The sequence below is a fragment of the Acidovorax radicis genome, assembly GCF_020510705.1.
GTDB classification, from domain to species: domain Bacteria; phylum Pseudomonadota; class Gammaproteobacteria; order Burkholderiales; family Burkholderiaceae_C; genus Acidovorax; species Acidovorax radicis_A.
This window is the reverse complement of sequence record NZ_CP075184.1, coordinates 1,256,359-1,313,800: the sequence shown is the minus strand read 5'-3', so window position 1 is coordinate 1,313,800 and position 57,442 is coordinate 1,256,359. Positions and strand designations below refer to the sequence as shown.

The window sequence follows — 57,442 nt, the reverse complement described above, 5'->3', positions numbered from 1 at the left end:
GGTGATTTCGCCGATCAGGTCGCTCACGCGCTGCACACTGGCCACGATTTCTTCCATGGTCTGGCCCGCTTGTGCCACCTGGGCCGAGCCCGACTCGACGTTCTGGACAGAAGCGCCAATCAGCGTTTTGATCTCCTTGGCGGCCTCCGCACTGCGTCCAGCGAGGCTGCGCACCTCGCTGGCCACCACCGCAAAGCCCCGGCCCTGTTCGCCCGCCCGTGCCGCTTCAACCGCCGCGTTGAGCGCGAGGATGTTGGTCTGGAACGCAATGCCGTCGATGGTGCCGATGATGTCGTTGATCTTGCGCGAGCTGTCGGTGATCTGCTGCATGCTGGTGACCACCTGCCCCACCACTTCGCCACCACGGGCTGCGGCCTGCGCGGCAGTGCTGGCGAGCTGGTTGGCCTGGCGCGCCGTGTCGGCCGACTGGCTCACCGTGGCGGTGAGTTCTTCCATGCTGGCGGCGGTTTCTTCCAGATTGGACGCTGTCTGCTCCGTGCGTGCCGATAGGTCGTGGTTGCCATTGGCAATTTGCACCGACGCGGACGACACGGCATCCACCCCCGTGCGCACTTCGCCCACCACCGCGCGCAGCCGGGTAGCCATGCCCGACAGGGCGCGGGTGAGCACGCCCAGTTCATCTTGGCGGTTGTCGTGGATGTCCTGCGTCAGGTCCCCGGCCGATATGGCTTCGGCCAGTGCCACGGCACGATCAAGCGGACGTGTGATAGACCGCACCAGCATTGCAGCGAGCATCATGCCCAGCGCCACCACCGCAATGGCGGCAGCCGCCCCGATGAGCGCCAGGTGGTCACTTGAATTTCGCGCGGCCTGCGCCGCCTCGTCGCGCTGGCGCTCTTGCACCGCCACAAACTTGTCGATGGCCTCCAGATACGCCACCACTCTCGGGCGGTACACCTTGGCCACATAGTCTTGCTTGGCTGCGGGGTCTCCCGCGTCGGTCAGCTCTTTGAGTTTGTCGGTCTGACCACGGACAGCGGCCCGCGCGTCCGCGACGCCAGCCAGCGCCGCCTTGTCTTCTGCCGACACCGCCGCCTTGTTGATCTTTTCCTGCACTGGGGTAATGCGCGCGGTGAGCGCCGCCACCCGGGTATCGAAATCGGCCTTGAGAGCCTGGTCGGTCGTCACAAAACCGGCCATGGACATGGTGACAGCCACTTCGGCGAGCCCCCGCCAGGTCACTGCCGTGGTAATGGCGGATTCGTATTTTTTGACGGACTCTTCGGCCGCGGCGTTCACTTGCCGTCCATACCACTGGGTCCAGACAGCGGCCACCAGCATCAGCGCCAGCAACCCCAGAATAACGCTCCACATTTTGTGGGCGACACGCAGATCATTGAATTTCATGGGAGCTCCAGATGCTTTGCAGGGCCGGCGAGGCCCTGCGATGTCATTTTTTTGCAAAAAACCGTCGCCAAACACTGATGCCAGCCATCACCAAACCGGCCAAAACACACGCGATTCGCCCCGCGCACGGTGTTCGTAAAAAAGTGTAGCCGGGTTTGCCAAAAACATGCGAAGAAGTTGCCGGCATGTGACGCCAAAGAGACCGCCCACCCATGCTTTGGATGTGCGCCGTAAAATGGGCCGGTGACAACTATTCTCAATGCCGACCTCCACTGCCACTCCGTGGTGTCCGACGGAACCCTGACCCCCGAAGCCTTGGCTGAACGCGCCAAGACCAACGGTGTCGAGTTGTGGGCGCTCACGGACCACGACGAGATCGGCGGCCAGCACCGTGCCGCTGCCGCAGCGCATGCGCAAGGCATGGCCTACCTGACGGGTACCGAGATCTCTGTCACCTTTGCAGACACCACGGTGCACATCGTGGGCCTGGGTTTTGACCCCGACAATGCCCAGCTTGCCCAGGGCCTGGCGGCCACGCGGGGCGGGCGCCGCGAACGCGCCCAGGACATGGCGGACCAACTTGCCAAAGTAGGCATCCAGGGCGCCTACGAAGGTGCACTTCAGTTTGTAGGCAACCCCGACCTCATCTCACGCACCCATTTCGCGCGGTTTCTGGTGGAGAGCGGCGTGTGCAAGGACACCTCCGAGGTGTTTCGCAAGTACCTCATCGAAGGCAAACCCGGTTACGTGGCCCACCGCTGGGCCCAGCTGGGGGACGCTGTGCGCTGGATTACCGAAGCCGGGGGCATGGCCGTGATTGCCCACCCAGCGCGCTACAAGTTCACCGCCAACGAAGAGTTTGCGCTTTTCTCCGAATTCAAGGCACACGGTGGCCGGGGCGTGGAAGTAGTCACCGGCAGCCACAGCGCTGCCGAATATGTGACCTATGCCGCCATGGCCCAGGAGTTTGGCTTGGCGGCATCGCGGGGCAGCGACTTTCACAGCCCCACCGAATCCCACACCGATCTGGGCACCTTGCCGCTGCTGCCCGGGGCGCTGACGCCCGTGTGGGAATTGCTGGCCGACCGCATTGTGCGATGACCCCCTTGTGCCGCTCTCGGCGCCTGTCCCTCAAGGGCGATGACGCCCCCGCTGCGGAGCGGCCCTCGCCTGGGGCGCTCCCATGGCATACGCTGGCGCGCTGCGCCATGGATAACTAAGCTCCTTCCCCAATGGCCCAGTATTTCGAAATTCACCCCGACAACCCCCAGCCCCGCCTACTCAAGCAGGCCGTCGCGCTGCTCCAGAAAGGTGGCATCGTCGCCGTGCCCACGGACTCCAGCTATGCGCTGGTCTGCCAGCTCGACGACAAGGATGCGGTGGACCGCCTGCGCCGTATCCGCCAGGTGGACGACAAGCACCATTTGACGCTGCTGTGCCGCGATCTGTCCGAGTTGGCCAACTACGCGCGGGTGGATAACCGCCAATTTCGACTGCTCAAGCTCGGCACCCCGGGGCCCTACACCTTTATCCTGGAAGCCACCAAGGAAGTGCCTCGCCGGGTGAGCCACCCATCGCGCAAAACCATCGGCCTGCGTGTGCCCGACCGCAAGGGCCTGCAACTGCTATTGGAGTTGCATGGCGCCCCGCTGCTGGCCACCACGCTGATCCCTGCGGGCGAGAGCGAACCCCTGAACGACCCCCAGGAAATCCGCGCACGCTACGAGAAGCTGCTGGATGCGATCGTGGATGCCGGCGCCTGCCCCCTGGAGCCCACCACCGTGGTGGACCTCACGCCCATGGACACGGGCGGTGAACCCGTCGTGGTGCGCGAAGGACGCGGCAGCGTGCAGTCGCTGGGGCTGTAGCCTCCGCCTCATCCTCCCCTGCGCGCCACCACCGCGCCTGAGCCTGGTGCACTGCAGTGTGGTGCAGTGTGGTGTGGTTCAATACCCGTGCCGCCACGCAACCGGCTTTGCCGGTCCACCGGTGGTGACCCACCCAAGGGGAAACGGCGCAGCCGCTCGGGGCTTACAGCTTGAACGCCCCCACAGCCCGCTCCAGACCACGGGCTTGATCAGACAGCGCGGCCGCGGTGCTTACCGCGTGCTGCACCAGCGAAGCCGTCTCCTGCATGGATCCATCCATGTGCGCCACTGCCACATTCACGTGGCCGATGGCGTCGCTCTGCTCGCGCAGGGCGGTGGATATCTCACCCAGCAGGCCGCTGACCTGGCCGACAGCGTTCACGATTTCCTCCATCGTCTTGCCCGCCTGCCCCACCTGGCCCGCGCCACTTTCGACCTGCTCGACTGATGCACTGATCAGCGCCTTGATCTCGCGCGCGGCCACCGCGCTGCGCTGGGCGAGGCTGCGCACCTCGCTGGCCACCACCGCAAATCCCCGGCCCTGCTCACCCGCCCGCGCAGCCTCCACGGCCGCATTGAGTGCCAGGATATTGGTCTGAAATGCGATGCCCTCAATCACCTGGATGATGTCCACGATCTTGCGCGAGCTGCCGCTGATGGCCTGCATGGTCAGCACCACCTCACCCACCACAACGCCCCCTTGCTGGGCGACGGCCGCAGCATTGACCGCCAGGCCGCTGGCAGAACTGGCGCGCTCGGCGTTCTGGCGCACGGTGGCCGTGAGCTGTTCCATGCTGGCTGCGGTTTGGGTGAGCGAAGACACCTGGTCTTCAGCACGGCGCGAGAGATCGGAATTGCCGTGGTGAATGCCCGACGCAGACGCCGTTATCGAGTCCGTGCTCTGTTTGATGCGGGACACCAGATCGGTCAATGTGTCCTCCATCGTGCCCAGTGCCCCCAGCAGCCGGCCAAAGTCGCCTTGTATCTCGGAGCTGAACTCCTGACTCAGATCGCCCGAAGCCACTGTTTCGGCGATCAGGATGGCCTGATTCAGCGGTGCCACGATGCTGGTACGCAGGCTGAACACGGCGACCACAGCCACCAGAAAAACGAGGCTGCCGCAGCCAATGACCCAGGCCCGCGCGCTGTGCAGTGGTGCCAGCACTCACTGCAACTGCGCAGCCGCCATCGTGCCGCCCTGCAGCGACTGCTCGGCATCGCCAATACCCGCCAACGCCATGACCATCAACAGCGCCACCACCTGCGCAAGGCCACCAAACGCCAACATCAAGCGCGTTCCGATCTTCAAGTTGTCCAACATGGCTTGTGTGTCTCCAAAACTTTTGTTGTGATTTTTTGCAGGCGGCCGCGCCACGAAAAACCGTGGCACAAACAAAAGCAGCGCCGTGCAGCCAAACGATGCTAGCAATGATCAGATCGCGATGAGCCGATGGCGGCATACGTACAACCCACAACAAGCGGATCACGGGCTGACCGGCCTGCGGGTGTCTGAGTCGTCCCTGCTGTGGCAAGGAAGTCAGGCGGTCTGAGACAATCCGGGGGTGGACACATCCAACCTTATCCAAACCGTTCTGATCTACGCCCTGCCGGTGTTGTTTGCGATCACCGTGCACGAGGCAGCCCATGGTTATGCCGCGCGCCACTTTGGCGACAACACCGCGTACATGATGGGTCGTATCACCCTCAACCCCTTCAAGCACATCGATCCGGTCGGCACCATCCTGATGCCGCTGTTGCTGTACTTCGCTACCTCGGGCGCCTTCCTGTTTGGCTATGCCAAGCCCGTGCCCGTCAATTTCGGCAACCTGCGCAATCCCAAGAAGCACATGGTGTGGGTGGCGCTGGCCGGACCGGCGTCCAACTTCATCCAGGCCATCGCCTGGGCGGTGCTGCTGGTGTCGCTCGTCGGGCTGGGCATTAGCGAAACGTTCTTTTTGGAGATGGCGCGCGCGGGTGTCATGGTCAACCTGGTGATGTGGGCCTTCAACCTGTTTCCGCTGCCGCCGCTGGATGGGGGTCGGATTCTGGTGGGCCTGTTGCCCTGGAAGCAGGCCCACATGGTGTCGCGCATCGAACCCTGGGGGTTCTTCATCGTGATGGGCCTCGTGATCGCAGGGGTGGTGGGCACACTGTGGCTGAGCCCGCTGATGGCCCTGGGCTACACCATCATCAACCTGCTACTCACACCGCTGACTGCATTGCTGCGCTGAGCGCCTTGCCACCTTGACTCCCGCGCTGCCCTTTTTTTCTACTATTTTTGCTGACATCGCCCCATGAGCACCACGCGTTTTCTCACCGGCATCACTACCACCGGCACGCCCCATCTGGGCAACTTCGTCGGCTCCATCCGCCCCTCGGTGGCGGCCAGTCTCACGCCTGGCGTGCAGAGCTTTTATTTCCTGGCGGACTACCACGCGCTCATCAAATGCGAAGATCCGGTGCGCATCCAGCGCTCCACACTCGAGATCGCGGCCAGCTGGCTGGCGGCGGGCCTGGACCCCGAGAAGGTCACGTTCTATCGCCAGTCCGACATCCCTGAAATTCCCGAGCTGACCTGGTTGCTCACCTGCGTGACCGGCAAGGGCCTGCTCAACCGCGCCCACGCCTACAAGGCCAGCGTGGACAAGAACATCGCTGCCGGACGCGAGCAGGACGACGGCGTGACAGCCGGCCTGTTCATGTACCCCGTGCTGATGGGCGCCGACATCCTGATGTTCAAGGCGCACAAGGTGCCCGTGGGCCGCGACCAAATCCAGCACATCGAGATGGCACGCGACATGGCGGCCAGCTTCAACCACCTGTATGGCGAGCACTTCGTGCTGCCCGAGGCGGCCATTGACGACCATGTGGCCACCTTGCCCGGACTGGATGGCCGCAAGATGAGCAAGAGCTACGACAACACCATCCCGCTGTTCAGCTCACGCGAGCAGCTCAAGAAGCTCATTGGCGGCATCCTGACCGACTCACGCGCCCCCGGCGAGCCCAAGGAGGTAGAGGGCTCGGCGCTGTTCCAGATTTACCAGGCCTTTGCCACCCCTGAAGAAACCGAAGCCCTGCGCCAACAATATGCCGCAGGCATTGCCTGGGGCGATGCCAAAGAAGTGCTGCTGCAGCGCGTGGACCAGGTGATCGCCCCCATGCGCGCGCAATACGAAGAACTCATCCATAACCCTGCCCGCATCGAACAAACCTTGCTGGCGGGCGCCGAGCGGGCCCGCGCGCTGGCCAAGCCCTTTCTTCGTGATTTGCGCGCCGCCGTGGGCCTGCGCAGCCTGGTGCAAACCAGCGCTCCCGCCAAGGCAGCCAAAGCGGCCAAGGCCGCGTTGCCTGCGTTCAAGCAATACCGCGAAGCGGACGGCAAGTTCTACTTCAAGCTTGTCGCTGCGGATGGCCGCCTGCTGCTGCAAAGCACCGGCTTTGACGCCCCCAAAGACGCGGGCCTGGCGATTGGCCAATTGCAAAAGCAGGCCGACGCGCTGCAAACTCTCGCGCCGCACCTAGCACCTGTGGAGGGCGTGGACACCGCCGAGGTCCAGGCTGCACTGGAAGCGCTTGCAGACGCGGCAGCGGGTTAAGAACGTGTTCACGTTCTGAGTCACGGCCTGCACGATGGTGTAGGCCGGTGCTGAGCGGCAAGATGCAGGGCACACTCCACCTCACCAGAAAACTCACTTTTTGATAGCTATCGGCGCTTATTAATAAAGCGCTATAGGCCCAAAATACCTGAAATATTCGCAGCGCGTCTTTGGTGCCGAACCCGTCTCGCCACCCGGATCACCAAGTGCAGGGGCTTGTGCGGCCTTGCCCTAAACTGACGATCTGTTCAGGAGGCGCGCATGAAACGGATGATGCTTTCGGTGGGTGTGGTTGTCACGCTGGCGGGCTGCGCACAAGCCCTCCCGCCGCCCCGTGCATCAGCGCCCGCGGAGCCGTCGGGCGCACAGCAACCGTGGGTCAACAGCCTGGGCATGCCGTTTGTCCGGGTGCCGGCAGGCGTGTTCCAGATGGGGGGCGTGCCACCCGTGGAAGCACTGGCCAAAATCTACCCCCAGCTCGAACGCAAGCGCCTGACCGATCTGACCGATGAAGTGCCCGCGCACACAGTGCACATCAGCCGCGCGTTTTATCTGGGCCAGTACGAGGTGACGGTGGGGCAGTTTCGGCGCTTCATTGAACGGTCTGGCTACCCGCCAGAGTCCGAAGCCGATGGCACAGGGGGCTATGGGTACAACGCCCACTATGACCCGGCCACCACAGCGCGCGGCGATGCGTTTGAGGGGCGTGACACCCGTTATTCATGGCGCAACCCCGGGTTCGAGCAGGGCAGCGATCACCCGGTGGTCAATGTCACCTGGAACGACGCCCAGGCCCTGGCCCACTGGCTCACTCGCACGGAAGGCCACACCTACCGCCTGCCGACCGAGGCCGAATGGGAATACGCTTGCCGCGCAGGCACCCGAGCCCTGTACCCCCACGGGAACGACCCCAAGGCCCTGGTGACGGTGGCCAACACCTTTGACCAGGCCGCCGCACCGCTCTGGCCCCGATGGAGCCAAAACGCGCTACCGGGCAACGATGGCCATGCCTTCACGGCTCCGGTGGGTAGCTATGCACCCAATGCGTTTGGCCTGCATGACATGCTTGGCAATGCGTGGGAATGGGTGTCCGACTGGCATGGCGACAACTACTACGCCCAATCGCCCCCGGACGATCCCCAAGGCCCTCTCACCGGCAATGTGCGGGTGCGCCGAGGGGGCTCCTGGCACACATGGTCGCTATATGCCCGCTGCGGCTATCGCAACTGGAACACGCCACAGACACGCTACACCCTGGTGGGGATGCGGCTTGTGCGTGAGATTGCTTCGGCTGCAAGGGGCGATTCACGACCTTGACACCCATCAATGCGAACCACCGGCGCCACAAACCGTCACCAGCGCACCACAGATGTTTAACAAGTGTCAAAAACCGGCCGTCGTTTGGACATCCCATTACCCACCCCCGTGAATTTCACCAATAATTTTCAGTTTGATTTCGACGGGGAGAACCATGCGCATAGCCGCTCTGGACGACGATGCGCTTCAGCTGGATCTGTTCAGGCAGGTTACCGAGGCGATGGGCCATGTCTGCCACACCTATCTGACCGGCGCGGAGTTGCTGCGCAATCTGCGCCGCCAAACCTACGATCTGCTGATCGTTGACTGGCACCTACCAGACACCACAGGCCCGGAGGTGGTGCGCTGGGTGCGCAAAAACGTGGAGGCGCAATTACCCATTCTGTATGTTACGAATCGCCAGGAGGAGCGCGACATCGTCGAAGGGCTGGGCAGCGGCGCCGACGATTTCATGGTCAAGCCAGTGCGTATCGGCGAGCTGACCGCACGCGTCAGTGCGCTGCTGCGCCGCGCTTACCCGGTCGACACCGCAGTTGCACAAGTCTTTGGGCGCTACCAGTTTTTGCCTGAAACACGGTCCATCGAAATGGATGGGGTGCCCGTTGAACTCAAGAACCGGGAATACGAACTGGCCCTTTTCTTGTTTCAGAACATGGGACGGCTGCTGTCACGCGATCACCTCAAGGAAATTGTCTGGGGCCAAGTGACGGACGTCATGTCGCGCTCGCTGGACACACACATTTCGCGGCTGCGGATGCTGCTGGATCTGCGCCCGGCCAACGGCTTCGTCGTGACGGCGATATATGGCGTGGGCTACCGGTTCGAGGCGGTAGAAGCGCCACACACAGATTGAATGGGCTGCAGCGCGTCAACGCTACGCGGCTGGCTCTTGCGCTCAGGCTCAGGCGGATCGATTGGCCCCGGCGCAGGCATCAAAAAGGAGAGATCACTTGGCAACGCCAGAACTGAGCACGCGCTACACCCGCAACATCCCCCACGCCGCCACGGCCCTCGCAGCCTTTACGATGGTCGCGCTGGCTTCGCTTGGGGGACAAGGCGCATTGGCCGCAACCAACGATGAACAAACTGACGAGCTCGCACACACCGTCAAAGACGGCGATACGCTTGAAGGCCTTGCGCGAAGCTATCTGGCAGCGCCCCGACAATGGCCCCTCTTGCAGGCACGCAACAAAGTGGCCAACCCGCGCCATCTGCTGCCTGGCTCCGTGATCTGGATACCGGTGCGCCTGCAACCCAGCGAATTCGCTACCGTGCAGTTTGTGCAGGGCCGCGCGCAGGCATCCCCCCCCGCAAGCGCCAGTGCAGTCGGCAGAGCCAACACTGCTGCCATACCGATCAAGGCTGGCGGAAGACTACAAGAAGGCACCCGGCTGCAGGTGGGACCAGAATCTTTCGTTGCCGTCCAGTTGGCCGATGGCACGGTGGTGCGCGTGCAAGCAAACTCCGACCTGCGACTGCGGCAGCTACGTCGACGTGGGCGCGCGGGCAGCGTGCAATCGGTGCTGGAAATACAAAAGGGTGGCGTGGAATCCACGGTACCGCCCAATACCGATTCATTGCGCCGTTTCGAAATCCGCACTCCGTTGGCCGTCACCAGCGTGCGCGGCACCCACTTCAACGTGGGTATTGCGGATGCGGGCCAAACCACGGCTGCAGTGCTGCGCGGCTCTGTGGCTGTGCAATCCTTGGGGAATAAGACGGCGGTAGGGGATGAATCACCTCCATCCACCACCGCATTGCTGGAGCCAGGCCAGGGCTTGGCCGTGACCATTGACGGCTCATTGGGGGCGCCGCGTGCACTGCTGTTACCGCCCGACCTATCTGATATGCCTGGCGCCGTCGGCGATGCAGGCCTCCTCGCTATTGATATCCCCCCAGTACCGGGCGCCAGGCGTTATGAAGCCCAGGTGGCACAAGATGAACAATTCATCCGTGTCGTGCGCCTTGGCAGTTTTGCCGACGGCCACCTGCGCTGGAAAGAAGTGGACGACGGGAGTTACTACCTGATGGTGCGCGCCGTGGATGAGCAGGGCATCACGGGCCTCCCTGCCATCCAGCCATTCAAAGTCAAGACCCGCCCCGTTGCACCACTGTACCGGCAACCCGCCCCGAGTGCCGTGGTGGCGAGCGGCGGTTCAGCAGAACTGATGTGCACCGAAGTGCAAGGCGTGCGCTGGTACCGCGTGCAAGTGGCGACGAATGCGAAGTTCGCCCCCCTCTTACGGGACGAGCAGAGACTGAACGAGTGCCGTCTTCCCATCGGCACCTTGCCCGCCGGCGCCTATTTCTGGCGGGTTGCCAGCTTGTTACAAGCAGCCCACGGGCAGACAGACCAAGGGCCTTTTGCGCCCCCCCAGGCTTTCACCATTGCAGACCGCCCTGCTGCCTTGTCTTTGCAAGCGGTTGAAGCACAGGACGGCGACACCACTGTCCACCTGCATTGGCCCGCCTTGCCGGGTCAGCGGTTCAACCTGCAACTGGTCGGGGTAGCCGATCCAACGTTTGGCCAATCGATCCAGGACGTCACGCTGGATGCGCCTGAATGGACGGCCAGCGGCCTGGCTGCCGGAGAGTACCTGGTGCGCATTCGGGTGCTGGACCCCAGCGGTCTGCAGAGCGATTTCTCAACCCCGCGCAAGATACGCGTCGGATCAGGCATTCGCACCGAAAGTGGCCTGCCAGTGTCCACCTCTGGCGGCGAACCGGTGAGACGCCCTTGAGGAGCCGGGTGAACGCTGAAGCACTGTCACGACCCGCCCCTCCACATCCTCATGTGCATCGTTGCCAGCTTCCGTTGGCGCCCGTCAACACAAACTGCCGCCCATGCTGAACATCGTGTGCAGTCGTCGCCAACGACGGCTCCTGGAGTGGTGCCTTCTCTCCATCGCGCTCATGGCGCTGGTGGTCTGGCTCAGCACCTCTGGAGACCTGGATCGGGCCAACCACGTCGTGCAAGACGCCGGGCTGCGGCTGGCCGCGCGCCCTTCACATCCCGACATTGTGGTGGTGGCCATCGACGACCGCAGCATTGCAGCCATTGGCCGCTGGCCCTGGCGCCGCGCACTACACGCCGAGCTGATTACGCGCCTTTCGGCCCAAAATCCCCGAGTGATCGGCGTGGACGTGTTGCTCGGTGAAGCCGACCTGGACTATCCCGATGATGACCTGCTGCTGGCCGATGCCATCCGCCGAAGCGGCCGTGTGGTGTTGCCGGTGTTGCGGCGCGGCTTTGGTCCCGCAAGCCATCTGGCCGATTTGCCCTTGCCGCCGTTTGCGCAAGCGGCCGCCAACCTTGGCCATGTTCACGTGGCACCCGACGGCGACGGGGTGGTGCGCAGCCTCTACATGTACGAGGGCTCCGACATCGCGCCCTGGCACCACTTCAGCATGGCCATGCAATCTGTTGCAGACGCTCGCACTGGGCGCCCCCCCTGCACTTCCGCGCCAGTGCAGCCCATCGCCACGGGCCCATGGAAACGTAAAGACCTCACGCTGATTGCTTACGCTGGCGGTGCCTCGCCGTTCACGTCATATTCGTACATTGACGTGCTGCGAGGACAGGTCCCTGTCAACGCATTTCAAAACAAATACGTGCTGGTAGGCGCCGTGGCGTCAGGCCTTGGCGACATTTTTGCCACGCCAATGAGCCAGCATTCGCGCCTGATGTCAGGGGTCGAGGTGGTAGCCAATGTGCTGAACGCGCGCCTGTCGAGCACACAGATTCACCCCGCATCAATGCTGCAAAACACGCTGTTCAACCTCGTGCCCGTCGCCTGCGCGCTGATGGCGCTGCTGATGGCAGGCCCTTTCGCTGCCATGCTGATCAGCGGGGGGGTGGCACTTGCCACGCTGCTGCTCAGCGTGGCGCTGCCCTGGTGGGCAGGCTTGCAGTTTGCACCAGCCGCAGCGGTGGTAGGCATCGCATTGGCCTACCCTCTGTGGAGCTGGCGGCGCCTGAGTGCCGCGGCAGATTTTCTGCAGAGGGAGATGACAAACCTCAAGAATGAAGGTTTGTCCATGCGCAAGCGCAGGCGCCCCGGAGACTCGGAAGATTTTTTGGAAAGACGCATCAATGCCGTGGAGCGCGCGTCCCGCCAGCTGCGGGATCTGCATCATTTTGTGAAAGAGAGTCTGCAGCAACTTCCGTCGCCCACCTTCGTGTGCGACGCGCAGGGGAACATCTTGCTCGCTAACAATGCGGCGCACAGTTTTCTAGGCGTTGACATGCACCATGCCCTGCAACGCCAATCTGTGGTGGACCTCCTGGTTGACTTGGTGCACATCAAAACGGGGCAGCCGCTCATCACACACCACCATCTGAGCAACGGATCCCTGCCCGAACAAGTCGAGGGCCGCGACAGACAGGGTCGCAACCTGCTGGTGCAATGCAAGCCCTTGTCCGACATTGCGCAGGCAGACTGGCTTCTGTCGCTGGTCGATCTCACGGACATGCGGCGCGCGCTGCAGCAGCGCAATCAAGCGATGCATTTCATCTCTCACGATATCCGGGCACCCAACGCATCCATTCTCACTTTGCTGGAAATGCAGCGTGTATACCCCGAGCGCATGTCCCACCAGGACTTGATGCAGCGCATAGAGCGCTACGCGCAGGTGTCCCTGGGCATGGCAGAAAGCTTTGTACGACTGGCCAGCGCAGAGTCACAGGAATACCGTATGGTGGCCCTGGACATGACCGCCGTGCTCGAAGAGGCGGTGGACGACCTGTGGGCTCTGGCCCAGGATCACGGCGTGACGGTGATCATCACGTCACCCCTCGCGTCCGCGCCTCTGCGGGGTGACCGCGCCTTGTTGTGCCGGTCGCTCGCCAATGTGATTAACAACGCCATCAAGTTCAGCCCCCGAGACGCGGTGGTGCAGTGCTCGCTCACCGAGCGCAACACCTGGTGGGTGCTATCGGTGCGTGATACAGGCCCCGGCATTGCCCCTGAACTGCAGGGCCAGTTGTTCGCCCCATTTCAACGTTTACACGATCACAGTCACCCGTCCATTCAGGGTGTGGGCTTGGGCTTGGCCTTGGTGCACACCGTAGTGGTGCGTCATGGAGGAACACTGGAGGTGGACAGCGAACCAGGGCGTGGGACGGAGTTTCGACTGGTACTACCCAAGCAGAAAGACCAGCAGCAAGACGCGCAAGGTTTTTGAGCGAAAAACACCTGCATCCAAATCGACATCCTCGTGGTTTACCTCCTGGACGATGGTCTCAAGCTTGAGCAGTGGTCGCCCGTTCACGCAGATAGGCCAGCACCGATTGCCGATCGCCCTGAAACACAATGCGGTCGGCACGGCTTTGGCGCTGATAGATGTACATCGGGTCGTAATAGTGCCGCAAGAGCGGCGTGATCCAGTCGCGGTGCAGCGCGACGTCTCCAGACGCTTGTTGTTGTGCCAGCGCTCTGTCCATCGTGGTGCGCAGCAACTGATGGCGGTCACCGCCGAGCCGTTTGGAGAGTTTGTCCAGGCTCTCCTGCAACTTGGCAGAGAACGCAGCAAAACCGACGGACTCACCCAGGGCCGACAGGCACTCGGCACATTGCTGGACCACATAGTCGCGCAGAATGCGTTCGACCCGGTCATCAAAACCGTCGTCCAGGCACACCAGGGGAACTTGCTCCAGGCGCTGCCGAAGGGCCAGGGGCACCGCACATCGGCCCACGTGGCGCCCTTCATCCTCCAGCACAAAGACACCATGGCCCTGGGCGCGTTTTTTGAGGATGTCGATGGCGAGCAGGTTCTCGAAATCAAGCTGCACGGGCTGCGCGCTGATTCGCTGGCCGAAGCTGGAACCCCGGTGGTTGGCGTGCGCCTCCAGGTCAAGACCGTTTGACAATTCCGAGATCACCTCGGTTTTGCCAGTTCCCGTCAGCCCACTCAACACAAAAAATTCACACTGCGCCGACGCCGCCTGCGTGGTCTCGATCAGGAACGTGCGCATCGCCTTGTAGCCGCCCACCACACGGGGATAGACGATGCCCGCCTCACTGTGCATCCATTGCTGCACGATCTGGGAGCGCAGCCCACCTCGAAAACAATAGAGAACACCTTGCGGATGCGCTGCCGCAAATGCGGCCCACGCCTCGATGCGTTGCTGCTTGGTGGGTCCAGACACCAGCTGGTGACCTAGCGCAATCGCCGCATCCTGCCCCTTTTGTTTGTAGCAGGTGCCCACTTTCTGGCGTTCATCGTCATCCATCAACGGGCGATTAACGACACCAGGAAAGGAGCCCTGCCCAAACTCCACTGGGGCCCGCACATCCATCATGGGCACATTGTTCAGGAAGATGTGCCGGTAATCCGCAAAGTTGTCAGGCATCAACGCAGCTCGACGGCAAAATTTTGCCGCTCCGTCAAATGGCCGATGGGCGCCAGCACCAAGCCCAGGGACAAGGCCACATCGAGAAACTCGCGCTCGCCCTCGGGGCTTACTGCGACCAATAAACCACCGCTGGTCTGGGGGTCGCACAGCAGGTTTTTTTGTGCGGGGCTCAGCGGCGCAATCTTGTCACCATAACTGTCGAAATTGCGCTGTGTCCCGCCCGGCACACAGCCTTGGGCGATGTAATGGTCAACACCGCCGAGGCGCGGAACGGCGCTGTCGTTGATCACTGCGGTCAATCCACTGCCCTCTGCCATCTCGACCAAGTGCCCCAGCAGGCCGAAGCCGGTGACATCCGTCATGGCCGTCACGGCGGGCACCCGGCCGAACCGGCTACCGGGAGTGTTCAGCGTACACATCAGGTCACGCGCCACCCCCACGTCCTCAGGACGCAGCAGGGATTTTTTTTCGGCCGTCGTCAGGATGCCTATCCCCAGCGGTTTTGTCAGATAGAGCCGGCAGCCTGCGGTGGCCGTGTCATTGCGTTTGAGATGGCGCTTTTCGACGACCCCTGTCACGGCCAAGCCAAAAATAGGCTCGGGCGCATCGATGGAGTGCCCCCCCGCCAGCGGAATGCCCGCCGCATCACACGCCGCCCGCCCGCCCCGTACCACGTCACGCGCCACTTCGGCTGGCAGCACATTCACGGGCCAACCAAGAATCGCAATCGCCATCAAGGGATCGGCCCCCATGGCATAGATGTCGCTGATGGCATTGGTTGCCGCAATGCGCCCAAAGTCGTAGGGGTCGTCCACGATGGGCATAAAAAAGTCGGTCGTGGACACGACCCCGCGCTCGCCATCCAGTGCATACACGGCGGCATCGTCCCGGGACGTATTGCCCACCCACAGCCGCGCATCGAGGTGCTGGGCGCCACTGCCTGCCAAGATCACATCGAGCACTTTGGGGCTTATCTTGCAACCGCAGCCCGCGCCGTGGCTGTACTGGGTCAGGCGAATGGGGGAGGTCGCTGGGGTTTCTGGGGGCATGAAAATTCTTCCAACTTATGGATCCGGCGGGCTGCGCGGCCGGAGGGAGCGAGCAATGGCCGCTCCGGGTAGACAAAATAAAGGGCTTCACGGTTCAATATATCGCAGCCCCTGAGGGGTTGTGGTGCGGTGTGCGACGGGATCGGTGTGGCCCATCAAACTCCGGGCGTCAAACCTTGCGCCGAATGCGCCGAGTGCGCCGATTTGCGGGCAAACTCCACAAAAGCCCGCAAGTAGTCTGTATCAAGATCCCCTTCACGCGCGCCCAGGTGAATCTGCTTGGCAATGCCTTGGCGTCCGAGCTTGACGGGCACCACATCGACCTTGCTGGCATATTCGTGCACCAGCCAGCGCGGAAGCGCGGCAACACCGCGGCCGCTGGCCACCATTTGCAACATGATGTCGGTGGTTTCAATGGTTTTATGCCGGCGGGGCGCAATGCCTGCGGGCGTGAGGAACTGGGTGTAGATGTCCAGCCGCTCAGGACTTACCGGGTAGGTAATCAGTATCTCCCCGGTAAGTTGGGCGGGCTTGACATAAGGCTGTGCGGCCAGTGGATGCTTTTTGCCGACCACAAGCACCTGCTCGTAATCGAACACGGGCTCGAAATGCAGACCCGGCTTGAAAAGAGGGTCGGGCGTGACCAGCAGGTCGATCTCGTAGCCAAACAGCGCGCCAATGCCTCCGAACTGGAATTTCTGCTTCACATCTACGTCGACATCGGGCCATGCCGCCAGGTAGGGCGAGACAATCTTCAGCAGCCACTGATAGCAGGGGTGGCACTCCATGCCAATGCGCAGCGTGCCCCGTTCGCCCTGGGCAAACTGACGCAACAGATTTTCCGCCAGGTCCAACTGCGGAAGCACCCGGTTCGCGACGGCCAGCATGTACTGGCCAGCCTGCGTGAGACGCAGGCTGCGCCCCTCACGCAGCCAGATATCGGTGCCCAACTGCTGTTCCAACTTTTTCATGCTGTGGCTCAACGCCGACTGCGTGACGCACAGCACATCGGCAGCTGCGGTGAGTGACCCCTGTTTGTCCACCTCTTGCACGATGGCCAAATGAATACGTTCCAGCATTTATTTATGATCAAAATTCATTGATACGTGAGACAAGACCATTTTACTTCATTCATATCCAAATTTACGATAGGCCGATTCCTACCTTTTTGAGAACGGCACATGGTCACCACCCACAACCTCGGTTTCCCCCGCATTGGCGCTCAACGCGAACTGAAATTCGCGCTGGAGTCCTACTGGAAAGGCGAGTCATCGTCACAGTCGCTCAAAGATCTGGGCGCCCAACTGCGCCAGCGCCACTGGGCCCATCAGCAGGGTATCGACCTCGTGCCAGTGGGCGATTTCTCGTTTTATGACCAGGTGCTGGACATGAGTTTCACGCTGGGCAACTTGCCCGAGCGCGTGAGCGGCTTTCATGGGGATGCGCTGGACAACTACTTTCGTGTGGCGCGCGGGCGGTCGGCCAAGAGCGCTGAGGCACACAGCGCCTGCTGCGGCGGCGTGGCCGCTGGCGAAATGACGAAGTGGTTTGACACCAACTACCACTACATCGTTCCAGAGTTCAACGCGGCCACCGCGTTCAAACTCGACACAACGCGGCTGCTGGCTCATCTCACCGAAGCAAAAGCCCAGGGCGTGAAGGCCAAGCCGGTGATCGTGGGGCCCGTGACCTATCTCTCCATCGGCAAAGCCAAGGACAACTCTGACAGGCTGGCGCTTTTGCCACGCCTGCTGGTGATCTACACCGAGTTGCTGAACACTCTGGCAGCACAGGGCGTGGAATGGGTACAGATCGACGAGCCCATCCTGGTGACCGAGCTGGATGCCGACTGGCAGCATGCGTTCAACACGGCCTATCACCAGCTCAAAAGCTGCAAGGTCAAGCTGCTGCTGGCGACCTACTTCGGCCAGTTGCAAGAAAACGCTTACATCACGGCAAACCTGCCAGTGGCGGGTATACACATCGACGCCATCAACGACCGCGAAGGCGTGCTGCCGCTGATCAATCTGCTGCCTGCGCACAAGGTGCTTTCGCTGGGTGTCATCAACGGTCGCAATATCTGGAAGACAGACCTCACGGCCGTTCTCGACTGGATCGAGCCCCTGGCCGAACGCCTGGGTGACCGCTTATGGATCGCGCCGTCATGCTCGTTGCTGCACGTGCCTGTGGATCTGGCAAGCGAAGAAAAGCTGGATGCCGAAGTCAGATCATGGCTGTCTTTTGCACTGCAAAAGCTCGAAGAGCTGCAGGTGCTGGGCACCGCGCTGCGCGAAGGCCGCCATGCCGTGAATGCCGCATTGACCGCCAATCAGGCCGCATTGGCGGCGCGCCGCGCTTCACCACGCGTGCATAACCCGGTGGTGCGGGCCGCGGTCGCACATATCGCTCCGCATCTGGGCCTGCGCAAGAGTCCGTACACCCAACGCGCCGCAAGACAATCCGCCTTGCTCAACCTGCCCGTCTATCCCACCACAACCATCGGCTCGTTTCCACAGACCGCTGACATCCGCCACGCGCGCAGCGAATTCAAGGCGGGCCATCTGGACGCATCAGGCTACAAAGCCGCCATGCATGCAGAGATTGCGCGCAGCGTGCGCGAACAAGAGGCGCTGGGTCTGGACGTACTGGTGCATGGCGAGGCCGAGCGCAACGACATGGTCGAATATTTTGGAGAGCAACTCGAAGGTTACGTGTTCAGCCAGTTCGGCTGGGTGCAATCGTATGGATCGCGCTGTGTGAAACCACCGATTTTGTTGGGTGATATCCACCGTCCGCGCCCCATGACGGTGGAATGGACGACCTACGCCCAGTCCCTGACGGGAAAACCGATGAAAGGCATGCTCACGGGCCCTGTCACCCTCCTCAACTGGTCGTTCGTGCGTGACGATCAACCCCGCTCGGTCTCGTGCAAACAACTCGCATTGGCCATTCGCGACGAAGTACTGGACCTGGAAAAAGCGGGCGTGCGGGTCATCCAGATCGATGAGGCAGCGCTGCGCGAAGGCCTGCCGCTGCGCAAGTCGCAATGGCAGGAATACCTGGACTGGGCGGTGGAGAGTTTTCGGATCACGGCCAATGGCGTTCGGGACGAGACCCAGATCCACACACACATGTGCTACTCGGAGTTCAACGACATCATCGCGTCGATCGCCGACATGGATGCCGACGTGATCACCATCGAGACCTCGCGCTCGGACATGGAGCTGTTGGATGCGTTTGACGATTTCAACTACCCCAACGAAATGGGGCCCGGCGTCTACGACATCCATTCGCCCAATATCCCCACCCAGGAGCACATGATCCAACTCATGCAGCAGGCCGCAACGAGAATTCCGCCCGAACGCCTGTGGGTCAACCCCGACTGCGGCCTGAAAACCCGCCAGTGGCCCGAAGTGATTGCGGCATTGACCAACATGGTCGCCGCAGCAAAAACGCTGCGCGCAAGCCTCGTCGCCTGACGCGACTGCCAGACTTCTCCGCTTCCTCGTGCTGATCCAAGCCCCGGCCTTGACTCGGGGCTTCGTCGTTACAGGCCGTCGCTGATCGCACCGCATGGAACGGTGACAGGTCGCCCCATAGCGGCTCCCGCTGCCCGCCGTCTCTTTCCACGGTCTGGCATCGCACCCCACCGAAGACAGCCCGTTTGCACCGGGCCGCTGCGGCGGCCGCGATACGCACGCGCTTGATCGGCATCAATTGATGGGCACGCCACCCGTATCGATAGCATTCCGGCAACTCGATAATCCACCCATGCTGGAGCGCCTTCGCAGAAACCACCACTTGACCCTCGCGGTCCTGTTTGTGTTTGGCCTGGCTTTGTCAGCGGCGCTGTTGGCCGGAATGCAGACGCGCAAGGCGTTGCACCTTGTGGATGTCTGCACCACCATCGGCAGCGAAGGACCACCCGCTGCACAGGCCACAGCGCCATTCCACGACAACACCTCAAGCGAAGCACTCGCGCACCAGGGCCACGAAGGCAGTCCCGCCTGCGCCCTGTGCCTGGCACTATCAACGCCATCCACAGTCGCCCAATGGGCATATCGCCCACCGTCAGCCCACGTAGGCCATCTGTGGACGGGGCCAGAACTGCCGCGCGTGGCCAAGGCAACAGCCCCACCGCCCCCATCGCGTGCACCGCCTGATCAACAGACTGCCTGAACCTTGACCACCTTGGGTGGCCACTCATTCCTCGCTTTTCTGTTTCATTTGCGCGTGCAGTGCGGCCACACCGGGGCCGGATGCAGATGTGCGCGCCCATCAGGTTTGACTTCCATGACCCGCACCCCTCCTTTTTTTCGCCGTCGCTTTCTCACGCCCCGCGTGAACCCTACGCCGTGTGTCGTCGCATGCGCCCTGCTTTGCAGCCAGATGGCCGTCGTTCACGCACAGACCGCTGCAGAAACCACGCTCCCATCTGCGCGCGTTCTGGACGAAGTGGTTGTCACGGCGGTGCACGACCACTCGGCCGTAACGGTTGTCGCCGACCCCAAAGTCCCCCGGCAACCAGCGCCGGCCAGCGATGCAGCAGACTATTTGAAAAGCATCCCGGGGTTCTCAGCGATCCGCTCGGGCGGCTCCAACGGAGACCCCGTCTTTCGCGGCCAGTTTGGTTCGCGCCTTCCCATCCTGACCAATGGCACCACCTTGCTGGGCGCTTGCCCCGGCCGGATGGACGCGCCCAGCTCCTATATCTCCCCCGAGACCTACGATGTTCTGACGGTCACCAAAGGGCCGCAAACAGTGCTATGGGGCCCTGGCGCTTCTGCGGGCACGGTGCGTTTTGACCGCGAGCAGCCTGACTTCAGCAGCGGCCCAGTGCACTTCAATGCCAGCGCACTGGGCGGCTCGGCAGGGCGCAACGACCAGAATATCGACCTGGCTGTCGGCAATGAACACTACTACGGCCGCGTGACCGCCAACCACTCCCATGGTCAGGACTACAAGGACGGGAATGGCAACATCGTTCCGTCCAAGTGGGACAAATGGAATACCGACATTGCATTGGGACTCACCCCCGATGCAAACACCTTGATCGAAGTGACCGCTGGCACGGGTGATGGCGAAGCACGTTACGGCGGCCGGGGCATGGACGGCAGTCAATTCAAACGGGAAAGCGCAGCGCTGCGATGGGAGAAGAGAAACCTGACGCAGGCTGTTGCCAAGCTCGAAGCCCAGCTGTATTACAACGATGCCGACCACGTGATGGACAACTACACGCTGCGCCCGTTCAAGCCCTCGGGGGGCATGTCGATGGCCATGGCGAGCAATGTCGCCCGGACCACCACCGGAGGACGCATGGCTGCCACCCTGGCCCCCGTCGAGCATTGGCAAGTCGTCGCGGGACTGGACTTCACGAAGAGTCGGCATGACCAACGCAGCGGCACCTCAATGGTGTCCTACACCACCAAGCCGTGGCGCCGGGATGCCAACTTTTCTGATGTCGGTGTTTTCGCGGAAGCGTCGTGGCATGCCAGCGAAAGCGGAAAGCTGGTCAGCGGCTTGCGCATCGATCACAGCCAGGTATCGCGTTACCCCGTCAGTTCAAGCGAAGGCATGGGAAGCATGAGCGGCATGGGTGCCACGGACGCAACCACGGTATCGAGCAGCAACCACCGCGCGCAAAGCGCACTCCCCAGCGGCTTCGTTCGGTGGGAGCAAGACGTCAAATCCATCAACACCAGTTGGTACGCAGGCATTGGCCACGTGCAGCGATTCCCGGACTACTGGGAGCTGATCTCTCCAACCAACAGTGCGGCCGCGTCAGGCGACGCCTTCAATCAGCTGCGCCCCGAAAAAACTACACAAATCGATGTAGGTGCGCAATGGCGCAATGACACATGGCAAGTATGGAGCTCGGCCTACGTGGGGCGAGTCACCGATTTCATCCTGTTCGACTACCGCAGCGGCAGCGGCGTCGTCCGCAATGTCGATGCGAACACGGCCGGTTTCGAGCTGGGCGGCAGCCATCACATCACGCCGCACTGGACGCTGCAAGGAACCATGGCCTACACCTGGGCCCGCAACGCCAGCGACGCAAAGCCGTTGCCACAGATTCCACCGTTTGACGCAAAAATCGGCGCCGATTACAGCAACGGGCCATGGTCGTCCGGTGCGTTGCTGCGGTTGGTCGCACCACAACACCGCTATGCCATTGCTCAAGGCAACGTGGTGGGCCGCGACTTTGGAGCCAGCGCAGGGTTTGGTGTTTTCTCGGTGCATGCTGGCTACGCTCTGACCCAACAGGTCAAGCTGACATTGGGCATCGACAACCTGTTTGACAAGGCCTATGCCGAACACCTGAACCTTGCTGGAAACGCTGGCTTTGGCTACCCCGGATCCCTGTCCATCAACGAGCCGGGCAGAAGCGTTTGGCTTCGCGCCGACGTGAAGTTCTAGAACGGATTTGCGTCTCGGCCCGCAAGGGCGCGAGGCGTTGCCAACCATCTCACGCCCTGGCGGATCGGCGGTGGGATCTGAACCGCGCAGGGTTTGAGCCCCCCCGGAAGTTGGACAGACGTCAAGGGGTTTCATGCTGAAGTACCAAACACAGTTGCTCCGGCGAAGGCTGCGCCCGCCGGCGACGGCCAGATGATCGACCGGACGTACGGGGGAGGTCCGTTTTTTTGAGGGGGCTTGGCACACTCAGCCCCAAGACGCAGGCCACGTGTTCCACCCCTCATAACTGACAACTATTGGCGCAGACGAGGTCATCGCGCCCGGCCCATACCTCTGGAGATCCACGCAGTCCAGCACCACGCGACTGCGAGGCCACCATCCCTTGCCGCCCATCCACCGCAGGCACTAGCACCCGCGACCACGGGCCGACCCATACGGCCCCAATCGGCATCGCACGGTCAAAAATTTAAAAACCACAAAGTCACACAAACGTAATTTTGCACACATAGCATGGTCGTACCTGACCGGGAACCAAGCCGTCCAGCGGCGCTGGACTGAACCCCAAAAAGCCGCACTGGAGCCAGCGCGAATTGAAGTGGGTGCCGGGCCAGGCAACCTACCTTTGACCACTCCTTGGATCCCCACCATGCGCACGACACCAACACATCGGCTCGGCCGAGCCACCACGCCAGCAACTCCAACCTGCTCACGCCATATTCCCTTGCGGCGCTGGGGCAGAGCCCTAGCGAGTGGGTTGGTGGTGTGCCTGGTTTTAAGCGCCTGCGGTGGCGGTCACGACTCCGGCTCTGACGGGAAAGCCCGCGAAGTCCACTGCGCACGCTGACCAATCCATCAAATTCCCCCCCCCATTTTTGACACGCCATGACACTCAATCGCCGCAACTTTCTACGCTCCGCCGCCACCGCAGCGGGCTCCAGCGCCGCCCTCGCCATGTTTCCGCCAGCTATTCAGAAAGCCCTGGCCATCCAGGCCAACAACGCCACCGGCACCATCAAGGACGTGGAACATATCGTCGTGCTGACTCAGGAGAACCGCTCGTTTGACCACTACTTCGGCGCACTGAACGGCGTGCGTGGGTTTGGCGACCGCTTCCCGATCCCCGTGGCCGCGCGCAACGGCGTCAGCGGCAAGACCGTGTGGTACCAACCCAATGCCACGGCCGGAGCCACCCCGGCGTGGATTGCCCCGTTCCATCTGAACACCACCCAGCACTTCGAGTACATGCGGGTCGAAGGCACTCCCCACAGCTGGGCCGACGCACAGCAGGCATGGGACCTGGGTCGCATGGACCAATGGCCCGCCGCCAAACAGAACCACTCGATGGGCTACTTCAACAAGACCGACATCCCGTTCCAGTACGCGATGGCCAATGCTTTCACGCTCTGCGACGCCTACCACTGCTCCACACAAACCGGCACCAACACCAACCGCCTGTTTTTGTGGACCGGCACCAACGATCCGCTGAAACTGGGCAACGGGCCGTCGATTTCGAATGTGTATGACTGGTTTGATGCCGACAAGGGTGACGGCGGCTACAACTGGACCACCTACCCGGAGCGCCTGCAATCCGCCGGCATCACGTGGCAGGTTTATGAGGACATGGACGACAATTTCACCGACAACTCGTTGGCCGGTTTTCAGATTTTCCGCGCTGCATGGGAGCAAAAACCCGGTTACTCCGAACAACTGCGCCAGCGCGGCATCAGCACCCGCAAGCTGGACAAGCTCAAAGAGGACGTGTTGAACGGCACCCTGCCGCAAATCAGTTGGGTGGTTGCGCCTGCAGCAGATTCCGAACACCCTGGCCCATCAAGCCCTGCGCAAGGCGCAGACTACACAGCGCGGGTTCTGGATGCTTTGACCGCCAATCCCGATGTGTGGAGCAAGACCGTGCTGTTCGTCAATTTCGATGAAAACGACGGCTTCTTCGACCATATGCCGCCCCCCGCCGTGCCGTCATACGCCAGTTGGAGCGAAGACCCTGCCAACGCCGTGCTGGCCGGTGAATCGACCGCCAGCATGGTCGGCGAGCACCACCACAATATCCAGAGCTACGACGACACCCCCAACCAGCAGCAGTGGAAACATCGCCCGTACGGCTTGGGCCCGCGGGTGCCTATGTATGTGGTGTCGCCGTGGAGCAAAGGCGGCTGGGTAGATTCGCAGGTTTTCGACCACACTTCGGTCATCCGCTTCATGGAAACCCGGTTTGGTGTGATGGAGCCGAACATTTCGGCTTGGCGCAGAGCCGTGTGTGGGGACCTGACCAGCACGTTCAATTTTGCAGACCCGAACAACACCGCCTTCTACAACAACCTGCCCACCACCACCGCCTCGGCACAGCGCGCAGCAGCATTGCCCGGCCGCACCACACCAACGCTGCCAGACGCTCCATCGATGCCCGTGCAGGAACAGGGCACGCGCCCGTCCCGCGCCCTTCCCTACGAACTGCATGTGACGGCCGTTTGTATCCCTGCCAACCAGCAATTGAGCCTGAGTTTTGAGAATACAGGCCAAGCGGCTGCCGTGTTTCAGGTATATGACCGCCTGCATCTGGATGCTTTGCCACGGCGCTACACCGTAGAAGCGGGCAAACAGATCAAAACCAACTGGTCTTTAGCAACAGACAACGGTCAATACGATCTGTGGGTGTTGGGTCCCAATGGCTTCCATCGCCATTTCACCGGCAACGCCAAGACCTTGGCGGGACCAGGCCAGCCCAATCCTGAAGTGCAAGTGTGCTACGACGTCGCAAACGGCGATCTGATGCTCACCTTGCGCAACACCGGCCTGGCGGCCTGCACCTTTAGCGCAACAGCCAATGCCTATTTCGACAGCACACCCAAAACCCTGACGGTGAACGCTGGCAACGAAGGCGCGATGGACTGGCCGTTGAAGGGCAGCGGCTACTGGTATGACTTTACGGTCACGGTCTCTGGACTCAAGGGGTACACCCGACGGTTCGCCGGCCGACTGGAAACAGGCAAACCGTCCATCAGCGACCCTGCGATGTATGGCCCTGCCCACGCCGACCAGTTGGTGATCACCCTCTGACCGGAGGGAACTGCGCATCCTAGAATGGGCGGCCTGTGCATATGCCGGCCATTCCTGCATATTCAGGATGATGTGTACAAGCTCGGAACTTCGTCAACATGCTTCCAGACCAACGCTACCAGCGCATACGCGCTCTGCTGAGTAACTTCGATCATGTCTCGACCGAGCGCATCGCGATCGACCTCGGCGTATCCCGGGAAACAGTCCGTCGTGACGTGGCTGAACTGGAGCTGATGGGGGAGCTGCGACGCATCTACGGGGGTGTAAGGCGCGCAGCACCAGAACCCGAAGCGCCCTTGAAAGAGCGCGCCAAAATACAAAGGGAAGAAAAACGCGCCATCGCCCGCGAAGCCGCCAAGCTGCTGCTGCCCGGCCAAGCCGTATTCATCGACGCAGGCAGCACGGTTTCGCTGCTGGCGGAAGAGCTGGCCTCGCTACGCGGATTGACGGTCATCACCAACTCCTTCGATGTGGCGCTGAAGCTCAGCGTGCCTGACAACCAAGGCCAACAGCGACACAGCGTCCATGTACTCGGCGGCACCCCCAATGCCAGCATCGCCGCCAACTACGGCGCAACCACTGTCATCGAAATTCAACGCTGGCGCGTCGACTGGGCAATGCTGTCGCCGGTCGGAGTGGCAGGCGATCTGGGCGCCAGCAATCACGAACCCGCCGAAGCAGAGGTGGCTCGCGCGATGGCTGGACAAGCCACGCATACCGTCATCTTGGCCGACCATACCAAGATCGGCCAACGCAGCCGCGTCAGTTTTTGCCCGGTGGGGGACATCTACAAGCTCATCACCGACAAACGAGCACGCAAGCTGACTGCACTGTCTGCACTTCAAGAGGCAGGCTGCGACATAGTGCTGGCCTAACGCAACCGACACACTGTGGGCACAGCCAGCACTTGATGGGTTTGCCTGCAGACTGCCTGCAGGCCATCCAAAAGCAAAAAAGGTTTGCTGCAAAATTAATAGCAGCAAACCTGAGGGTGACATTCATAAGATTGTCCGTAGCCCTTATGAAATCTCACTTTTCTTGAATTCGAATTAGAAAATGCCCCCAAATGTGCCCCCATCCGCTCCAAGTGTCAGCGGGGACAGGCGACGGGTGTGCAACGGCGCGCCGATGCATGAACTGCGCAAAGGTAATCAGCCGCCGTGCCTTCTTCTCGCTGTACCTGGTGCCACCTATGCAGCTCAGCGAGCGGAACAATGTCCCCGAGGTAGAAACCGGACGGCCTCTTTTCGATTTTCTGGATTGAAGACGTTGCCACATCGCATGGCGGTATGACCTCCGGGCCAATTCCAGCCAAGGCCATCGCGCGAGCATGTTCGACCATGCGCCCCAAAAACCAGACGTCACGCGCAGTCGCATTCCCAGCTGGCAAACGCGCAATGGCGCTGGCCTCAATGATCAACAGATCAAGCAATCCCTCTTTGGCCGATGGCAACGCCAAAACCGCCAGGTTGACGGGATGCATTTCGGTTCGCCACACTTTGCGGCGCGTGGACTTCTTCACTGCGCGCTCCATTCACCTTTGTCTGCGAGAACTGCAGCTATCTCTTGCACTCGCCCCCACCGCTGGGAAAGAACGTGCAGAGCGACACGCTGGGCGAAAGCATGTGCTCCACTTGAATGAGCACCAAACACCGCACGCAGCAGCGCTTCGGCACGCTTGTGGTCATCATGAAGTAGGTAGATTGGCCCATGCCAATGCATGCCAAAGTGAATTAACTCGGCTGCAATGCCTGCATGAAACATGGCGGCAGCGACTGCAGCCAGTTCGCCCGTTGGGTCGGGCGGCGCAACCACTTCACCGTGTGCCGGCAGTTGGGTTAGCCCGTCAGTAGTGGTAGCAACGGCCCGTGGGCTATCCAAGCCCAACCACTCAAGCAAAACCACGTGCCCAGCCTCGTGGTAAGCCATGCGTTCCAGACTAGGTTCTGCATAAGGATATTTCTGCCAACTCCACACGCGGCGCAGTGAAGCGGCATGCGGGAAATGAAAAAAGGTGACCGACTCGCCACGGGTAATGAATTCCATGTCCGCTATCGATCTTGTCTGATCCGTCAGCCGCCGGTCAAACACGGGTCCCCCAACCTAAAGGCCGTGGCTACGCTCAGACCCCACCGCGCACAATGCCAGTACGGCGCAACATGCATGCACCCAAATCAGCAATGACCCGCACACCGGCGCCATCGGCTTTGATGGGACCTCGGCGTGACTCGACCCGCACAGGCAGCTTTGCGCCCTGCAGCCGCAAAGTAGCTACCGTTGGGCAGCCAACCTTATCGGCCATCAAGAACCACCGACCATTCGGCAAATTGGCGAGAGAGGAGACCTTCACATCGAGACTTGATTCAACGATCAGACGGTTTGCAACGTATTCGAGATCCGGCGCCACAACGAGGTGACGAGCGCGCAGATCAGCCCGCAGTCCTGCGGACGTGGGCTGCGTGCGAAGCAATGCCATGGCCTGGCCCAATCCGATGGCATCAAGGGCGGCAGCAACCACGTTCATGTGATCAGCGTGAAAGACCTCTCTGCCATCGTCCAATGCGGGGTTTTCCTCCAAGGCATCAGACACCATGCGCGACTCCAAACGGGCCGCGCTCGCCCCCAAGGTGGCCAGCACCTTGGAAATACCACCCAGTTCATCGTTAATGATGGATTCACGTGAAATGACGACGGCGCGCGCAAAGGTTGTCAAAGACACTTCGCGCGCAGCACCTGCAGCCAAGAACGCATATCCCCTTTGGATTTCCGCGTTCTCGCCCAGGGGCTCTAAGCTCATGTCCCCATCAAGAGCAGGGAGCGCGGCAGGTTTGAAATTCGCTACATCCACAGTGTCGGTAAACGCATTGTGCTCAGCCTGGCTGCCGTATGTCGCGATAGTGATTTGAGCCACGCCATCAGCGAGAATTTTTGCAAAGTCAGACGTGGCCATCCCCCGGCCCATCACTGCAAGATCATTTTCAAAGCTCATGCGCGGCTTGGATACCTCACCACAGGCAACAGCGATTTTCCGCAAGGTCAACCCCTCCGCGAGCGGGTGGGGCTGGTCAATTGAGGCACCGACTGCCAAGGCGACAGCATCACGCGCGGCGGCCAAAACTTCACGGGGATTGAACGGGAGAGCCATCGGTTGCTTTCTTCAAAAAATGGAGTGAAGTCGATGATCCAACTGAGCGGCTTTCCGCATGCCACTATTTGGAAAGTTGGAGCAACTGGTAAAGCTTGCCGGGATTGCGGAGTGGCTTCGCACCCCGAACCATGTAGGCACGCCACAGCGCGGCTTCATGAGGCGCCAGGTCCAGCTCCGCACCCGCGCGCAACGCGGGCAACAGCGCACGCTCGAAACGCCGCACGGCCTGTGCGAGCCTTTGCGCTGCCTGCCACGTGCTGCATCCATCTGCCGACAGCACCTGCGCAGCATCAACGAGCGCCTCATTGCGCACCCGTATGCGTTGATGAAGTCCAAGTCCCAAAGAACCCGCAAGTTCGGCATCAGTCCCACACGCGAGCAGCCTGCATGCCAGATCAGGAGGTAAGGCCACAAACTCACCGCTTGCGGCGCGCAAAACAGAATCGAGGGCGATGTCCGGGATGCTGTTGTTCAACGCATGCGCTTTCATCGGGCGCCCCCTTCCAGCTCGGCAACCTCGTCACCATCATCTTGACTGTCCACCATGGCGTCGATGCTGTCGGCAACCAGACGCCCCGTGGAGCGAATCCACTCATTGCGCGCAGAGGCAATCACCTGCAGAACGGCCGTCTTGGCTTCGTCTGGCAGGTCTGGGCATGCCTTGGACAGCATGTTCTCCAGTTGGTCGAAACGGTCCACTACCGCGCTGGATGCCATACCCAGCACATCGGCCAATAGTCCTATCGGCGCGTATTCCCTGCGAGCCACGGCATTCTTGATTGCCTGCCCCTCGCGCTGTTCACGCGCCAAGGCCGCCCGCTCTTGCACCAGATCAAGGCCGCCCGCTTCACCCAAGCGGCCCGCTGCCTGCGCCCGCAATCGCTGGCAGTAGGCGTGCAGAAGGTCGCCAAGGGTGCCCGCTGATGGAATCTTGCCGTCCGCCATGAGGTTGCTGATGGTCGGCTGCGTCACGCCCACCAAATCAGCCAATGCCGTCTGCGTGGCTGTACCGGATAGATCAATCACCATGTCATAGCCCCCTTATGAGGGTCACGGAACAGTCCGCGACCGGGGTGCGAATTACCCGCACTCAGACTCCCCGCCAAGGACCCTTCACCGGGGGGCCCTACCCTGTCGACAGGTCGACAAAGTCGACAGACCGGGAAAACATGACCGCCCGCGTTGATGGGTGTTGCATGGGTTTGTCGACTTTGTCGACCTGTCGACAGGGGTCGGTGTCTTTTTTCGTAAGTCATTGATATAGAAAAGAAAAATGGTTTCTAAAACTGCTTAAAGCGCCAAACTCAACTATGTCGACAGAGCCTTGGGGTTCACCTGGTAGCAAGTGCTGGGGGGTGCGCCCTTGTTATGGCGCTTGAATGACCGCACAACGTCTTGGTGTTCCAGCCTGTCGAGGGCCTTCTGCAACCTGTCCACGCTCCTGAATCGACCCTCCTGTGCACGCTGCGCCTCGCGCTTGGTGAACTCAACCAGCCCATGCAACCGCACCCAACGCACGATGGCAGCTGCGTCCACATCGATAGCGTCGGTTCCCAGCATCCCGAACGCCGCCTGCGCATGGGGGATCAGGAGACGCGCCAAGGTCACAGCGTTGTCCATGCACTCAAAGCCCACCTCGGTGGACTCCAAGCCCGTGGTGGCCAGCTGCAGCAGCGCGGCGATACGCGCCACGGCGCCGGGTAGCTTGCTGGTCCAGTCGCTAATGGATTCATACCGCCCGCCCTCGCCCTGCTCACGCTCGATAGCCTCGGCCATGTCCAGCCAGATTTCGCGCGCGGCCTCGCACAGGGTTAGGGTCTTGGGTGCTGCGATAGGAGCGGGCACACCCTTCAGCAGCTGGTGCAATCGGTGCTCGTATTCGTCGCGCACACCATCGGGGATGGGTGCCCGTTTGCGCACGTCGCGGGTGCCCACGTTGCTGACGGGTATGGCGTACAGAAACCGGGCCAGCAGGCCAGAGTCCCGGAACCTGCGCGAGCTGGCCACCTCGGCCATAACGCCAGGCTGCAGCAGCAGTCCAAAGGACAGTGCAGGCTGGTCGATGTGCGCGCTGCGCCCTGCCCGGTCCACGCGCATGGTGGTGCCCGCGTGGCCTTGCAGGAACACGTCAAGGTTTGCAGCCCCGCCGTTGTAGATGCCTGCCATGATGAGGAAGATTCCCGCCTCGTCGCTGTGCACAGCCATGCGCTCGCCATGCTCCACCAGCAGCGCCTGCAGCCGCTCGGCGGTGGTGTCGCCAGTGAACAGCCGGGGGGCCCGCAGCTCGTCTGGCATGTCGTTTTGCTCGCGCTCTATCTCTGCAGTCAGCGACTCGCGCTCTGTCGAATCCTTGGCCTTGGCCGCGTCTTGCTTCAGGCGCTCGATGCGCTTTTCTGCCACGGCCCGGACAGCGTTCACGCGCACGATCTCACGGCGCATGCGGTCGCGCATCAGCTTTTCCCAATGCACCAGCGGCCCCAGCATTGCATTCAGCACCGCGCTCTTGCGGGTGCCGCTGGGCGTGGCGCTCAGGGTCCACAACGCCAGCGGCTCGGTGTAGCTGTCGCCATAGGGCGCCACCTCAAACCGGCGCTGCAGCACCGTGGCCAGCACGGCCAAAGATGACATGACCGACAGTGCTGGCGGTGTCTGCGTGCTCTCAGCCACGGCATGGGCCATCGCGGCAAGCCAGTCGGGCAGCACGGTCGCAGGGATATCGGGCACGCGCCGCATGCCCGGCAAGATGGGATCAGGCCACTCTGGTGGCGGTGGTGCAGGGGTCGCTGGTACGGCCTGCTCAACCAGCTCGCGCACAGCCTCCAGGCCATCGACGGCAGCCAGGTCGTTGAAGTCGGTCAGCGATTCGGGCAGCGGGGGGAAGGTCTTTTCAACCATGGTTCACCCCCTCGAATCGAGGCACCGCCAGGAAGCCACCCACCGCCCGCGCGGCCTCACGGGCGCGGGTCAGTCCGGGGTTGCCAGGGGTGCGGCTGTCATCGTCCGCACACACCACGATGCGCACTGCCGGAAACTTTGCACGCAACGCCCGCGCCACGGCGGGCAGGTTGCCGCAATTGAACGCGACCGCCACCGCGCAGCCGGTGGCCTGGTGCAGCGTGGCCCCAGTGGCCATGCCCTCGCACAGCAGCAGGCTATCGGCTGGCCTGCCCATGGCGAAATAGCAGCCCGCTATGCGCCCGCCGGTCAGAAAGCGTTTGGCGCCATCTGCGCCAATGAACTGCAGCGTGTGCAGCACGCCCGCCGCATCGCGGGCAGGTATCAACAGCATGTCGCGCAGCCGCCGGATACCTATGGCGTTGATCCGCTTGCGCTCCAGATAGGGGTGGGCATTGGTCGCCGGGCGGGCCATGCGCCACAGGCGTTCGGCCTTCGCCCTCGCTTCGCCATGCACACGGTCCTGCTCTATCACCCGCGCCGCCTGCGCGGCCTGCATGTGCCGCTGCATGGCGGCCCGCTCTGCGGGTGTGGGTGGTTTCGCGCTTGCCTCGCGCCAGTTGTGGGACTCGCCTGTTTTCCAACTGCCGAACGCGCCCGCCAGGATAGGGCCGTCGTACTTCACATACCACCCGTTGGCGCTGCCCGCCTTGTCGCCATCGACGCGGTAGCGGCGCAGCTTGCCATCGGGCACCAGCTCCAGCGCTTTGGCTGGCGACAGGCCTGCCAGCTGCATGGTCTGCAGCATCGGCAGGTTGACCCGGTCAGGCTGTCGCTTGATAATTGCCATGTCTGATTTCTGGATAGCCGCCTTGGGTGCTCGCAACACCTCGGCGGCTTTTTCTTTGGCTTGATCCATTTCAATCCTTATGTTCTGGGATGCACGCGCCAGCGGTGAACCCCGCTTCAAGCTGGAACAAGTTCCCCACCTGCGAACGCGCAAGGCATTCGCCAGTGGCAGGGTCGTACACAGACAAGACGCCGGGCCAGTCCACGCGCACCAAAACCGGCTTGGAGCCAGGGCGACGCATGGTTTTTTGGAACAGCGGCTTTGTCGTGGCGTGTAGCGCCGCAAATGTTGTCGCGCCGTGCAGTGTTTTTTGTGCAGCCGCTCGCGCATCGGCTCGCGCCTTCTCCATCGGACTCACTTTGGAACCTCTGCGAGCTGCTGCTCAATCCACTGATCAACAGCACGGCTATCCCAGCGAGTGCACCGCGAAGAGAGGCGCCGCGGTGCGGGAAACGCCCCTTGCCGAACTGCACCCCAAATCCACGAACGGCCCCGCTGAATGCGGTCAGCTACCTGCTCAATACGCAGCAGGCTTGGCGTCTGCTGACCTGGGTTTTGCAATGCTTCCATGAGTACCTCTTCTTCAAAGTTGACGGGCCAACTCTCCCGGTTTACCAGTCCGGTTTCTAGGGAAGAAACCGGACTGTTTTGTGCACAGTTGTGTTTTCTTGTGTGCAATACCGTTCGCGAGTCGTGGGGCCAGTCTGCGAAAAAGAGAGTCCACTTTCATGGGGAGAAATTGGACTCAAAATACGTACTGAAATACGTATGTTCTGACCGTTAAATCCGCTAGATCAGGCCAGCCTCAGCCATGCTCATGGTCTGCGTGCCGCCCACAATTACGTGATCCAGCACGCGCACATCAACAAGCGCTAGCGCGTGTTTCAGGGTGCAGGTCAAGGCTTCATCTGCCCGGCTGGGTTGCACGCTTCCACTCGGGTGGTTGTGCGTCAGCACCACGGCCGCAGCCTGATGGCGTATTGCGGCCGCAGCAATCTCGCGTGGGTACACGCTGGCTTGCGTGAGGGTCCCGGTAAAGTGCCGCTCAAAGGCAATGCCACGGTTCTGGCTGTCGAGGTACAGCACGGCGAAGTGCTCGCAGGGCTCAGCAGCGAGGTGCAGGCGGCAATACCGTTTCACTGCGTCCGGGTCTTGGAACACATCACCCGGCCCGCGCAGATATCGCCCCAAGATGCCCAATGCACGGTCAATAACAGCACGTTCGCGTGCTCGTAGCCCCCGGCGGAAACTGTTGGATGCATCCGCAAGACCATAGGCGGGAATGGCCTCCCCGGCTTTGGGGCGCCGCAGGGGAATAGGGCGCTTTGCAGAATTGGCAATTGATGTAGACGACATGGTCAGGCCTCCACCGTTTGAGATTGCCGTTGCGGCCTGCACCTATCAGGAATAAACCAATACAGCGCCCCGTCTAGGTCGGGCAATAACCCATCAGCACCGTAGCGTGCAAGATCAGCAAACCAGCCGCTGCGGCTGGCCAATGCATAGATTGCAGCCGTCAAAGCATCCACCGCATCAGCATTGCCGTGGCTGTCGCAGACTTGCCCAGCGAGCTCCTGAATTTGCCCGCAAGCATGCGAAATTTCGCCCATCAATTCATCGCGCTGCTGGGCAGTTAAGACAAACGTTGCCATGTCTCAAGCCCCCCCGCTGGTTTCAGGGTTCTGAATGTCCTTTGTCGGGACATTCAAACGCCGCAGCGCTGCCAAGGCCTGCACCGCTTTGCGCGTGGCTCCGGGCACATTGCCCGAAGGCTGCCGCAAGTAGTGCAGGGCCATCGCCAGCGCGTTGTGCGCATCGGCAAAGTGCTGGATGGGTTCGGGGGTGCCTGTTGCAGGCAGAGAAGGCGCAGCGCAGTGGCTGGCCAGGTGGATCACCATGGACATGGTTTCATGCTCCTTATCGAGACTGAAACCACCCCCTGCGTTCTTACGCGCAAAGGGTGGACGGGATGTTAAGAACACGGGATAAGCCGTGCGCCGGGCGTTACCGCTCCAGCCATCCCGCCCGAAACCATGGAATACGGCATAGCGCCGTATTCGCTGAAATCCAGACGTGACAAAACCTCACTGACGGGGAGGTTGCACCGCTTATCCAAAGGTGTTCTTACGCACCGGCCCTTTCGGGTTGCGCGGATTATGGCACGCGCTGCGCCCGCGCTGTCAAGCGTTAGTCTTTGCGGGATGCCCCGAAGATGTAGCCCATAGCCGAAGTAATGACGCTAAGCAGACCAGATCGAACAGTAGCCATGTCTTCACCCTTGATCAAAAAGGTGACTGCGAACAACACAAAGGCCACCCCCGCAGTGAAGCCTGCAATGTTGGTTCCGGCCTTGGCCCCACCGCCGAAAAACTTGCCCAAGAAACCGAGCTCAAGCTTCTGCAGATCGATCTGATGCTGACGTGCGCTATTGGCGAAAAAAAGGTTCTCCTGCTGCGGTGTGACCGCAGCAGGAGCTGTAGAGATCTCTTCCGCCCCCGGGTCGACAATTGCATTTCCAATGCCGTTGCCGTTTCCTCCGTTGCCGTTACCCGTCGCCAACTTTATGCCCCGCCCTGTTGCTGCCGAGCCTTAGCCTTGGCAACCGCATCCTGAAAGTGACTGGTAATCAGCTCTTGCGGGATATCCTTCCCCTTGATGCCTCCACCGTCCTTCCAGGCAATATCCCATGGACTGCCAGCAGCATGGGTCATTTGCGAAAGCGCGATTCCTGTGAACTTGGAATAGCTGGTCCAAACGGAGGTAAGAAACTTGCGCACCGACTCCTCCGACGGAGAAGGAACAACAGCTAACTCAAAGTCAGCAGGATCAAGCTCAGTCGCGAGGCTCTTGATTGGCTGCGCGCCATAGCGCTTGAATTCATGATAGAGCGACTCGATAACTGGACCGTATTGCCAAGCCTCAATCGTCTCGTCAATTAGCGGCTTGCCCGTATGACCGGCATACCAGCCATGAGCGTAATACACAAGCTTTTGCAGCTTCATTGGGGTAACAAGGCTACCCTCTTGCTGCGCAAGCTCAAGAAAGAAATTCGCGATAGATTTTGCGCTATAGGGCATAGAACCTCCCACTGTATGGAAGATCAGTGGCTTGCCGGTATTAGGCCACAAACCACAACATTTCGCATTACATGTGAACCCTACAGATGGGACGCTTTGCGCAGTTTGTCAAGGTGATTGGCCCAATCGCACATCATCACGCGACGCTCTTTCAGGTACAGGGCATGGTTGTAGGCCGCGCTCACTTCGTTGCGCTCCTGGTGGGCCAGTTGCAGCTCTATGGCGTGATGCGCGTAGCCCTGCTCATGCAGGATCGTTGACGCCATGCCCCGGAAGCCGTGGCCCGTCATGCGCCCCTTGTAGCCCATGCGCTCCAACGCTTTCAGTATGGTGTTGTTGCTCATGGGCTTGGCGTGGTCGCGCTCGCCAGGGAACAGCAGTTCGCGCCCGCCGGATAGCGTGTGCAGCACCTTCAACACCTCCACGGCCTGCGGCGACAGGGGTACGATGTGCGGCGTTTTCATCTTCATGCGCTCGGGCGGTATGCGCCACTCTGCGGCCTGCAGGTTGAACTCTGCCCAGCGCGCCGCGATCAGCTCCGTCGTGCGCACAAACGTCAAGGCCATCAACTGCATGGCCAGCCGCGTGTAGGGCCCGCCCTGGTAGGCCTCGATCTTGCGCAGCAGCTCGGGCAGCTCCTTTTCACCCAGGCGGGCGTAGTTCTCTTTTCTGCGGCTTTTGAGGGTGTCGGACGGCTTCACGTCAGTGGCGGGGTTTCGCTCGATCAGGTCGTGCGCCACGGCATACCGCATCACCTGGCCCGCCATCTGCAGAATACGGTGCGCCAGGTCGATGGCACCCCGGTCTTGCACAGCTTTCGCCATGCGGGTCAGGTCTTTGGCGGTAAGGCTGGCAATGGGCCGGGCACCCAGCACAGGGAAGGCGTCAGCCTCCAGGCGCTTGATGGCGTAGGCGGCGTGGCGCTCGCTTTTCCCGTCCTTCCAGTGCTCCCACCACAGCCGGGCCACGGCCTCAAAGGTGTTGGCCTGGTGGACCGCGCTGGCCATCTTGGCATCGCGTTTGAGCTGTCCAGGATCATCACCGGCTGCCAACACCCTGCGGGCTTCATCCCGAGCTTCACGGGCCTGCGCCAGCGTGACCTCGGGGTACACACCCAGCGCCAGGCGCTTTTCCTTGCCGCCGTAGCGGTACTTCCAGCGCCAATATTTGCCCCCGGCGGCGGTCACCTCCAGGTAGAGGGCTTTTTCATCGGCCAGGCGGACGCTGGGGCGTCCTTCGGGGCAAGTGGCCTTCTTGCACGCTGTGTCGGTCAGGGGCATTTTGGGGGCACATTTCTGGGGGCATCGGAAAAGCCCGATTTATGCCCCCAATTGTGCCCCCTGCGAATCGCGGATACATCCGGACGGTAGCGGACGCAAATGGACAAAAAAAACCCCGCTGTCCTATGGGAAGCGGGGTTTTAGTGGACGGTAGCGCTCTGTACTGGAGCTAATCCTGGCGGAGAGGGTGGGATTCGAACCCACGGTAGTGTTGCCACTACGCCTGATTTCGAGTCAGATTGCAGTCAATAGTGATAGCAATAGAACCGCATGAATACTAGGGTTCTGGCTGCGCTTGGAGCGCTTGCAGTGCCTGGAACGCCTACAGTTGTCCAGATTTTTACCAGTCGTTTGGACTGCGCCCCCCGAGGGTTCGAGTCCCTCCGGGCAGGCCAGCCAATCCCCCATGAAAACTCCCACCCCTGCATTGCGCCAGGGAAGAATCAGGGAGGAATCGGTCAAGCCTAGGCAATGGGCAGCTTCGCCCCGCCGCTTTGCAGTTCGGTCTTCCTTTGCGAGCTGAACGAAGTCCCAAGCCAGTACGCCCCCACAATGCCCAATAGCGCCAGCACCGCCGTAATGATCTGCGTGCGCAGCGTGTCGTCGTAAGAGCCGGGGTGGGCAAAGAGCATGTCCACCAAAATCATCACCGGCATCATCAAAAACGCCAGCGAAACCCAGAACGCGGGGTTCAGCCAAAAGCCCGGAGCGCCCGGCTGCAGGTAGACAGCATTGGCCTCGCGCGCGGCCACAATGCCGCCACCCACTTCTTCGAGCTTGAACCACTGCGACTCAATCGCCCCACGCACGGCAGCCGCTGCGCTGGGGTCGGCTTTCAGGATCTCCAGTAGCTCCTGCTCATTGCGGGCCCCAATGGCTTCCTTCGCAGCGGCCACCACAATTTCGGCGGCCTTCACATTGCGCTCCGATGTCTCAGAGCCTGACGAAAACAACCGGCCCAACTTGGGCACCAGGTCAATCAGGGATGGCAGCACTGCAGCGATAAACGGGGCCATGGTTTGCTCCTTGGGTGTGGGGGTGATCGTGTCGGCCTCAAGGGCCTCGGGGTTGATGAAATCGGCCAACGTGGCCGCAGCCTCGGGCTCTGCCTGCGCCACAGCCTCATACGTGCCGCCGTTGGCTTCGTACTCTTGCCCCGCCCGGGCCATGGTCACCACGGGCTGGCCGTAGGGGCTGCCAGGTAGGCTGGCCCACTCGCGGTTGCACTTGCGCACTGCGTCTTCAAAGCGCCCGGCGATCACATCGTCCAGCGCCTTGCGGCCAGCGATCAGCGCCACCGCGCCCAGGTCCTGGTTCTTGGGTGAGAAGTCAGCAAAGCCGTATTGCTTCACCAACCCGTCCCAGGTGCGCGAGAGGTACTGATACGCACCCGCCGCTGTGCTCGTGATAGGCGTGCCCCCCAGCTTGCGGGTAATTGCCTGGCGCGGGTGGTCTGCAAAGCTGTCAAACAGCCCGCCACCAAACATCACCCGGTAGCCGTCCTCCCCCGCCGTACCCTCGCCGTGGCGCAGCATGCGCAGAAATGCGCGCACGTTCGGGTTGTCGAGCGCTTCGATCAGCATGATGGGGTCTTTCATGGCTTGCGCTCCAACTTGTCGCTAACCCGCTCCACGGTCCGCTTGATCTCCCCGAGCGTGTCTTTGATCTCTGAGAACTTCTCGTTCGCCCGGTGGTCCTGCGTTGCGTCTAGAGTGGCCTGAGCCTTCCGGCTTTCTTCCAGCACCACCACCCGTTTATCAAGGGTTGTCCATGTGACCATGATCGTCAGCAGGAACCCCAAGAACGTGAGGATGTGGCCCAGGTTGACGGTGTTGTCGAATCTCACGCCGTGCGTCCTTTCTCGGCGTTCGACGCCTAAGTATTTGTTTTGCGGTTGGTCTGGGTGGCTCATCAATCACCCCCCCCCATAGGCGTAAAAAAACCCGCCTGGGCGGGTTGGTTGGTTATGTCGCCACACCATCGCTTGATCGCAGCAGCGGCCCCATTCGGCCCAAAGCGCCACGCCTCATCAAACCCGAGTGCAGCCATCAGGGCTTCGCTGCAAAACCAACGGCCATCGTCATCACGCACCCAGCCGAAGAGAAACCGCAGGTTGCCCCACAGGTCATAGCCTTGTCCCACGCGGCTCTCGAACCACGCGCGGGCGGTTGCTTCATCAAAGCCGGGTATGTCAACGATGTCCCAATGCTCCGGGTCGTAGTCGATGCGTTTGATTCGCACGCCTTTGTCGATGAAGCTTGCGCTGGCGCTCATGCCGTCCGAAAAAACCAGCTCGCAATGGCTGTAGGGGCCACGGTCAACGAACCGCACAGCCCAGCTGTAGACGCCCTGCACGCCTGGGCGGGTGGCTTTGTAGAAAGCAGCCTTCATGAGAAGTACAACTTTCGCAACGCAAGGTTTTCGACCTCAACGACCGGAGTCGTCAAGATGGCCGCCTGCAGCGGGGTTGTGACAGCGGAGATCACAGACCCTACATATGCCAACCCCTGGGCCACATCGGTGCGCTGCAGATCGATCCACTTGCGCACCTGCAGGTCTGCCAGGATGCTGCGCACCCCTGGATCGGTGCTGGTGAGCACCGCCATCTTGGCCGCGCCGAAGCGGTCGAAGAAGGGGCCGATGTCTATCAGCCAGGTCGTTGCGTTGCGCAATTCCGTGGGCTCAGGCTGCAGGGCGGCTATGCGCCAAGCTCCAGGGTAGAACTGTTCAGCCATGTCGGGCGTGGCAACGATGGTGTTGACGACTTTGCCAGCGTCGAGAATTTCAATATTGGGCATGCTAGTCACTCCGCAGGTTGAAACGTCAATACGAGCATGGCAGGGCCGCCGCTGGAGGCACTGGCGACGTTGTAGCCGCCGCTACCACCACCGCCGATACCGCCGTTGTTTGAGTTAGCGCCACCACCGAATGGGCCTGCGATCTCCCCCGGTGTTGTGCCCGCCCCTACGCCCGGATCACCGAAATTCAGCATTGCTGATGTCCACCCAAATTCGGCCAGATTCAGCCACCGGTACAACGCAAATCCATTGGCAACACCAATGGACCCGCCGCGACCCTGGACCCCCGCAGCAACGTCTGGCGACCGGCCTAGCCCAGTCCGCAGGATATCTACCGCTGCGCCGCCACTGGACGTAACGCCGGCGCCATTTGTTGTGATCGACCCGGCGCGAATACCCGGCACCACAAAATCGAGTCCGGTGATCGTGGCGACTGGCGCGGGGGCATTGGTGGTTCCAGTGCCGTTAAAGAAAATCCCGCCTTCGCCACCGGTAGCAACGATGATGGGCGATCCGTTGCGAAACACGGTTGTAGTCCCGCCAGAAGGCCCGTTTGTGTTGATTGCGGCAGGGCGAACGCCACCAGCGCCGAGGGTCCAGGAAATGATATCCCCGGCAAATACGTCAATCGTTACTACACCCCAAGGCGCGGAATTGGCCCCTGTAGCACCACCGCCCGTTGCACCTGACCCAACAGCACCTGCCCCAGCTGCCGACACCACGCAAATCCGCAGCTTGCCGTCGCGGTTAATAGTAACGCTGCCAGTGGTGAAAACTGGCATGAACCAACCGCCGATGCCTCCAGGCGAGAGGCCGTTGAGAGAATTCAGTGTTGGCATCAGATAAGTCCTCGGGTTGCGTCTTCGTATTTGCGTTGGAGCTTGAGGAACTTGGCGCTCACGAGCACCGAACCGCGCGTGCGCGTGCGGTCCTTCGTAGCGCCGAAGTTCACCGTGTAAGTGCCGGTGCCGATCGCCTCGCTGATTGCGAAGGCGTCACCCTTGCCCCAGGTCGTTGACGACATGTCCAGGATCACGCCCGCGATGCCCACGATGTATTCCACGTTTGGCACCACATTGACGGTGGTAGCCGTGGTCAGGAGCTGAGTTGTGATTCCGCCCACCTGCCCGGCTACCGCAACCCCGATGGCCCAATCTGCATGCGCGCCAGTTCCTCCGAACGCGTCTACGTTCAAGACAAGCGCACCGGTCCCAGCGTTGTAGCTGGTCACATACCCGGCCATCTTTGCGGCTGGTGTACCTGTGCTCGTTGCGACAAGGTACATGCCAGCCACGAAGGCGCGGCCCGCTTCCATGGTGAAGCTCTTGGAGCCAACGGCGGGCGTCAGACTGGTTGTGCTGCTTCCCACCAGTTGCTGGGTGGCGAAGAGCTGCGCTGCAGCGGCTGAAGCGGCGGCGTTTGTAGCAGAGGTGGCCGCCGCTGTAGCCGACCCGGATGCTGCCGTCGCTGACCCCGCCGCCGCAGTTGCAGACCCAGCGGCAGCAGTGGCCGACGCGGCAGCATTTGCGGCCTGAGTCCCGGCTGTTGATGCCGATCCAGCCGCTGCGCCAGCAGAGCCCGAGGCTGCCGTTGCAGAGGCCCCTGCAGCAGTAGCAGAATCTGCAGCGGCAGTAGCAGAAACCCCTGCATCGGTGACTGCCTGCTCGGCGTCAGCAACCGCCGACTCGACCAGTACGGCGTTGTCAAAAACGTTCGCCCCCAGGGCGTTGATCCCCGGGACGAGCACCCCGGCCTCATAGGTGTTGAATGCTTCGTACTGCGCGTCAAACGTCGGCTCGTCAATTGACGAATTTGGAACCGGCGGCGCGGCTGCGATTGGTGTGGGTGCGATAGCTGCCATCAGACATAGCCCTCAATGGAAAGATCGATATATGCGAGCTTGTTCCGGTAACGGATCGGCGCGCGCTGTGCAATCCCGAACGCTGTGAGTCCAGCGAAACCGGGTTTTGTGCTGACCACCCAGGCAACCGGGCGGGATAAGAGGTCTTCCATCGCCTGGGCGGCTTGGTCTGCGTTTTCGCGGTCCATGACGATGGAGAAACGCAGATCCTTGGAGCTTCCACGAACCACCAGGCGCTGTCGGCCGTCCGCTTGTGTCTCGCGGTAGGTGTAAGTCTTCGGGTTTACTTCGGCGTCTTCCAGAACCCCGCCGAACCCAACCCCAACCAGGCTGCGCCACTTGCCGCGCACGATCATCCCGACCGCGCGGCGCTGGCTCCCGGTAGCGGAGACTTCGATAGTGATCTCTGCATTGGGGCGAATCGGCAGGTCGCGCAGCACGAGGGAAGTGCGCTTGCGGCGCTCCCCGTAGGCGTAATCCCAGTACCCTTTGGCCGCGCGCTTGAGCTGGGAGAACCCAGAAGCTGGGTAACGGTAGATTTGCGTTCCGCCCGGGGCGTCTTTCACGGTCACCGCCACCCCGGCCCCATCCAGCCCATACAGCGCAATCGAGTTCACGAAGCGAGACGCCAGGACGTACACGATGTTGGCGGCCGTGGTTTCGGCAGCGGTGTCGGTGTACTCATCAAACGGGGCCCACTTGTTGGTCGGGCGCATGTCCTTCCACCGGGTCGGATCGGTTTCCGGGCTGGCTGAACTTGCACCGCCCACAGCATCCCGGTAGACGCGGTGGGTTGAAACCACATGGCGCTCATCGCCGATAGCAAAGGTGCCGGCCGCCCACGCGGATGTTGGGTCTTCCGCAAGGCTGGTGCCGCTCAGAACCTGCGCATCGGTGATTACGATGGGGTCGATGTAATAACTCATGCGGCCACCGTGATTTCGTTTGTGACTTCGGTGCGCGCCGCGCCCTGCCCGCCTTGTGTCCAGTTGTTGAACTGTTCTGCGAACTGCCCTGTGCTTCCGTTGCCTTCAGCCTGCAGTTGCTTGAGTTCTGCAACCTCTGCGGTGAGCTTTTCAACAAGTGCCTCAAGCCGCGCCGTATTGCCGCCAGCCATGCCAGAGTTTGCCGCCGGGTTGTAGGCCTTTGGAATGATTGCCTCGCCCTCGTGGATCTTTGCCAGCATGTCGTGGGGCACGTAGTTCGTGCCCACGGCAAAAGCCGGGAGTCCAACCGAAGCAGCAGCGCGCACCCAGTCTTGCTCGTACAGACCGGATAGTCCGCTCAGATCGGACATAGTTGCACCGGCCGCACGCATGGCCGTCAAAAGTCCCACCAGGTCACCAGTGCCATCAAACGAGTGGTAGAGAGCCGCAAGGCTGTCGAGCTTTGTCTCTTGCTCTTTCCCAACGCCTACATAAACGACGCTGCCACCAACGTTCACCGGCTTGTTGTATTTGCCTTCCCCTGTGCCGCCGCCCCAGGTAATGCCGCCAGCACCGCCCGCGCCCGTAGTTGCTCCTGGCTTGCCAGTTGAGTCGCCGCTCTTGCCCGGGAACATCAAACCAGTGAGCACGGCAATGGCGTCGGCAACGCTCAGCGTGGCCTCATAAGTCCCATTGGCGATATCGATCTGTTCACGCCAGTACGTCAGCGTCTTGTCGAGCTGTTCGGTTTGGCCTTCCAGTTCCTTGATCGTGCGCTGTGCATCGGTCAGTTGCTTTCCGGTGATGTCTTCCAGGCCTTTGAGCTGTCCGGCCAGTACCAGAGCAGCGAAGTCGCGCTCCGACCCGCTCTTGAAGTTGTTCTGGTCAAGCCCGCCGCGTGCCCCGCTGATGGCTTCTGACAGTTGCGTTGAGTCGGGCAGGTAGCCGCTCGCGCGTGCAGCAGCAAGGGCCTGCGTGATAAACGCGTTGCCCTGCTGCGCCTGCATGGTCTTCGTGGAGTCAACCTCGCCGTACAGATCGCGCACGTTGCTGTGCAAGATGTCGAACAGGCCGCTCATCGTGTCGGCAATGCCGCTGGCGATGTCGATCTGCGACTGCAGCGCTTCTTTCTCTGCCGCAATGGCTCGTTCAAGCCCGCGATAGGCGGCGTCCCGCGCGTCGCTTTGCTCTTTGGCCAGGCGGGCTGCGGTTTCGTCGGCAGACTCGTTCAGACCCGCAAAGGTGTCGCTGAGCGCGAGCAGCCCGGCCGCAGTTTTTGCCGCGTCTTCGTCAATACCAAGAATGGCCGCGTTCATGTCGACCAGACTTGCAACACCGGCTTGCATGTCCGATGCGCTGGCGCCAGAACTCAGGAGCTTGTCCAGGTCTGAGACGAAGGAGTTCAATTTGCCAGCGTTTGCCGGGTCTGCGGCACCATCTCCCAGTAGTCCAGCAGGGATGCCAGACACGAGGGACGTGCCACCCAGCCCGCCGAGATCAGCGGCGGATAACCCAGAGATACCGGCAATGATGGAGGCGCGGCCCTTGGATTGCTGATCCGCCTTTGCCAGCGCCCCATCTACCAGCTTGCGGTATTCGTCGCGCGTCTTCGGTGCGTCTGTTATCCCGAGCTCTGTAAAACCCTTATCCAGCTTCTTTTGCGCATCCGCTTTTTTCTCTTCGGCGGTGTAGAAGTTGTCGTAATACTTGGTGGCGTTCGCAGTGAGGTTGGCAATGCCACCAGACGCGTTCATGATCGCGCCAAAGGCATCGTCAGTGAGCCCGGCAAAGCCTTTGATTGCTTCGCCCAGTTGGACAAACGATGCCTTTATGACATTGATCTGCTGCGCGACTGCGGCCACCTCTTCAAATGAGGCTGTGTCGCTCAAACCGCCAACAAGGTCTTTCGCCCAAGACACGTCGCCAACGGTTGCCGCAAGCGCGTCTTTGACCGCCATGGCCAAGGCCGCTGCATATTCTTTTTGGCCGGCCTCGCCATCGCTGAACACCTTGGGCGCCCACTTGCTGGTTTGCGTGTCGGCCCAGTCGATGACCTTGCCGTCGGGGCCTTTGATGATCAGCGAGCCCCAAGCGCCGTCTTTGCTGCTGTCGTCTGCAAATGCGGTCGCGGCGAAGTAGCCCGCTTTTTTGCCGAAGGCTGTCGATGTGGAATCCAGGATGCTGACAATCGTCTTGGAAATATCAACAGCAGCACCCTCGGCTTGCGTGTTGTAGTCCTTGTAACGCACGCCGAATGTCAAGCCTTGAGAAAGCACGTCCGCGCCGGTCTTAGACCCGCCTGATGCGCTGTAGCTGCCTGCGCCGCCTGTGTGGTAGGTGCCTGAGTCGTCTTTCCCGAAGATGGCAGCCAGGGCGCCAAGGCCGGCCAGCGCCCATCCCCATCCAGGGATTGCGCCAAGCACGCCAGATATACCACCGGCACCGGCAGCAGTGCCACCTGCACCTGCCGTCAGTCCGAGCCCGCTACCACCAGCAGACAACCCCAGGCCTCCCCCGGCCGTCAACCCAAGGCCTGTGCTGCCCGCGCCAGTGATGAGCCCTGTAGTGGCGGAGGAAGTGCCACCAATCCCAAGCCACCCACCAACTCGCCCGAGTATTCCGGCCCCTGATGTGAGGTTGCCGATTGTTCCAATTGCAGACGCACCAGCGCCAACTGAACTACTAACGCCCAGCGCCCCAGTCAACCCCAGTAGATTGCCAACAATGCTCACCACAAACGGCTGAGCGAACATTTTGTAAATCTGATCCGCAACCGTCGTCTTGAACGTGGTCACCAGCGACTTGGTGAAAGACTTCCACCCGTCCTGGCCGTTGTTCAGCATGTCGGCGAAGCCCTTGCGGAAGATGTCGTCGTACTGGCTGACGGACTGCTTCCATTCGTCCAGGAAGATCTTGCTGGAGGCATTCGCCTTGGCGATAGCGGCAGACGCCTGAGCTTCTGCGATCAGCGCCCCCTGTTTGGCCGGGTCGCTTGCCGTCTTGGACTTGATGTCTTCGATCTTCTTGAGCAGGTCGATTTCGATGCGGTATTGCTCAAGCGCGACTTCTCGCGACTGCTGGGTTTGCCCCATCAGTGACAGCTCAAATTGCAGAGCATCGTTCTGCTCGCGAATCGCCTTGCCGTATTCGTAGACCGATTGCGCGGCGCTGTTGTTGCCGGTTACTTGATACAGGCTGCGCATCGCCTGGGCTTGGGCGCGCAGTGCCTCCGCCGCCTGGGATGCGGGGTCGATCATTGCGAGCACAGCCGCTTTTTGCTCCAGCGCTGCGGCCGCGTCCTCCATGCGCTTCTTGGTCAACTCACCCAGAGCCGCCCCGGTAACACCGATCTGTTGCGCCTCTGCCGTAGCGTCATAGACTTGGCTGTTCAGCCCGGCCAGAGCGGAATTGGCCTTCTGCGCGATGGCATCCAGCACGTCCAGCTGCTTGTACTGCGCGGCGGTGGCTTCGTCGGTCAGCTTGGCAACGGTGCGCTGGTACTCTGCCTCTGCGGTCGCGGCCTGGCCTGATATACGGGCCACCTCTGCCGCAGAGTTCTTTTTCTTCGCTGCTTGTGCAATTTCAGCATCGAAATTCGCCCTGCGCTTTTCCCATGCCGCTTGCTCAATTTCAAGCGTGCGATCTACGGCGTCCAGCTCGCCTATCGCCCCCATCTTTGCCATGCGGGAAATCTCTTCCGTCATGGCCTGCTTGTTCTTCAGGATCAGGTCATCAGCGTTTTTGTAGGCTTGGACCTGTGCCGAGAGTGAATCGGAAAGAGCCGAATCCGCGCCTTTGTTGACCCCAGTCTTCTTCAACAACTCGTCCTGCATCTTCTTCAGGACTTCGGTGTATTCCTTGCCGACAAGTACCCCCGCCTGATTCAGGCGGATGACTTCGGCCATCTCCTTTGTGTAGCTCTCAGGAACTCCAGCAACCTTGAGCCGCAGCGCGTCGGACGATGCTTGATCTTTTGCGCGCTGGGTGTTGTATGCCTCACGCGCGCGTCCGCTTTCTGTCACTCCGGCGTTCATGTTGGCCGGGGTTCCATTAGCTAGCGCGGCCTTCTCCGCCTGGGCGACCTTCAGTTCTTTGATGAGAGCTGCCAGCCGAGACATTTCATCCCGGTAGTACATCGTCCCGCCCATCACATTGCCACGCGCCTGCAGTGCCGCGAACTCAGTTTCGGCCTGCTTCAGGGCGTTGCCAGTCTCGATAGCAGAGTAGCTGACAGCCTGTAATGGGTTGGCAAACTTGGCGGCCGCTACGGCGCCAGAAGCCATCTGCCCGATGAAGCCAGAACCGCTGGTGCGGGCGCGCTCCATGGCCTCACTCACGCCATTAAATCCATCCGCCAGGATCTCGTACTGCCCAGCCATAAAGGAGCTGACGCCGGAATCCCCGCCGTTTTGCTTCAGGCGATCCCATGCGGTCGCCAAACGGTTAACAGACGCATCGAGGCGGGCCGCCGCCTTCTCTGCCGCACCGCCTAAATTCTTATCGAGCGCAGCCGCAAATTTCGGCAGGAAGTCGTCGGCAATGACCTGCCCTTGCTCAAGCATCTTGCCTAGTTCGGCGGTGGTAACGCCCATCGCTTTCGCGGCGATCTGGAAAGCCCCGGGCAAACGCTCGCCCAGCTGACCGCGCAGCTCTTCGGCCTGCACAGTGCCCTTGCTTATCATTTGCTGCAGAGCCAAAAGCACGCCACTCGTGTCAGATGCGCTCAGGCCCATGACCGCGCTGGCTTTTGCTACGCTTTCAAATACAGCGCGAGCCTTATCACCCTCCAGAGCTGTGCCCTTCGCCGCTGCGGAGAATTGGCCGTACGCCTTTGCGGTGCTTGCAAACTCCAGCCCCAAGCGGTAGGTGATCCCGCGCAGGTACTCAATCTCTTTCGTGCTGTTCCCACCTGTGGAGAAGTCGAGCATCGTGCGCAGTCGCTCAGCGCTCGCGCTTGCCTCAAACATTGCCTTCGCAGCAACCCCTGCTGTCGCTGCCACCGCTGCCACACCGGCAGCTGCAGCGCCCATCCCACTCAGGCTCCCGAACCACGATGTAGTCGTTTGCTGCGCTTCCTTGGCCTTGGAGTTGTACGCGTCGAGCTGGGAAAGAAGGGGGCGCAGGGCATCTTTGTCGATGCCTTTGAAGTCGGCCATTGACTCCCAGTACTTCCGGCTGTCCTTACTGCCAGCCTCCAGCGTTGAAAGGTAGCGCTGCAGGCTCCCGCGCATGGCGCTGGTGTCCCGCTGAATTTTGCGCGCCGCAGCCTCACCTCCGTCACCCATGCCAGCCAGACTTCGCCCAGCCTTGTCGCCGGCGCCTGCAACACTATCCCCAGCTGTACGCGCGGCATCGCTGAGTTCGCGTAGCGAGCGCTTGGCTTTGCCAACGCCAGCTTCAACGCCGCTGGCGTCTGCACCAATGCGTATTTCAGTGTTCAGGTCTGCCATGGCGTCCAAAATGGAAAAGGCCCGCCGAAGCGAGCCTAGAAATGGAAAAGCCACCCGAAGGTGGCTTGTTTTGAGCGGGTTTACCGCATCACTGAGGAATCAACGCGGTTCCGCAGTGCTTGCACTTCCGTGCGTCGTGAATAACAAATTCTCTACATTCAGGGCATCTGACGTGCGTATCGGGAGTGATTGCCAAACCGGTTGACGGGCTGATCGCGGGGCCAACTCTGGGGAACACCATCACCAAAATGAAGCCAATTAGCGGAGAGAGCAGTGCAGACACAAGAAACCAACCAAATCCACTGCGCCCCCGAGAGCTCGCCACCACCCCAACGACGATTGCAAAAATCAGCCAGCCAAGAACAATCTCCATAACACCCTCCTTGTAGAAGGAGCCATGGTATCAATCCTTGTCGCGCTTGGGCTCAAATTCCCGCATCGTCTTGATCGCGGCGCCCTCCATGACGATCAACGAGTCGTGAAGGTCGTTCCAATCATCGTCTTCGAGCCCCAACCGCTCCATCATTGGGTAGATGGCAGGCCACTCAAGGCCGATTGGCACCCCGCCCATCGGGGGGATGCGCCACCGGGTGCCAACCTTGCGAAAAATCACCAGTGGCTGCGCGTTGTCTGGCCACACCTCGATCACGTCAGAGATGTAGTCCTCCAGCTCGAAGCCCTCGGAGCGCGCCTCCGATTCCGTGATGTCGGGCTCGTACAGCGCGCGGGCGAGGGCTAGGAGTTTCCCACCCGGCCGTGAAAGATCGCGGCGTCGTAGTCGCTCAGAAAGCGTGCCAGCGTGCCGCCGAAGGTATCTTCCATGTCGGCCAGGCTGTCGGCAGTGAACGGGTCGGCCAAGTCCCAGCCTGTGCCGCACTTGGCGATCAGTTCGGCGCCCTTGCGCATGTCGTCGCCCACGGCTTTCACAAAGCTGAAACGTGGCGCTTCGCCCTCTTCCTGCTCGACCTTTTCGACGGTCATGTGAGCATCGCGCAGCGCAGCCCACTCAGACTTGCGCATGGCCTTGGCGGTCACTTCCACTTCGGTTTCGGTGCCGTTCAGGCGCTTGATTTTCAGGGGCAGTGGGAACGTTGGGATTTCGTCGGCCATGCTCTTGATGGTTGCAACGGGGACAGATTTTTCTTTTGCCATGATGGTTCTTTCGCAAGGGTGAAAATTTGCCCGTGCACACCCGCGCCGCCCCTTGCGAAGGCGAACGCGGATGTGTCGGTGCTCTTTGAATGGGCCGAAGCCCGGGGATCAGGCGGCGTAGCGCGTGCTGATGTTTTGGGCGTTGAAAGTGCCCTTGACGGTCACGGCCTGGCCTTCGGTCAGGGTTTCTTCTTCGTTGAAGCTGACCTTTGCGGGGATCAGCGACACGGCGCCGGTCTTGGCGCGGCGGCGCACGACGGTGTCGGCGTTGGTATCCGACAGCATCTTGAGCGCATCGTAGGCAGGTGTTCCGATCATGTCGGCGTCCATGTCGAACGTGCGCTGCACAGCGTTGAAGCCGTCGTTCAACACGATTTCGACATCCGACTCGATGAACTTCACATTCACGGTCTTGGCATCGCCGCCCGAGCTGGAGTGGTTCATCGTGCGGTCCAGGTCAACCCAAGTGCCGACCTTGCGGCAAGAGCCCGCGCCGCCGCCAGGCGTGAACAGTTCGGTGTTGCTGGTGTCGATTTTCTCCAGCACGAATGCATCGGTGGTCTGCGTCTTCACGCGGGCCGCGCGAAAGTTCAGCCGGCCCCAGCCGCTATAGATGAGAAGAATGTCGCCAACGCTGTAACCGTGCGCGGTGCTGGACACGGATGCCTCTGCGGCGTTCGAGATTGCGGTGATGGTTTTCGCGGCTGCGAGGGCGGTAGCGACAGAGTGGACTGTGCCGTTCGGGGTGCGTGCCATGGTGAGGGCCTTTCTTTCGGAAACAAAAAAGGCCCGCCGAAGCGAGCCTGTTGGGGGCGCCCTGCATGCGCTGGGCAACAAAAAAGCCGCCTCGTATCGCTACGGGCGGCTTTGCGGTGGTGGCTTGCGCCTATTCGGTTATCTGGTCGTCCAGATTGAAAAATCTTGCTGGCTCGAATACAGGTTGGTGTCCTGCTCGAATCCGGAAATACGGGCTCCGATGGCCTCGGCCTGAATGACCGGCGCGGCCAAGATCGCGGCCTCTGCCTGCTTCATCAGGTTGATTGCCGCCAAGCGGGTAGACGCCCAGCAAACGATCTGCATGCGGGCGTTTTCCTTGTCTGGCAACGTGCCCTCGGTGTAGTTGATGACGCGCCCGCCCACCTGCTGGTACACGATGCGCGGCAATCCCGCACCGGACGGCGCCACATCGGGATAGATGCGCCCAACAACCAAACCAGTGAGCAGCGGGACAAGTGCGGCTTCGGCGCTCATTTGATGGCCTTCTTCACTTCTTCATTCATGCGGTCTTGCACAGCCTTCACGGCCTTTGCTTGGGCTGCGTCAAAAGCGGGCCGGAGGAATGGCTTTGCGGCCATCTTTGAGGTGCCGAACTCCAGGAATCTGCCGTAAAAGGCGTGCGTTTTATTCCACGAAATTCTGTACTTAGCCTTGCCGTCGCCACTCTCCTTGTCCGCGAAGGCTTGATATATCGCCTTGCGCAGCGTGCCGGGGTTGTAGGTCTTCTTGCCGCTCTTGTGAGGCTTGGCAGACATTGGCACACGCGCGCGCATCTCGTCATGAAAGATTTGCGCCCCAGCCTGCGCCGCTGGCCGGACGGCCTTCTCTGCCGCCACGGTGATCCCGTCGAGCTTTGCGGCAATCTTGGAGAAATCGAATGCGACGTTGATCATGCGACCACCTTGCACACCAGAAACATGCGGCTGCGGTCGCGGTTGTCGGGTAGCACTGCCTCGATTTGGTACACGGTGCCGCTGTACTTGCCGACCAGGCGCATCGCAGCAGTCACACCAGACCGAGCGCGCATGCCCATGGACACTTTCACCACCGATGTGTCAGCACCCGCACGAATGGACTCGATGCCGCTTTGCGAGACTGGATCACACCAGGGCTCGGCGATGGTCACCCAGTCGTCTGGTATGGGCTGTCCAAGTTCATCCTCACCGGTGCCAGGCTCTTGCAGCAGGCACTTGAGGGAGATGCGTCCGGCTTGCATCAGTACACCTTGAACCGGTCGAGCAGCGAATCAGCGAAGCGCTCGGGCAGTGCGGCCACGGACACGCCGGTTTGCACGCTTTCGCGGTTAGCGTAGAGGGTTCCAATGGCCAGCAGCAGCCATGCCTTGATGCCGTAGGGCACCGCGGCTTGTTGGGCCGCTTCGTTGCCCGCGCCGTACCCGGCCGTGTAGTTCACCCACACCGAACCCGTGCCGCCGCGCACCGTGGGCCAGGTCTGTTCCGGTATCAGGCAAACCTTGTCGCCCACCAGCTCATAAACCGTGTTCGCCAGCGTCTGCGTGGCGCCGTTATCGTCCTTGTACTGCACCGACTGCACGGCTTGCACCTGGGGCCATGGCAGCTGGATCTCGTCCGCGAAGTCGTCAATCGTCAGCTTCCACGCCTGGGCCATCAGGCTGCGGCCGGTGATCTGCTGGCAGGTGTCCACGGCTGCGCCGATGAACGCCGGAATCAGCGTGTCCTCGTCCGCGCCGTCAACGCGCAGGTGCAGCTTTGCCTCTGCAAGCGTCAACGGCAGGTAGGCCGGTGGGGTGGTTTGGGTGACGATCATGGTGTCCTTGTGATCTGCAAAGCGCCCGCGTGGGCAGGCGCTTCACGCATCAGGCTGCGACGCCGGGGCCCATGGCTGCAGCGATGACCGTTGCGGCTTGGGTGGTGGGCTTGAATTCGGCCTTGTATTGGATGGCGATGATCCCGTTGACCACCGCATTCGCAGCGGTGCGGGTCAGGCTGGCAAACACGTAGCGCAGCATGGGGTCGTACACATCGACCACTAGGGCCTTGTCGTCGGCCGAGGTGCCGTCAGCCGTGAAGGCGGCGGTGGCCACCTGGGTGACGGGCGTGGGCGAGCTGGTCGAGCTGGCGGTGTTGCCCTTGGCGGTCAGGGTCAGCACGCTGGCGGTGGTCACGTCGCCCAACAGAGCGATGAACATCACGCCGTCATAGCCGGACATGTCGAGAACGCTGGTCAGCACTTCGGTCGTCGCGGCGACTGCGGATGCAGCCACGGGCGTGACCTTCACATTTTTGAGCATGGATGTCATGGGATACCTTTCGGGAAATAAAAAAGGCCCCGAAGGGCCTGGTGAGTTGGCGGCTATTGCCGGTGGTTGCTTTGCTTCTTCAGCTTCTGCTCTTCGCCCGCGTACCGGTCGATGATTTCGTGCGCCCAATCGAGAAGGTCAACGACTCGCTGACCAGCCGGTTGTGATGTGGCCCACAACTCCAAATTCGACAGCCTGTTATCTGCGCGGTCGCCGTTCTTATGGTGAACCGTCTCCGTTTTCAGGAGGGGCCGACCCAAGAACTCTTCCATCACGGCACGATGGTCAAGCACCAGCTTTCGCTTTTTGCTATCCCAGCGCTGCATGTACCCGTTGGCATATGCCAATGGCCTTCCTCCGCCATTCACGTACACCCTCAGAGGCTTCTGCGGCATTGGATCGCCGTGTTTCCTGACGCGCTCCCAGTGCGCGCTGCAATAGCCGCCCGACACCGCCTGTCGATCACAGCCAGCACAAGAACAAGGCGCCGACGAGGATCGCCGAGTAATTACGCCAGCTTTTGGCTTGCCTGCTAGCGGGTCGCCATGGTCTTTGAGTCTGCCGTAGTGTGCCCCGCACAACCCTTTGATGTATGGGCCGAGCCTTTCGCAACCTTCAATACTGCAACATTGGTGGAGCGGTGATTTCGTCCCAGCAGGCACGCCAGGAGGGGACACCACGGACGGGTCGCCATGACGCAACCACCTCTCGTAATGCTTCGAACACCACCCACGGCCATAAGCCGTTCCGCCGCACCCATCAATGCTGCAAGGCGTCTTTTCTTTCCTCGGTCGTCCCATTCTGTGCCCCTATGACGTGAAGCCATAAGATACAACAGAATGGACTTAGACTCAAGTTGAGAATTTGAGAAACTTGAGAGCCTCAGTGTTCTGCGCGCCGCCGCCCGTGCGCTTTGTGCTGTAGAACAGCACCCAGGGCTTGGCGGTGTAGGGGTCGCGCAGAGTGCGGATGCCCATGCGATCCACGATCAGATACGCCTGGCGGAAGTCACCGAAGGCCAGCGACAGCGAGCCAGTGCCCTTGGCTGGCATGTACTGGTCAATGCGGGTGGGGTAGCCCAGCAGACGGTCAGGCTGTCCGGCTTGCAGGGATGGCTCCCACAGGTAGCGGTCGCTGGTGGCTTCCTTCATCTTGCGGATGTCGGTGCGCACCTCGCGGCGCATCACGAACGATGCGTTCTGAAGGTACTGGTCTTTGAAGGAGCCGATCAGGTCTTGCAGCGGGTCGGCCTTGGTGGTGTGGAATGCACCATCAGCGCCAGTCACAACATGCTGGAACGTGCCCCATGCGCGAGTGTCGTCGCCGGTAGTGGCGGTGCTGTACGCAGCCAGGCCGCGCGGCTTGCCCACGCCGTCACCGGTCCAGAAAGCAGCGCCTTCAACGCGGGCGAACTTGTCGGCGATCTTGCCAGCCAGCCAAGCTTCGACATTGGTGGCGGCGTCGTCCAGGATGCGCTGCGATGCCTTGGGCATGGCGTACATCTCATGGGCTTCAATGCGCCACTTGCCGACCGTGGGGGTCGTTGTTTCCGAGCGCGAGCCCAGTTCAGACACCCAACCGGCGCTGGCTTCGTCGTTGTCGAGGATGCCCTCGATGTCGTTTGAGCTGATGGTCTGCACCTCGGCCAGCTGGCGCATGGTGGACTGCTCGTAGATCTTGCCCAGCATGCGCCCAGCAGTGGCGTGGGGCAGCAGGTAGCCGCCGTCTGGGTCAGAACCGGCAGACATGGCCTTGCGCTCGTCGGCGGTCAGGCTCTCCAGCGTGGCGCCCACGGCCATCTTGAAGAACGCCGACTTGTACTGCGTGTAGGCTTCCACGGACAGGTCACCGGGGTGCGTCTTGCCCTTCATCTGGAAGTCGGCGCGCAGTGCGATGTTGAAGTTCTTGGTTTCCTCGGCCAGGTCGGCGGCGGACTTGGCTTCGACATCGTTTTGCGGGCGGTTGGCCTTCTTTTGCAGGTCGTCAATGACAGCCTTCAGTTCGTCGAACTTGTCCAGCTCATCGCTGAGCTTTGCCACCTTAGCTTCAAGGTCGCCAACGGCCTTCCCGTCTGCTTTGGCCTTGATCAGCTCGTCATTCGCCTTCTTGAATTCATCGAAGGCCTTGCCCTGACCTTCCAGGATGCCCTTGACCTCCAGCAGCGTGACTTCGCCGCTCATGGCGACAGGAATCATGCCCAGGCCAGCGATGGCCTCGGGAGAGATCAAAGGATGGCCCGCGACTGCGAACAGCGCCAGCACAGCGACAACGAGCAAAAAGCCGGTCGTCAGGTTCTTTCGGGTGAATTGCATGGTGTTTTGCCTTTCGGAAATGAAAAAGCCGCCTCAGAGGGCGGCTGTTTGCGGGGGATTGCGCTTGGTCAGAAGACGGCGCGGGCTTTCAGGGAAGCCGCAAAATCTGCGGCCAGCGGTTCGCGATCCCCGGAATCACTCCGGCTGACGCTCTTGATGCGGGAAACCATGGCGGTCGCCTCGCTCTTCGACAAGCCACAAGCATCACGCAGGTGGCGCTCGATTTCGGACAGGCTGTCAAGCTCTTCAATGGTCTTGACGGCCGAGACGCGCGAAGCGTCATTCATGGGCATGGTGACCAGCGACAGTTCGTGCAGATCAGCCTTTTTGATGGTGCGAACGCCGGTCACGCGGTCCCAGCTGTCATCACGCACGCGGTAGCCAATAGACAGGCCGCTGATTGCGCCCATCTTCATGAGCTCGTAGGCTTCGGCGCCGCGCGCCGTCTTCAGCGCTAGCTTTCCCTTGACCTTCAGGCCAATGGAGTCTTCTTCCATTTCGGTATAGACGCCGATGGGCTCGGCCTGGCGGTGCTGCCACAGCATGGCGGGCAGGCGGCCGGCCGCTTTTGCTGCGGCCAGGGTTTCCGCGAAAGCACCTGCTGCAACGATGTCGCCGCCACGGTCTGTGATGTTGAACACTGATCCGTAGCCTTCGAAAGTCCCGGTGTCGCCCGTGGCTTTGAGCTCACAGCCGAAGTCTAGTGTCTTGGTGGTCATGGTTTCCTTTCAAGCCGCAGGCGCTGCGGGCGGTTGAGCGCTGCTGCCTGGCGGCAGTTTTGCGGCCTCACCGCCCATGGGGTTCATTTCTTCGAGCGCGCGCACTTCATCGGGCGTCATCCAGCCGGGAGAACCGCCAGAGCCCAAGGCCTTCGCGTAATACTCGGCCCGATCCTTGGCGGATGCGCGCATGAGGGCGTTCGCCGAGTGCTTGCAGTACACGCCTTTGCGCCGCTCGGCCCGGCTCAACAGATGCAGGTCGGCAGATTGCTCAATCCGCGTGTACCAGGGGCTCAGCGTGTCCTCGCGGTGCGCGTTTGAGAACTCTTCCGCGCTGGCGTAGGTGCTTGTCTTGTCGGTGTGGAACACCTTTTGAGGGTGCACCCCCATGAAGCGGCACACTTCCTCGATCTGGAACTTGCGCGTCTCCAAGTGCTGGGCATCCACCCCTGTGAGCGCGCCCGTAACCCACTTGGCGCCGTTGTCCAAGATCATCGGCACACCAGCGTTCTCGGCGCCTGCGTTCTCAGCCAAGATCCAGGCTTTCAGGGCCGCGTACTGCTCTTTGTTCAGCTTGCCATCAATCGAGTAGGTGCCCGATGTGCGAACACCCTTCGCGTGCAGCTTGGCGTGCGATTCTTCGGTGGCAATGGCCAGGCCCAGGGCCTCGCGCGCCAGGCTGAGCACGTCCAGGCCGAGCAATCCGTCCCACGATGGGCCGCGTACGTGCCAAATTGCCTCGGCCGGGAATTCCTTCATGGAGCCGGTTTCGCCTGTGACCTCGAAAACCACGCGGTAATCAGGCTTCTGCACCTTCTTCACGCGGCCCGGATGGAGCAAAATCAGCTCGGAAATACCGCCCATGGTGCGGTTGATGAAGGCGTAGGAGTTGCCCAGGGCCGCGTGGATGGTCTGCGTTTCGCGAAATTCGAAGCTCGTGGTCCAGTCGTTGGGAGCGAAGGCCAGCAGGTCATAGAGCCGGTGGTCTTTGGCGGCCTCGATCTTCTTGAGACCGTCTTTCTCCACCTCGCGGTACACCTTCAGCGGCACCTGTGCCACACCCTGCGACAGCACGCGCAGGCAGGCGAACATGGTGGCCACCTTGAGCGCGTTTTCCAGCGTGATCGTCGGGCCAGCCATCGAAGACCGGCCCGCGCGCAGCATTTCCGCCCATACGGCCAGCGGGTCCATGGACTTCTGCTCAGAAACTGCGCGCGCCAGGAACCCCATTACTTGCTACCTCGGGCCAGCACTACGCCAGCAGCAAGGGCAAACAGGCCGCCCACCACGTACCCGGCCGGGCCGTACACCAGCCAGGCGCCGTAGGAGATTCCACCAGCCCCGCCCAGCATGAGCGCATCAGGCAAAAAGCCTGCCGCCGCACTCGCAGCGGTGTGCAGTTTGTCTTTGATGGTCATGAGGCTTCCCAGAATGATTTTTCAGACGCTGGATTCAGCGACATGAGGGTGACGGCGTTGAAAAGCGCCATCAGCGGGTCGATCTTGGCGGACCCTGCCGCCTGTTTCGTGATGATCACGGCGTTGCCACGTGGCTCCACCTTCGCATTGCCGACGCACCAGGCCATGAGGGGCTGGCCGCCATGCACCATGACGCCTTCGGCCAGCTTGCGCTCGGCAGTTTTTATGGCCCCCGTCATCTTCCAGCCCTGGCTGATGCCGATGATCTTTTCCTCGGGCAGATCCGCCTCGGTGAGTGCATCCAGGATGCCACCCAGGCCGGCCGGGTCGCACCCGATCTTGTCCAGCAGGCCCCGCGCCTCGATCAGCCCGCAGATGCCGGCCACGTCCGCCACGTCATCGCCGATGCGCTTTACCAGGGTCAGGTGCCCGTCCTTGGCGAAGTCGTGCAGCCGGGCTGCGATGTCCTTGCGGCGTTCCAAAACGGAGGGGTGGGCCCATGCATGCGTCCACACCAGCCATTCGCGGGTGTCCTTGTCCCGGCCGACCACCGCCAGGCCGAGCAAGTCGTCCAGGCCGCCGCCGTCGATCCCCACATCCACCACCTCGCAGCGGTCGAGCAGTTGGTCGAGCGTCAGGCCGGGCGCCTTTGCTTGGGCTTGCCAGAAGTCTGCGCCGGCCCAACGGTCGCTCCGCAGGTTCAGTCCGATCTCGACGTTGGCGTGCTTGGCCATGAAGCCCCGGAAGGAGTCGCCCCCAGCCAGCTCGGCCTTCATGAATTCGCGCTCAAGGAACGCCTGATCGACGGAGTACCCCATATTGGGGTTCACCATCGCCATGTTTTCCAGCTTCAGGCAGTCGCCGTTGTCCACCATCTCGGGCGGGTGCTCGAAGATGATCGGCAGAAAGCCTGGGTCGATGATCTCGCCATCGCGCACCTTTCGGGCATAGTCCAGCTTTTGCTTGAACACACCAGCCGGTGGCTCGTCCGATTGCGTGGTCAACCAGATCACGAAACCCTCGGGCCGCGATGCCAGGCCGCCCAGCGCCTCACGAAACATGTTCTCGGAGCTGGCCATCTTGCCGAACAGGTGGAGCTCGTCCACCAGGGTTCCGACTGACTTCTTGCCGCCGACCGTGTTCTGGTCAGCCGCCAAAACCTTCAATGCCGCCCCACTCTCGCGGTGCGTGATGGTCTTGATGTGCGTTTGCACATGCATCAGGACGTCGAGCTCGTCGTCTTTCTGAACCATATCGCGCGCTGGCGCATAGGCGTTGTTCGCCACCTCCACCGTGGGGGCCAGGACGGAGAACTCCGCCGACTGCCGCCAGTTCCGGATGACCGCAGTCATCATGATCCCGGCCGCAATCGTGCTCTTGCTATTCTTTTTGGGGATCAGGACAAACCACTCAGTGATCAGCCGTCGCCCGCTGTCCGCGTCATAGGCCCCAA

53 protein-coding genes and 2 pseudogenes (2 of these 55 running past the window's edge) are annotated in these 57,442 nt (G+C 61.4%); 13 read left to right on the top strand and 42 right to left on the bottom strand.

The genetic code is table 11. From position 1 onward, the window contains the following. On the bottom strand, window positions 1–1,368 hold the 5' portion of the coding sequence (locus KI609_RS06035) for a methyl-accepting chemotaxis protein (RefSeq protein ID WP_226448118.1). It extends 411 nt beyond the left edge of the window; 1,368 of the gene's 1,779 nt are visible here — the first part of the coding sequence; its start codon is at window positions 1,366–1,368; its stop codon lies off the left edge, out of view. Between the two features lie 243 nt (window positions 1,369–1,611). On the opposite strand from KI609_RS06035, the gene KI609_RS06030 reads away from it, so the two are divergent. Further along, the gene (locus KI609_RS06030) at window positions 1,612–2,469 is read left to right on the top strand and encodes a 3',5'-nucleoside bisphosphate phosphatase (protein WP_226448116.1); all 858 of its coding nucleotides are present in this window, start codon (window positions 1,612–1,614) and stop codon (window positions 2,467–2,469) included. A 131-nt stretch (window positions 2,470–2,600) separates the two neighbouring features. Further along, window positions 2,601–3,236 carry an L-threonylcarbamoyladenylate synthase gene (locus KI609_RS06025; protein WP_226448114.1) on the top strand — a complete coding sequence of 212 codons (636 nt, stop codon included), beginning with the start codon at window positions 2,601–2,603 and terminating at the stop codon, window positions 3,234–3,236. Between the two features lie 163 nt (window positions 3,237–3,399). Here the strand turns inward: KI609_RS06025 and KI609_RS06020 are convergent. Then, a pseudogene (locus KI609_RS06020) lies at window positions 3,400–4,557 on the bottom strand (methyl-accepting chemotaxis protein). A 241-nt stretch (window positions 4,558–4,798) separates the two neighbouring features. Between KI609_RS06020 and KI609_RS06015 the strand changes: the two are divergent. The 6 genes from KI609_RS06015 to KI609_RS05990 all read left to right on the top strand — a co-directional run bounded on the left by KI609_RS06015 (window position 4,799) and on the right by KI609_RS05990 (window position 13,333). Then, a complete protein-coding gene (locus KI609_RS06015; RefSeq protein ID WP_226448111.1) occupies window positions 4,799–5,467 on the top strand; it encodes a site-2 protease family protein in 669 nt (222 codons plus the stop codon). 63 nt (window positions 5,468–5,530) lie between these two features. Then, entirely contained in the window at window positions 5,531–6,832 is a 1,302-nt protein-coding gene (locus tag KI609_RS06010) for a tryptophan--tRNA ligase (RefSeq protein WP_226448109.1), read from the top strand. 270 nt (window positions 6,833–7,102) lie between these two features. Continuing rightward, a complete protein-coding gene (locus KI609_RS06005; RefSeq protein WP_226450205.1) occupies window positions 7,103–8,149 on the top strand; it encodes a formylglycine-generating enzyme family protein in 1,047 nt (348 codons plus the stop codon). Window positions 8,150–8,303: 154 nt separating this feature from the next. Further along, window positions 8,304–9,002 carry a response regulator transcription factor gene (locus tag KI609_RS06000; protein WP_226450203.1) on the top strand — a complete coding sequence of 233 codons (699 nt, stop codon included), beginning with the start codon at window positions 8,304–8,306 and terminating at the stop codon, window positions 9,000–9,002. Window positions 9,003–9,099: 97 nt separating this feature from the next. Next, the gene (locus tag KI609_RS05995) at window positions 9,100–10,890 is read left to right on the top strand and encodes a FecR domain-containing protein (protein WP_226448107.1); all 1,791 of its coding nucleotides are present in this window, start codon (window positions 9,100–9,102) and stop codon (window positions 10,888–10,890) included. A 103-nt stretch (window positions 10,891–10,993) separates the two neighbouring features. Continuing rightward, a complete protein-coding gene (locus KI609_RS05990; protein ID WP_226448105.1) occupies window positions 10,994–13,333 on the top strand; it encodes a CHASE2 domain-containing protein in 2,340 nt (779 codons plus the stop codon). A gap of 58 nt (window positions 13,334–13,391) precedes the next feature. Here the strand turns inward: KI609_RS05990 and mnmH are convergent, their stop codons facing one another. The 3 genes from mnmH to KI609_RS05975 all read right to left on the bottom strand — a co-directional run bounded on the left by mnmH (window position 13,392) and on the right by KI609_RS05975 (window position 16,632). Continuing rightward, window positions 13,392–14,501 (bottom strand): tRNA 2-selenouridine(34) synthase MnmH, encoded by a 1,110-nt coding sequence (gene mnmH, locus KI609_RS05985; RefSeq protein ID WP_226448103.1) that lies wholly within the window; start codon window positions 14,499–14,501, stop codon window positions 13,392–13,394. Continuing rightward, window positions 14,501–15,553 carry a selenide, water dikinase SelD gene (gene selD / locus KI609_RS05980; protein ID WP_226448101.1) on the bottom strand — a complete coding sequence of 351 codons (1,053 nt, stop codon included), beginning with the start codon at window positions 15,551–15,553 and terminating at the stop codon, window positions 14,501–14,503. Before selD ends, mnmH begins: the two co-directional genes overlap by 1 nt. 155 nt (window positions 15,554–15,708) lie before the next feature. Beyond that, a complete protein-coding gene (locus tag KI609_RS05975; RefSeq protein WP_226448099.1) occupies window positions 15,709–16,632 on the bottom strand; it encodes a LysR family transcriptional regulator in 924 nt (307 codons plus the stop codon). 102 nt (window positions 16,633–16,734) lie between these two features. On the opposite strand from KI609_RS05975, the gene metE reads away from it, so the two are divergent. The 5 genes from metE (at window position 16,735) to KI609_RS05950 (ending at window position 25,920) form a co-directional block, all read left to right on the top strand. Then, window positions 16,735–19,032 (top strand): 5-methyltetrahydropteroyltriglutamate--homocysteine S-methyltransferase, encoded by a 2,298-nt coding sequence (metE, locus tag KI609_RS05970; RefSeq protein WP_226448097.1) that lies wholly within the window; start codon window positions 16,735–16,737, stop codon window positions 19,030–19,032. 292 nt (window positions 19,033–19,324) lie between these two features. After that, window positions 19,325–19,732, top strand: coding sequence for a DUF2946 family protein (locus KI609_RS05965; RefSeq protein ID WP_226448095.1), 408 nt, complete (start codon window positions 19,325–19,327; stop codon window positions 19,730–19,732). A 114-nt stretch (window positions 19,733–19,846) separates the two neighbouring features. Continuing rightward, window positions 19,847–21,970: a TonB-dependent copper receptor gene (locus KI609_RS05960; protein ID WP_226448093.1), complete on the top strand. Its 2,124-nt coding sequence runs from the start codon at window positions 19,847–19,849 to the stop codon at window positions 21,968–21,970. Between the two features lie 882 nt (window positions 21,971–22,852). Beyond that, the gene (locus KI609_RS05955) at window positions 22,853–25,045 is read left to right on the top strand and encodes a phosphocholine-specific phospholipase C (protein ID WP_226448091.1); all 2,193 of its coding nucleotides are present in this window, start codon (window positions 22,853–22,855) and stop codon (window positions 25,043–25,045) included. A gap of 98 nt (window positions 25,046–25,143) precedes the next feature. Next, window positions 25,144–25,920, top strand: coding sequence for a DeoR/GlpR family DNA-binding transcription regulator (locus tag KI609_RS05950; RefSeq protein ID WP_226448089.1), 777 nt, complete (start codon window positions 25,144–25,146; stop codon window positions 25,918–25,920). A gap of 215 nt (window positions 25,921–26,135) precedes the next feature. Here the strand turns inward: KI609_RS05950 and KI609_RS05945 are convergent, their stop codons facing one another. From KI609_RS05945 to KI609_RS05765, 37 genes and pseudogenes are all read right to left on the bottom strand, one after another. Then, window positions 26,136–26,567 carry a hypothetical protein gene (locus KI609_RS05945; RefSeq protein WP_226448087.1) on the bottom strand — a complete coding sequence of 144 codons (432 nt, stop codon included), beginning with the start codon at window positions 26,565–26,567 and terminating at the stop codon, window positions 26,136–26,138. After that, window positions 26,564–27,091 (bottom strand): hypothetical protein, encoded by a 528-nt coding sequence (locus tag KI609_RS05940; RefSeq protein ID WP_226448085.1) that lies wholly within the window; start codon window positions 27,089–27,091, stop codon window positions 26,564–26,566. Before KI609_RS05940 ends, KI609_RS05945 begins: the two co-directional genes overlap by 4 nt. 76 nt (window positions 27,092–27,167) lie before the next feature. Then, window positions 27,168–28,190: a hypothetical protein gene (locus KI609_RS05935; protein ID WP_226448083.1), complete on the bottom strand. Its 1,023-nt coding sequence runs from the start codon at window positions 28,188–28,190 to the stop codon at window positions 27,168–27,170. A gap of 64 nt (window positions 28,191–28,254) precedes the next feature. Continuing rightward, on the bottom strand, window positions 28,255–28,683 hold the full coding sequence (locus KI609_RS05930) for a hypothetical protein (protein WP_226448081.1): 429 nt from the start codon (window positions 28,681–28,683) through the stop codon (window positions 28,255–28,257). Beyond that, window positions 28,680–29,222, bottom strand: a complete 543-nt coding sequence (locus KI609_RS05925; protein ID WP_226448079.1) for a helix-turn-helix domain-containing protein — start codon at window positions 29,220–29,222, stop codon at window positions 28,680–28,682. Before KI609_RS05925 ends, KI609_RS05930 begins: the two co-directional genes overlap by 4 nt. Before the next feature lie 279 nt (window positions 29,223–29,501). Then, on the bottom strand, window positions 29,502–31,088 hold the full coding sequence (locus tag KI609_RS05920; RefSeq protein ID WP_226448077.1) for a YfjI family protein: 1,587 nt from the start codon (window positions 31,086–31,088) through the stop codon (window positions 29,502–29,504). Then, complete coding sequence (locus KI609_RS05915) at window positions 31,081–32,007, bottom strand: toprim domain-containing protein (RefSeq protein WP_226448075.1); 927 nt, start codon at window positions 32,005–32,007, stop codon at window positions 31,081–31,083. Before KI609_RS05915 ends, KI609_RS05920 begins: the two co-directional genes overlap by 8 nt. A gap of 285 nt (window positions 32,008–32,292) precedes the next feature. Continuing rightward, window positions 32,293–32,508 (bottom strand): helix-turn-helix transcriptional regulator, encoded by a 216-nt coding sequence (locus tag KI609_RS23015; protein WP_226448073.1) that lies wholly within the window; start codon window positions 32,506–32,508, stop codon window positions 32,293–32,295. Between the two features lie 219 nt (window positions 32,509–32,727). Then, window positions 32,728–33,171: pseudogene (locus KI609_RS05905) on the bottom strand (JAB domain-containing protein); the annotation flags it as partial. A gap of 125 nt (window positions 33,172–33,296) precedes the next feature. After that, a complete protein-coding gene (locus tag KI609_RS05900) occupies window positions 33,297–33,590 on the bottom strand; it encodes a hypothetical protein (protein ID WP_226448071.1) in 294 nt (97 codons plus the stop codon). Window positions 33,591–33,593: 3 nt separating this feature from the next. Next, window positions 33,594–33,842: a hypothetical protein gene (locus KI609_RS05895; RefSeq protein WP_226448069.1), complete on the bottom strand. Its 249-nt coding sequence runs from the start codon at window positions 33,840–33,842 to the stop codon at window positions 33,594–33,596. A gap of 283 nt (window positions 33,843–34,125) precedes the next feature. After that, window positions 34,126–34,497 (bottom strand): hypothetical protein, encoded by a 372-nt coding sequence (locus KI609_RS05890; protein WP_226448067.1) that lies wholly within the window; start codon window positions 34,495–34,497, stop codon window positions 34,126–34,128. Between the two features lie 2 nt (window positions 34,498–34,499). Further along, window positions 34,500–35,015: a Panacea domain-containing protein gene (locus KI609_RS05885; RefSeq protein WP_226448065.1), complete on the bottom strand. Its 516-nt coding sequence runs from the start codon at window positions 35,013–35,015 to the stop codon at window positions 34,500–34,502. Between the two features lie 80 nt (window positions 35,016–35,095). Beyond that, on the bottom strand, window positions 35,096–36,295 hold the full coding sequence (locus KI609_RS05880) for a tyrosine-type recombinase/integrase (RefSeq protein ID WP_226448063.1): 1,200 nt from the start codon (window positions 36,293–36,295) through the stop codon (window positions 35,096–35,098). 464 nt (window positions 36,296–36,759) lie between these two features. Then, complete coding sequence (locus KI609_RS05875) at window positions 36,760–37,893, bottom strand: glycoside hydrolase family 104 protein (protein WP_226448060.1); 1,134 nt, start codon at window positions 37,891–37,893, stop codon at window positions 36,760–36,762. Next, the gene (locus KI609_RS05870; protein ID WP_226448058.1) at window positions 37,890–38,141 is read right to left on the bottom strand and encodes a hypothetical protein; all 252 of its coding nucleotides are present in this window, start codon (window positions 38,139–38,141) and stop codon (window positions 37,890–37,892) included. The genes KI609_RS05875 and KI609_RS05870 overlap by 4 nt, the downstream gene beginning before the upstream one ends. 65 nt (window positions 38,142–38,206) lie before the next feature. Further along, window positions 38,207–38,686 (bottom strand): hypothetical protein, encoded by a 480-nt coding sequence (locus tag KI609_RS05865; protein ID WP_226448056.1) that lies wholly within the window; start codon window positions 38,684–38,686, stop codon window positions 38,207–38,209. Further along, entirely contained in the window at window positions 38,683–39,093 is a 411-nt protein-coding gene (locus KI609_RS05860) for a hypothetical protein (RefSeq protein WP_226448054.1), read from the bottom strand. The genes KI609_RS05865 and KI609_RS05860 overlap by 4 nt, the downstream gene beginning before the upstream one ends. Before the next feature lie 5 nt (window positions 39,094–39,098). Further along, window positions 39,099–39,932, bottom strand: a complete 834-nt coding sequence (locus KI609_RS05855) for a hypothetical protein (protein WP_226448052.1) — start codon at window positions 39,930–39,932, stop codon at window positions 39,099–39,101. Beyond that, on the bottom strand, window positions 39,932–40,954 hold the full coding sequence (locus KI609_RS05850) for a hypothetical protein (RefSeq protein ID WP_226448050.1): 1,023 nt from the start codon (window positions 40,952–40,954) through the stop codon (window positions 39,932–39,934). The genes KI609_RS05855 and KI609_RS05850 overlap by 1 nt, the downstream gene beginning before the upstream one ends. Continuing rightward, on the bottom strand, window positions 40,954–41,880 hold the full coding sequence (locus tag KI609_RS05845; RefSeq protein ID WP_226448048.1) for a hypothetical protein: 927 nt from the start codon (window positions 41,878–41,880) through the stop codon (window positions 40,954–40,956). Before KI609_RS05845 ends, KI609_RS05850 begins: the two co-directional genes overlap by 1 nt. Beyond that, the gene (locus KI609_RS05840) at window positions 41,877–47,330 is read right to left on the bottom strand and encodes a tape measure protein (RefSeq protein WP_226448046.1); all 5,454 of its coding nucleotides are present in this window, start codon (window positions 47,328–47,330) and stop codon (window positions 41,877–41,879) included. The genes KI609_RS05845 and KI609_RS05840 overlap by 4 nt, the downstream gene beginning before the upstream one ends. A gap of 88 nt (window positions 47,331–47,418) precedes the next feature. Next, the gene (locus KI609_RS05835) at window positions 47,419–47,703 is read right to left on the bottom strand and encodes a zinc ribbon domain-containing protein (RefSeq protein ID WP_226448044.1); all 285 of its coding nucleotides are present in this window, start codon (window positions 47,701–47,703) and stop codon (window positions 47,419–47,421) included. A gap of 30 nt (window positions 47,704–47,733) precedes the next feature. Continuing rightward, on the bottom strand, window positions 47,734–48,000 hold the full coding sequence (locus KI609_RS05830) for a DUF1799 domain-containing protein (protein WP_226450200.1): 267 nt from the start codon (window positions 47,998–48,000) through the stop codon (window positions 47,734–47,736). A 65-nt stretch (window positions 48,001–48,065) separates the two neighbouring features. Continuing rightward, entirely contained in the window at window positions 48,066–48,482 is a 417-nt protein-coding gene (locus KI609_RS05825; protein WP_226448042.1) for a phage tail assembly chaperone, read from the bottom strand. Between the two features lie 108 nt (window positions 48,483–48,590). Continuing rightward, window positions 48,591–49,238, bottom strand: coding sequence for a phage tail protein (locus tag KI609_RS05820; protein WP_226448040.1), 648 nt, complete (start codon window positions 49,236–49,238; stop codon window positions 48,591–48,593). Window positions 49,239–49,376: 138 nt separating this feature from the next. Continuing rightward, complete coding sequence (locus KI609_RS05815) at window positions 49,377–49,733, bottom strand: DUF3168 domain-containing protein (protein ID WP_226448038.1); 357 nt, start codon at window positions 49,731–49,733, stop codon at window positions 49,377–49,379. Next, entirely contained in the window at window positions 49,730–50,152 is a 423-nt protein-coding gene (locus tag KI609_RS05810) for an HK97-gp10 family putative phage morphogenesis protein (protein WP_226448036.1), read from the bottom strand. The genes KI609_RS05815 and KI609_RS05810 overlap by 4 nt, the downstream gene beginning before the upstream one ends. Continuing rightward, window positions 50,149–50,475 carry a phage head closure protein gene (locus KI609_RS05805; protein WP_226448035.1) on the bottom strand — a complete coding sequence of 109 codons (327 nt, stop codon included), beginning with the start codon at window positions 50,473–50,475 and terminating at the stop codon, window positions 50,149–50,151. Before KI609_RS05805 ends, KI609_RS05810 begins: the two co-directional genes overlap by 4 nt. Then, a complete protein-coding gene (locus KI609_RS05800; RefSeq protein WP_226448034.1) occupies window positions 50,475–51,047 on the bottom strand; it encodes a head-tail connector protein in 573 nt (190 codons plus the stop codon). The genes KI609_RS05805 and KI609_RS05800 overlap by 1 nt, the downstream gene beginning before the upstream one ends. Before the next feature lie 49 nt (window positions 51,048–51,096). Then, window positions 51,097–51,540, bottom strand: coding sequence for a hypothetical protein (locus KI609_RS22895; RefSeq protein ID WP_264181373.1), 444 nt, complete (start codon window positions 51,538–51,540; stop codon window positions 51,097–51,099). A gap of 53 nt (window positions 51,541–51,593) precedes the next feature. Further along, a complete protein-coding gene (locus KI609_RS05790) occupies window positions 51,594–51,887 on the bottom strand; it encodes an HNH endonuclease (RefSeq protein WP_226448033.1) in 294 nt (97 codons plus the stop codon). Window positions 51,888–52,391: 504 nt separating this feature from the next. Then, window positions 52,392–53,852 (bottom strand): phage major capsid protein, encoded by a 1,461-nt coding sequence (locus KI609_RS05785; protein WP_226448032.1) that lies wholly within the window; start codon window positions 53,850–53,852, stop codon window positions 52,392–52,394. Window positions 53,853–53,920: 68 nt separating this feature from the next. Then, window positions 53,921–54,571, bottom strand: coding sequence for an HK97 family phage prohead protease (locus KI609_RS05780; RefSeq protein ID WP_226448031.1), 651 nt, complete (start codon window positions 54,569–54,571; stop codon window positions 53,921–53,923). A 9-nt stretch (window positions 54,572–54,580) separates the two neighbouring features. After that, window positions 54,581–55,762, bottom strand: a complete 1,182-nt coding sequence (locus KI609_RS05775) for a phage portal protein (protein ID WP_226448030.1) — start codon at window positions 55,760–55,762, stop codon at window positions 54,581–54,583. A gap of 38 nt (window positions 55,763–55,800) precedes the next feature. Next, window positions 55,801–55,989, bottom strand: a complete 189-nt coding sequence (locus KI609_RS05770) for a hypothetical protein (protein ID WP_226448029.1) — start codon at window positions 55,987–55,989, stop codon at window positions 55,801–55,803. Further along, window positions 55,986–57,442, bottom strand: partial view of a terminase large subunit gene (locus tag KI609_RS05765; protein ID WP_226448027.1) — the 3' portion only. It continues 202 nt past the right edge of the window; the window shows 1,457 of its 1,659 coding nt (coding positions 203–1,659); its start codon lies beyond the right edge, outside the window; it ends in the stop codon at window positions 55,986–55,988. Before KI609_RS05765 ends, KI609_RS05770 begins: the two co-directional genes overlap by 4 nt.

Bases quoted from the DNA above. Each gene is read 5' to 3' on its own strand.
- KI609_RS06025 (WP_226448114.1), top strand. From the start codon at position 2,601: ATGGCCCAGTATTTCGAAATTCACCCCGACAACCCCCAGCCCCGCCTA.
- KI609_RS06010 (WP_226448109.1), top strand. From the start codon at position 5,531: ATGAGCACCACGCGTTTTCTCACCGGCATCACTACCACCGGCACGCCC.
- KI609_RS06005 (WP_226450205.1), top strand. From the start codon at position 7,103: ATGATGCTTTCGGTGGGTGTGGTTGTCACGCTGGCGGGCTGCGCACAA.
- KI609_RS06000 (WP_226450203.1), top strand. From the start codon at position 8,304: ATGCGCATAGCCGCTCTGGACGACGATGCGCTTCAGCTGGATCTGTTC.
- KI609_RS05990 (WP_226448105.1), top strand. From the start codon at position 10,994: ATGCTGAACATCGTGTGCAGTCGTCGCCAACGACGGCTCCTGGAGTGG.
- mnmH (WP_226448103.1), bottom strand. From the start codon at position 14,501: ATGCCTGACAACTTTGCGGATTACCGGCACATCTTCCTGAACAATGTG.
- selD (WP_226448101.1), bottom strand. From the start codon at position 15,553: ATGCCCCCAGAAACCCCAGCGACCTCCCCCATTCGCCTGACCCAGTAC.
- KI609_RS05975 (WP_226448099.1), bottom strand. From the start codon at position 16,632: ATGCTGGAACGTATTCATTTGGCCATCGTGCAAGAGGTGGACAAACAG.
- metE (WP_226448097.1), top strand. From the start codon at position 16,735: ATGGTCACCACCCACAACCTCGGTTTCCCCCGCATTGGCGCTCAACGC.
- KI609_RS05965 (WP_226448095.1), top strand. From the start codon at position 19,325: ATGCTGGAGCGCCTTCGCAGAAACCACCACTTGACCCTCGCGGTCCTG.
- KI609_RS05960 (WP_226448093.1), top strand. From the start codon at position 19,847: ATGACCCGCACCCCTCCTTTTTTTCGCCGTCGCTTTCTCACGCCCCGC.
- KI609_RS05955 (WP_226448091.1), top strand. From the start codon at position 22,853: ATGACACTCAATCGCCGCAACTTTCTACGCTCCGCCGCCACCGCAGCG.
- KI609_RS05950 (WP_226448089.1), top strand. From the start codon at position 25,144: ATGCTTCCAGACCAACGCTACCAGCGCATACGCGCTCTGCTGAGTAAC.
- KI609_RS05940 (WP_226448085.1), bottom strand. From the start codon at position 27,091: ATGGAATTCATTACCCGTGGCGAGTCGGTCACCTTTTTTCATTTCCCG.
- KI609_RS05935 (WP_226448083.1), bottom strand. From the start codon at position 28,190: ATGGCTCTCCCGTTCAATCCCCGTGAAGTTTTGGCCGCCGCGCGTGAT.
- KI609_RS05930 (WP_226448081.1), bottom strand. From the start codon at position 28,683: ATGAAAGCGCATGCGTTGAACAACAGCATCCCGGACATCGCCCTCGAT.
- KI609_RS05925 (WP_226448079.1), bottom strand. From the start codon at position 29,222: ATGGTGATTGATCTATCCGGTACAGCCACGCAGACGGCATTGGCTGAT.
- KI609_RS05920 (WP_226448077.1), bottom strand. From the start codon at position 31,088: ATGGTTGAAAAGACCTTCCCCCCGCTGCCCGAATCGCTGACCGACTTC.
- KI609_RS05915 (WP_226448075.1), bottom strand. From the start codon at position 32,007: ATGGATCAAGCCAAAGAAAAAGCCGCCGAGGTGTTGCGAGCACCCAAG.
- KI609_RS23015 (WP_226448073.1), bottom strand. From the start codon at position 32,508: ATGGAAGCATTGCAAAACCCAGGTCAGCAGACGCCAAGCCTGCTGCGT.
- KI609_RS05900 (WP_226448071.1), bottom strand. From the start codon at position 33,590: ATGGCAACGTTTGTCTTAACTGCCCAGCAGCGCGATGAATTGATGGGC.
- KI609_RS05895 (WP_226448069.1), bottom strand. From the start codon at position 33,842: ATGTCCATGGTGATCCACCTGGCCAGCCACTGCGCTGCGCCTTCTCTG.
- KI609_RS05885 (WP_226448065.1), bottom strand. From the start codon at position 35,015: ATGCCCTATAGCGCAAAATCTATCGCGAATTTCTTTCTTGAGCTTGCG.
- KI609_RS05880 (WP_226448063.1), bottom strand. From the start codon at position 36,295: ATGCCCCTGACCGACACAGCGTGCAAGAAGGCCACTTGCCCCGAAGGA.
- KI609_RS05875 (WP_226448060.1), bottom strand. From the start codon at position 37,893: ATGAAAGACCCCATCATGCTGATCGAAGCGCTCGACAACCCGAACGTG.
- KI609_RS05865 (WP_226448056.1), bottom strand. From the start codon at position 38,686: ATGAAGGCTGCTTTCTACAAAGCCACCCGCCCAGGCGTGCAGGGCGTC.
- KI609_RS05860 (WP_226448054.1), bottom strand. From the start codon at position 39,093: ATGCCCAATATTGAAATTCTCGACGCTGGCAAAGTCGTCAACACCATC.
- KI609_RS05855 (WP_226448052.1), bottom strand. From the start codon at position 39,932: ATGCCAACACTGAATTCTCTCAACGGCCTCTCGCCTGGAGGCATCGGC.
- KI609_RS05850 (WP_226448050.1), bottom strand. From the start codon at position 40,954: ATGGCAGCTATCGCACCCACACCAATCGCAGCCGCGCCGCCGGTTCCA.
- KI609_RS05845 (WP_226448048.1), bottom strand. From the start codon at position 41,880: ATGAGTTATTACATCGACCCCATCGTAATCACCGATGCGCAGGTTCTG.
- KI609_RS05840 (WP_226448046.1), bottom strand. From the start codon at position 47,330: ATGGCAGACCTGAACACTGAAATACGCATTGGTGCAGACGCCAGCGGC.
- KI609_RS05835 (WP_226448044.1), bottom strand. From the start codon at position 47,703: ATGGAGATTGTTCTTGGCTGGCTGATTTTTGCAATCGTCGTTGGGGTG.
- KI609_RS05825 (WP_226448042.1), bottom strand. From the start codon at position 48,482: ATGGCAAAAGAAAAATCTGTCCCCGTTGCAACCATCAAGAGCATGGCC.
- KI609_RS05820 (WP_226448040.1), bottom strand. From the start codon at position 49,238: ATGGCACGCACCCCGAACGGCACAGTCCACTCTGTCGCTACCGCCCTC.
- KI609_RS05815 (WP_226448038.1), bottom strand. From the start codon at position 49,733: ATGAGCGCCGAAGCCGCACTTGTCCCGCTGCTCACTGGTTTGGTTGTT.
- KI609_RS05810 (WP_226448036.1), bottom strand. From the start codon at position 50,152: ATGATCAACGTCGCATTCGATTTCTCCAAGATTGCCGCAAAGCTCGAC.
- KI609_RS05805 (WP_226448035.1), bottom strand. From the start codon at position 50,475: ATGCAAGCCGGACGCATCTCCCTCAAGTGCCTGCTGCAAGAGCCTGGC.
- KI609_RS05800 (WP_226448034.1), bottom strand. From the start codon at position 51,047: ATGATCGTCACCCAAACCACCCCACCGGCCTACCTGCCGTTGACGCTT.
- KI609_RS22895 (WP_264181373.1), bottom strand. From the start codon at position 51,540: ATGACATCCATGCTCAAAAATGTGAAGGTCACGCCCGTGGCTGCATCC.
- KI609_RS05785 (WP_226448032.1), bottom strand. From the start codon at position 53,852: ATGCAATTCACCCGAAAGAACCTGACGACCGGCTTTTTGCTCGTTGTC.
- KI609_RS05780 (WP_226448031.1), bottom strand. From the start codon at position 54,571: ATGACCACCAAGACACTAGACTTCGGCTGTGAGCTCAAAGCCACGGGC.
- KI609_RS05775 (WP_226448030.1), bottom strand. From the start codon at position 55,762: ATGGACCCGCTGGCCGTATGGGCGGAAATGCTGCGCGCGGGCCGGTCT.
- KI609_RS05770 (WP_226448029.1), bottom strand. From the start codon at position 55,989: ATGACCATCAAAGACAAACTGCACACCGCTGCGAGTGCGGCGGCAGGC.